This window comes from Bradyrhizobium sp. BR2003 (assembly GCF_009720285.1).
GTDB lineage: Bacteria > Pseudomonadota > Alphaproteobacteria > Rhizobiales > Xanthobacteraceae > Bradyrhizobium > Bradyrhizobium elkanii.
Genome location: NZ_SMYJ01000051.1, coordinates 1 through 54,600, shown reverse-complemented (window position 1 = coordinate 54,600; position 54,600 = coordinate 1). Strand labels below are relative to the sequence as shown.

Here is a 54,600-nt window from a genome sequence, read left to right as displayed (position 1 = left end):
GTCGGAGAAGACAGCCGAATTCAATGTCGCAAAGTAATTGTCCGAGGTCGGCACCACGGTGCCGAGATATTTCTGCACCAGTTCGGGATGCTCGCGTATCGCCTCCGAGATCGGCATGAAGATCACGCCGGCCGCCTTCAGCTCCTTCTGGAAGGTAGTCGCCACCGAAACCGAATCGAACACGGCGTCGACCGCGATCTTGCGGTTCGGCGTCTGCTCGCCACCGGGCGGCGGCTCGACGCCCTCGAGGATCGCGACCTCGCGCAGGGGGATGCCGAGCTTCTCGTAGGTCTTGAGGATTTCCGGATCGATCTCGTCGATCGAGGACAGCGTCTTCTTCGGCTTCGGCGCCGCGTAGTAGTAGATGTCCTGGTAGTCGATCTTCGGATAGTCGACGCGCGCCCAGGTCGGCTCGGTCATGGTCAGCCAGCGGCGATACGCCTCCAGGCGCCATTCCAGCATCCAGGCCGGTTCATTCTTCTTTGCGGAGATGAAGCGGACGGTGTCTTCCGACAGCCCCTTCGGGGCCTTGTCGGACTCGATCAGCGTCTCAAACCCATATCGATACTGGTCGACGTCGATGCGCCGGACGCGCTCGACCGTCTCTGGCATAGCTACCATTGTCTACTCCGCTCCCACACGGAACACTCCAGCCGACGATGATTGCCCAGCGCGCCCCTCCAGGCTCATCGCGCAAGTCATGGCCAACGCGGGATCAGCGGGTGAGAGAGTCAGGTCCTCGACCCAGAGGGCCGTCGCTAGAGTCTTCATCCTGCTTTGTCCCGGAGTCCCCTCATCTGCCCCTTATGCCGGCACGCAGGTGTCGGGCACTGGGCAAACGACAGCGCATTGCGGCGCGTCAAAATGACCCTCACATTGAGTGCACTTGGCCGGATTGATCACATATATATCGTTCTTCAGGCTGATCGCCGCGTTGGGACATTCGAACTCACACGCGCCACAGACGGTGCACTGGGACGCGATTATCTTGTAGGCCATTACTGCGATTCCATAAGCAAAGTGCGGACCGCTTCTTGCTTTCAAGTCTTATGCCAAGAGCCTGCGCTTGATTTTTCTCGGCTATTTTCCAAGGCATGTCGCCGTCTCAACGGTTGTCGCAAATGCTACAATCGGCCTCTCGGCAGCTTGATCTCGACGCATAGTTGGAGCTCAGGGGCGATCCGGCGGCGGTCAGCCGATGAGGCCGTGTTTGCCAGCCCAGTTCGCCTCCTCCACAGCACAGCCAGAACACGTCGTGCCCGATCGCGCAGACTAGGGGTCGCTTCGATGATCGCGGTCCTTCTGGGCGAGCCGCGGCAGGCAATGTCCAATCCCCGCGGATGACCGGAAAACCTGCTTTCCCTGTAGAGGACGGAACTACTTGGCTCGCATCACCGGGACGACCGAAGGCCAAGCGCGATCGTCTGGTGATCCCTCGGCTTCGTTCCGCGCTCCAAAGAAAGGCCAGCAGGGCTGAGCAGATCGAGAGGGCCGAAAAAAAGCCACCCCGAAGGGTGGCCCAAGTCAGGGAGGAAACGCCCGTGTGGGCCTCTGGGAATCAGGCCGCGGCCTGTTCGATCGGAGAGAAGGGGAGCCCGAGACTCTCGGCAACCGCCTTGTAAGTGAGCCGGCCCCGATGGACATTGAGGCCTGCGCGCAGGTGCGGATTCTCGAGCACGGCGGAAAAGCCCTTGTTGGCCAGAGCCAAACCAAACGGCAGCGTGGCGTTGTTCAGTGCCTGGCTCGAGGTCAACGGCACAGCGCCGGGCATATTCGCGACGCAGTAATGAATGATGCCATCCACTTCGTAAGTTGGATCAGCGTGAGTGGTTGGGTGCGATGTCTCAAAGCAGCCGCCTTGATCGATAGCGACATCCACGATGACCGCCCTCTTACGCATTGAGCTCAGCATGATCCGGCGGACCAGCTTCGGCGCGCTTGCTCCTGGAACGAGCACCGCACCAATCACCACATCGGCCGCAAATACCTCCGCCTCCAGGGATTCGATAGTGGAAAATCTGGTACGAACGCGCCCTTCGAATAGCTCGTCCAACTCGCGGAGCCGGGGTATCGAACGGTCGATGATGGTGACCTCCGCGCCCAAACCGACCGCCATGCGTGCGGCGTGCGTGCCGACGACGCCGCCTCCGATCACCACGATCCGAGCCGGCTGAACACCGGGCACTCCACCGATCAACAGCCCTCGTCCGCCTGCACTGCGCTTCAGCGCACTACCCGCAGCTTCGATCGCAAGCCTGCCCGCGACCTCGCTCATCGGCGCCAGCAGTGGAAGACCACCATGGGCATCAGTTACGGTCTCATAAGCGATCGCGGTGCACCCAGATTTCAGGAGCCCCTTGGCCTGCTCCGGGTCTGGCGCCAGATGCAGGTAAGTGAAGAGGATCTGGCTCTCTCGCAGCTGGCTCCATTCAGACGGCTGGGGCTCCTTAACCTTGACGATCATCTCGCTCGACGCGAATATTTCGCCTGCGGAATCCAGAATCGTTGCGCCGGCGGCGCGATAGTCGTCATCGGTTGCACCAATTCCGGCGCCGGCGTTGGTCTCGATCATCACGCGGTGGCCCGCTGCCACGTATTCGCGGACGGCTCCAGGGGTAAGGCCCACGCGATATTCATGCGCCTTGATTTCCTTGGGGACTCCGACCTTCATTTGAAAACTCCCTGCCCGACAGGGATTTTTTAATCGCAAGACCGCAACGATATTGCGAGGCAGGCGCCTAAATGGCGCAGGAATTCGGCGATCTTTGATCAGCTACGCAGGATTTCAAACAAGCGGATGCGAAGCGGGTTGAGGCGACCATGCTCGCTGAGCCAATCATCGTTCCCTCATGCTCCCCGCAAATGGGCGTAGCGTGTTCAACAGATCCGAGGCAATTGTTCGCCTGACAACCAATCGACAATTCGTCCGCCGCCAAAACTGGTCGCCATTTGTACAAATCTGTGATCGTCAGCTACGGCCTCGCCAATGTCGGCTGCATCGCACCCGAGCGGATGCGCCTTCATGGCTGCAAGCACGGCATCAGCGACATCAGATGCGACGATCGCAACGAGCTTGCCCTCATTGGCGACATGGATCGGATCAAGCCCAAGGAGTTCGCAGGTGGCCGCAACCGCGGGCTTTACCGGAATGGCCGCTTCCTGCAGACGGAACCCGAGGCCAGATTGATGAGCAATCTCGTTGAGAGTGGCGGCAAGACCGCCGCGCGTGGGGTCACGCATCACGCGGATGCCGCACCCGCCAGCCGCCATCATGACGGCCACCAAGTCATGTAGCGATGCGGAATCCGAGACGATCTCAACTTGAAGAGCGGTGTTCTGGCGGGTTGACATGATCGCCACCCCATGATCGCCAAGGCTGCCCGACACCAGCACACGGTCCCCGATCATTGCTTTGTCGGCGGACAGATCGAGCCCATCGGCCAGAACCCCGATCCCGGTCGTAGAGATGAACAACCCATCCGCCTTGCCGCGCTCGACGACCTTGGTATCCCCAGTGATGATGTTAACGCCGGCAGCGCGCGCCGCCGAGCCCATCGACTGCGAAATCGTCCTTAGATCCGAAAACCGGAAACCCTCCTCGATGATGAAGCTAGCCGACAGATAGAGCGGACGCGCGCCGGCCATCACGACATCATTGATCGTGCCGTGCACAGCCAATGACCCGATATTGCCGCCGGGAAAGAACAGCGGCGAAATCACATAGCCGTCGGTCGTCATCACCATTCTGCCCGCCGCGACCTCAAACGCCGACTGATCATTGCAGCGGGCGAGCCATTCATTACCGAAGGCTTGGTGAAAAAGGCCGGAGATCAGCTGTGCCATGGCGCGCCCCCCGGATCCGTGGGAAAGATCAACGCGTCCGTTCTCGACGTCGAGCTTGCCATGATAATCCTTGACGCTCATGACAACCGTCTCACCTGATCATCGCGAACTCGGCCGTAGGTCCAATACGCGGCACAAGCGCCTTCCGAGGAAACCATGCAGGACCCGATGGGTGTTTCCGGCGTGCAGACGGTCCCAAACAGCTTGCAGTCAACCGGCCGCTTGGCGCCGCGCAAGATCGCGCAGCACTCGCATGCCGGATTGTCGGCGACACGCAGCTCGTGCATCGCAAAACGCGCCTCGGCATCAAATGCCGCGTAAGCCCGCTTCAGCTTCAGTCCGCTGTTGGATACGAGCCCAAGCCCCCGCCATTCGAACTGCTCACGCAGTTCGAAGACCTGCGAGACCTCGTCCTTGGCGCGTCGATTGCCTTGGCGCGTCACTGCACGGCTGTATTGGTTCTCCACCTCGTAGCGGCCTTCGTTCACCTGCCGCACCAGCATCAGGATCGCCTGCATCACGTCGAGCGGTTCGAATCCCGCGATGACGATCGGCTTACCGAATTGTTCCACCAGGGGCTCGTAAGGCTGCGTACCGATGATCGTACTGACATGTGCAGGACCAACGAAGCCATCGATTGCGACCCCACCGATGTTGCGCATCTTCGGGTTCTCCAGAATGCTGTGCATCGCAGAGGGCGTAAGCACGTGGTTGCAGAACACGCTGAGGCCCCTCAGCCGCTTCTTTTCGGCAATCCGGACCATCACCGCCGTCGGGGGCGTCGTGGTCTCAAATCCGATGGCAAAGAAGACCACCTCCCGGTTTGGTGCCTGTTCGGCGAGCCGGATAGCGTCGAGCGTCGAATAGACCATCCGAATGTCTGCGCCGAGCGCTTTGGCGCGCATGAGGGACTGCCCCTGCGAGCCGGGCGCACGCATCAGGTCGCCATACACGCACAGAGCGACCTCCGGCCGCTCGACGAGCCGGATCGCCATGTCGATCCGGCTGGCGGGCAGAACACAGACCGGACAACCGGGCCCATGGATCATGCGAACATTCGCAGGCAGCAAATCCTCCAGGCCGTAGCGGGAGATCGCATGAGTGTGTCCGCCGCAGAATTCCATGAACCGGTAAACCCGTCGCGCACCAGCTTCGACGCCAATCGCCCGCGCGAGCCCCTGAGCAATGCTCTTGTCACGAAATTCATCGGCATATTTCATGATCGGGTTCCTGCCCTGCCCTGCCCAGTTCCTGCAGGACCTCCAACGTGCGCTTGGCTTCTATCGGGTCGATCTTGGATAGCGCGTAGCCTACATGGACAAGAACGCAGTCGCCGACATCGAGCTCCTCGATGAGAGCGATCGATATTTCCAAGCTGACCCCATCGATGGACACGATCGCCATATCGTCCGGAAGAATTTTCGAAATCTTCGCTGGGACCGAAAGACACATATCAGGTTGCTCCTTCCAGGGCTGACGACTGTTCGGCACTCCGCAGAGCGGCAATCCAGGCCTGCCCAAGGCTCAAGCCGCCATCGTTGGGCGGCAGCTGCCGTGGCACCAGCGGAGTGAGGCCTGCGCTGCGGCAGCCGCGCTCAATTTCATCCGCCAGCACCGCGTTCAGAAAACAGCCGCCGCTTAGAACAATGGTACTGACGCCGGTTCTCCGCGCAGCGCGCCTGGCCCAGTCAATGCAGGCCGCGGCAAAGGTGCCATGAAACAGCCCGGCCCCGTCCGCGGCGTCGACGTTGTCAGCAATCAACCACGAAAATAGCGGACGAAGCGACAGCACGCCGCGGTCGATGGTCCAGCCCGCTTCGAGAATCGTAGTCCGCCGCACCAGCGCCTCGAGCTTCATCGCGGCCTCGCCCTCATAGCTCTGCAAACTAGCAACCCCCAGCAGCGCCGCCGCGGCATCGAATAACCGGCCCGCGCTGGTCGTGGTGGCCCCGCCCGGTTGATCGAGCAATGCCGACAAACGCCCAGCCTGCCGCTGCGCAGCAAAGCGAGGCCCGATTTCATGACCCCGGCCGAGCGCCTGTAATATTGCGCTTGCCATACGCCACGGCTCGCGGGCTGCGCGATCGCCGCCAGGCATTCGCTGGGGCGCGAGATGCCCGATGCGTTGAAACTTCGTTCCGTCGCACAACAATAGCTCGCCACCCCAGTTACCGCCGTCGGAACCGAAGCCATGGCCGTCGAGCACCAAGGCAAGCGCAGGTCCGGCATGGCCATGCTCAGCGATGACGGCGGCGGCGTGGGCGTGGTGATGCTGGACGGCGACAAGCGCCCGACCGCTCGCTTGCGCAAACCGGGTCGAGGCCATATTGGGATGCAGATCATGGGCAATGACGACAGGCTCCACATCAAGGGTCGATGTGAGGTGGTGGATCGTCTGCTCGAACACACAGATCCCTTCGGCCGTATCAAGATCGCCAATATGCTGAGAGACGAAGGCTTCGTTGCCCCGCGTGATGGTAACGGTTGACTTCAGCGCGCCGCCGACGGCGAGCACGACCGGCACAGGCCGCGCAAGCCGGATCGGTTCGGGAACATAGCCACGTGCCCGGCGAACGAACTGAGGCCGGCCGGCGACCACCGACAGCACGGTGTCATCGGCACGGGTCAGGATATCTCGATCATGGGTCACGACAAGGTCGGCGATCCCCTTGAGCCGCCGCAGCGCCTGCGCGTTGTCGATGACGAGCGGTTCGCCGCAAGAATTGGCGCTGGTTGCGACGATGACGGGGCTCGGCCCCGCAAGCCATGCTCCTGTCGAGTGAAGCGCATGAAAGATGAGGTGATGCAGTGGCGCTACCGGCAGCATGACACCTACGCGCGATAAGCCAGGAGCTATGGCGGGCGCCAAATCACTGCGCGAAGCTAAAAGGACGACCGGACGTGCCACGGATTCGAGGAGCGCAAGCTCTGCCGCGTTCGCTTCCGCGATTTCGTTGACACGCTCTATGGAACCGACCATGACCGCGAACGGCTTTTGAGGGCGCTGCTTTCTGCTGCGCAAACGTTGCACAGCGTCCTGGTTGCGCGCATCGCAAAGCAGCTGATACCCGCCGAGCCCCTTTATCGCCACGATTTGGCCGCCGGCAATTGCCGCAACAATGGTGTTGACTCCATGGCTAAGCCGAGGACCGCATATCGGACACGCGATCGCCTCCGCATGAAACCTGCGGCTCGCTGGATCGGCATATTCGGCCGCGCAGGCGGCACACAGCCTGAAAGCCTTCATGACCGTGTTGCGGCGATCGTACGGAAGCTGTTCGGCGATCGTGTAGCGCGGGCCGCAATGGGAGCAGCTGACGAAGGGATAAAGGTAATGGCGATTTTCCGGATCGAATAGCTCACCTAGGCATTGCGGGCAGGTCGCGGCATCGGCAACGATCCGCGTTGACAACCTGCCGCCTTCGCTCGTGCGAATCGAAAACTCTTGTGCCGCGAGCGCCCCGGTCCGCTGGACGCAGATGTGGTCGATACGTGCCAGTGGAGGCGGCTCGAGCGGCAAAGCGGCGACAAACTCGGGCGCCCGGTTACCCTCGACTTCGATTGTGACGCCCTCGGGGCCATTGACGACGAACCCAGCCAATCCGTATCGCGCTGCGAGGCCATAGACGTAGGGGCGAAAGCCGACCCCTTGCACCGCCCCGCTCACGCGCACGCGCAGCCGTGTTCGGTCGCAGATGGCGGCGGCGCTCATTGCATGGTATCCTTCAAGGCGCGCTTTTGATGCGCTGCCTGCTTATCGATCCAAGCGTAGAAGGCGCCAAAACCCTCGCCGGTCCGCGCCGAGACCGTGAGTACTTCGATCTTGGGATTGACGCGTTTTGCGTATTCGACGGTCCTGCCCAAATCGAACTCAAGCAGCGATGCCAGATCAATCTTGTTGATCAGCATGAGCGAGGAAGCGGCAAACATATCCGGATATTTGAGCGGCTTGTCTTCGCCTTCGGCAGTCGACAACACCACGATCTTGCAGGCCTCGCCTAGATCGAAGGCCGCGGGACAGACCAGATTACCGACGTTCTCGATGAAGAGAATACCGCGCGTGAGCGGCGGCAAGCGGCGATACGCCTCACCAATCATGGCAGCATCGAGATGGCAACACTTGCCGGTATTGACTTGAATAGCTGGCACGCCGGCCGAGCGAATGCGTTCGGCATCGTTCGAGGTCTGCTGGTCGCCCTCGATGACCCCGACCGTGCAGCTGCGCTTGAGCTCGGACACGGCACGGACCAGCAGCGAGGTCTTGCCTGCACCAGGACTGGACATAAGATTAAATACGAGCAGCTCGTCGGCCATGAAGAGGGCGCGGTTTTCCGCCGCGATCCTGTTATTCTTGCCAAGGATGTCGCGCCCGACCTGAATGACATGCTCGCAGCTCACACGTGCGACCTTCAAGGCAGACGGGTCGGCGCGGCAGCTCACAAGCGCCTGCCCACCATGCGCCTGATGACGGCCAGGATGATGAGGGTGCTCATGGCCGGCATGGTGTGAATGCTGCAGGCCCTGGTCGCCATGCAGATGCGCCGCATGGCGATCGCAATCGTCCTGCACATTAGGACGGTCGCGAGCGCTGCCTTGCGCATCATGCGCTTCGGCGCGTTCGGTTGAAGACGCCTGTCCGTTGCAGCCGCATACGCTACACATCAATCGATCTCCAACTCTTTCACTCGCATCTCCTCGCCTGCTGTTACCTGCAACTGATAGCTGCCGCAGTGTGGACAGCACTCATCGCGTCGTGCAATCTCGACGCTCTTCGAACAGGTTATGCACCAGGCCACGCCGGGACATTCGATGATTCTAAGGGCCGCGCTCTCGGCAATGGTCCGCGTTGCAACGACAGCAAAGCAGAACCTGATCGCTTCGGGCGCAACATGGCTCAACGCCCCGATCTCCAGGCAGATGCTCCGCACCTGGGAAAACGATCGGCGATGCGCCTCCTCCTCGACGATTTCGACGATGCTTTGACAAAGCGCCATTTCATGCATCGTCAACATTGCGAAACTTGAGTGTGAACCCGACGCAAGGATCAAGCGATTCAATCACCGCACGAACCGCTTTCTGATGTCGTCTCGCCGTGAGCACCGCGCCCTGCAGATTCCGGACAAGCGGTCCGCGCCAATGGAAATTCCATTCCGTCGGCGCAAGACATTCGAAGCGGGATATCTGGCCCTGAGGATCAAGCTCGACCGCGTGATAGAGCCGGCCCCTGGCGCATTCGACCGCGGCCGCCCCTCGTCCAGGACCAAGCTTGTAGCGTTCGATGATCCCAGGCTCGGCCGATTCGATATGAGCACCGGCCTTGAGCCAATCGCATAGCTGCCCGATTTCTGCAATTCTGGCCTTCAGCCGCGCGACCGCACCCGACCGACCCAGCCAGAGCCGATCACGCGTCATTTGGCGCGCCCATGGACCCGTCTCGGGTGCATGCCCACCAAGATCTGGACAATGGCAAAATGTCGGGTCATCGCCGAGCAGCCGTTCAGTGATGTTGCGGTCGTCGGCAACGGACAGGAACGAGTGCACCATCGAGATGGACTTCAAGTCGACTTCTTCAAGCGCTGCAATGCAAAGCGCGAACGGGCTACCGGGCCTCGGCGCGCCATCTTCATCCGGCATGCCGAGTGCCGCGAGCGCAGCCACAATCTGCGCTATGGCCTCGCGCCGAGCAGAGCCGCGTACTGGCCGTGCGCTGCCGACAAGCATTGACAGTCCCCGTATGAGGGACCGGATCGCCGCCGCACTGACGTTCGGCGCAGGAAGCCCGACCAAGAGGCCCCGCAGCAATTCTGAGATGCGCTCGGCAACGACCAGGATCATACGACGCTGTGTCGTCCCGAGGATGATCTTTTCGTCACGTGCCGCCTCGATCGCGGACAGCAATGCGGTTTGTTGCGCAGCGGCACACACTGTGAAGAGCTGCGGCAGCGCCTTGAGCAACGCCGATGCCGGTTTGCCGGCGAACAGCCGTGCCAGTGGCGGCCGAACTCGCGGCCGGATCTCGACCGCGGCGATGACGTCGGCAGCGAGCGATATGGTGACATCGATTTTGTTGCGAGCGACGAGACTCATGCGCATCACTCCGCCATCATCTCGCGCAAGAAATGCCGGCAATCGATCAGACGGAGACGTGGCGCATCGATATGATCTAGCGCTCGGCGGTTGGGCGGCCGCATCGTGGCAAGGACCGCTGCTTCGGCGCGGGCGCCACCCATGTCGTTGCGTGCGGAGATCGCCGAAAGCAGGGAGCAACAGGCAATTGAGCCCAATGATGCGATTTCGCTGACACCAAGGTCAATGTTGCGGGATCGAACTTGCAAGCGCAGGTTCGATTTCCGCCGAGCGTGCCGTTGGCAGGCGCTGTTACGCAGGAAGTTGACCACCTTCATGGCCCAAGGCGCGCCCCTCATGCTAACGGCCCCGACCTCTGCAGGTACGAGACCCGATCGCTTGGACGCTGAACAGGAATCGTTCAAGGTCGGTCGCGTACGCACGGTTCGACCGGCGATATCCCAATCGGCTGCTACGAGCATCTCCTCGGACGCCGACACATCGGCATGCTTGCTCCTTCCAAGGTCCTGTTTTCGCTCAAGCATCATTTTCAACCGACGCGAAGCCGAACTTCGACGCGCGAAAGCCGAAGACGCTTTCAATTTTATGGGACGCAACGCACTCGCGCAGCAGTCTGCGTCGTGATCGCTCTCTGATCGGTTGTGCACGATCCAGCCAACGCCACATGGGACGCGCGCGCGGTCCGTGAGACCCGGTCGAATGCCAGATATTCTCCAAGCTCTTCACGTGACGTAAGCCTTCATGATTTCCTGCAGGCGTTCGGCGGAGTCCTCAAAATCCTCGTCGGCAGCCAACGCAACGATCGGCACGCCGCCGATCTCAAGCGTATCCAGGATGATGTTGTCGATAGAATTGAAGAACTGCACCGACCACACATTCCGTGTCGCAGTCGCCTGCACTCGGCATGCGCCGTAGCCGCGAAAGATGAGCTGGACCGGACCATTGCCCACGCTTTGCTGGAGAAACGCCAGGTCGATGTCGTTCATCGGCAAAAGCGTGAGATTGATGACATGCGTGCGCATGCCAGGCCGCCAGGCGCGGGCCCGCTCGCGTGTTTCGGCGAGTACCGGCAGCACGTTCATCGCCCCGTCCGGCGCGGTGCCGATCGCCAGATCCGTCGGCGCCAGGTCCGTTGCGGCACGCTGCGCGATCTGCGGGATCGCCCCGACTTCAACATATTCGTGTGCCTGATCCGTCCCGATGCGCACGCGCCAGATTCCCGCAAGCACGGACTCCTGGATTTCCGCCTGAGAGCCATCTGGCAGCGCAACGACGCCGGCGACCTCGCCTTCCCCAAGCACTTCGGCAATCAGGTTGCGCTCGAGATCACTGAGATTCGAAAGCCTGAACAGTTGCGTGCATGCGCCGCTCTTCTGGCCACGAGCGGCGGCAGCGGCGTTCGATAGCAGCGTGATGGCATTCGGACAGTTTTTCGCAAGCTCGTCGACATCGCGCCAAGCGCGCCTGGCCAGCGCCGCCACAGCCGTGGGCCCGCTATGGACGATATCGCGACTGTCCATATCCACGAAAAACCCGCGAACCGCCGCGGCGGCGTCTTCGTATCCGATGCGCGCCGCCGTTTTCATGATGCGACGTTCCATGGGGCTTGCCGAGAGGCAATGCTATCGGCGGTGCAGTCACCACCGGCGTGTGGTCCGACGATCGGCGCCGAGATGCGGTCGATCTTGATCAAACGGATCTGGCTCTTGCCGACCCGACGGAGTGTGCCGCGCTGATGGCACTCGATCTGCGTCGGCGGGCCACGCAGGCCGAGCCGCCCGCCCAGCTCGCCACCGGCGCCGCGCGCGGTTGCGCTCCCTTGCATGGGCCGCCGGTGCGCCTTGATGTGTTCAGAAAGCGCGTTTGCGACGTGGTTGGCCCAGAGCGAATTTACGGGACCCGCTGCCGACGGCAGCTCCACGCCCCACCTCCGGGGATCCTGCGCGGCCAGATGTGCACCGGCGTTCGCTCGCTCTACCTCGGACAGAGCGGGCCGCGCCAGATCATGCTGCGCCGGCTGGAATTTCATCAGACGCCTTTCCGATAGTCTTCTGGTTCTGCTCGGCGAGATATTAGCAAGGCACATGCCAATCCATCGTCTCGCTGCAATCGCGTTCGCGCCCGGATCAGCGGCTGAAGCGCTTGACATCTGCTGCGTATAGGTTGCCTACGATGCGGATTCGATTTGCGAGCAAGGCGCGGTAGCGTGATGTCTGTGCGCGGCGCTGCTAGCGCAGGTGGTCGGGCAATTGGGGCTCATGACCGATCAAGTCCGCAAAGAAGCGATCGCAGTCCTCGCCGTTGAGGCCGGCCTCAAGCCCGTCGAGTGCTTCCGAGATCCGCTTTGCTTCGTCTTCCTCCAAAAGCCGCACCGCTGTGTCGATATGGACGAGGACCTTGACGCCGACCGACGCGCCGGAGAGCAGCATGACTGAGACACGCCGCTGTTCATCGCGATACGCGCATAGCGCCGTGATGCCGTCGGTCTCAACAATCGCCATTGGTAAGCCAAGACACATGAATAGCCGCGGGCCGCTAGATCGGCCGCGCCCTTTCATAATTGACATGGTCGATATTGTTCCCCAATAGCCGTTCTGATACAGGCAGCGGCGAGGCCCGCAGTTTCGCCGGCGAGCCCCACAAGGCCAGCAGTTTGCAAGCCAGTTCCATCGCAGGCTCGATCTGAAAGCGCACCGGACCACTCAGCGGACCGCCCCAACGCTCCAGGTCCAGCGGCTGACAGCCGATCAGAGCGAGCTCTCGCGGGCAGCGGTCAAGCAGGTCGGCTGCACTCAAGACCTCTTGAAAGCCGGTCTGATGCAGGCTCAGCTTCTTGGCAGCGGTAAATTTCGGCACCTCGTCATTCCGCACAAGCTTCAACTGCCCGGGCGAAAGTCCATAGTCGATGGCATCGAACACGATCAGGCAATCGGCCTGCTCAAGGAAGCTGACAAGGTAGAGCCCCTGCGTGCCACCATCGAGGATGGAAACGTTGTCATCGACGGTGTAGCGACGATGAAACTCCTCTACCACTCGCACGCCGAATCCTTCGTCGGCCCATAGGATATTACCGATGCCGAGCACCAGGATCCTTTTCTTGCTCTCTGGAGTCAGCATCCGCTTCCCAGTCAATCGCGAAACTGACGCTGACCGGAAATCATCGAGGAGATGCTCCGCCCCGACATGATGTCTTCCCGGATCACCGCGTAGATGTGGACCAGCGCAAAGGTCACGACGACCCACAGCCCGAGATGATGCCAGGTATGGACGTCCTGACTGTTGGGCCAGATTGCAAATACCCAGCCGAACAGCTTGTACTGCCAGCTGTCACGGCCCGCACCCTGTCCATAAAGTGCAAAGCCTGTGACGATCATGAACGCGATCGTCTGCGTGAACATAAAGAACATCGCAAGTTGAGCCAGCCGATTGTGCCCGACGCGCCTCTCGGGCTCGACTGCGAGGAACGCGTACCAGCGCATCTCATCGTACACTTCGCGCCAAAAGCAGCTGCGCCAGAGCGGCACGCGAAAGATCTGCATGGCATGCGGGTTTCCCATCAGGGCCCAGTAGATGCGCAGCAAAAAGCCGACGCCGATCACATATCCCGCAGAGACATGCGCAAAGCGGATATAGCCGAATAGGAAATTGCCGCTAGCCTCTCCCGGCATCGCCGGTGTCCCGGTTCCAATGAGATAGCCGGTTACGCCCAGCACCAGAATGGCCGCCGCATTGACCCAATGCCACAGTCGCACCGGCGCTTCATAGACGTAAGCGGCGCCGCCACCGCCGCCGCTTACAGTTGGTGCCGCATCAACGGCGGTAGGGCTTTGCGGAGCCTTGTCGGCCATGTCCCTACCGAACATTGACTGAAGCCATTTCTTGGCCGTCAGGGCTGATCACATGGGTTGAGCAGGCCAAGCACGGATCAAAGGAATGGATCGTACGCAAGATCTCCAGGGGCCGCTGCGGGTCCGCGATCGGGGTACCGATCAGGGAAGCTTCAAAGGCGCCAATATTGCCCTTGGAATCGCGAGGAGACCCGTTCCACGTGGTCGGCACGACACATTGGTAATTGTCGATCTTGGTGTCCTTGATCTTGATCCAGTGCCCGAGCGCGCCGCGCGGCGCCTCGGCGAAACCGTAGCCCTTGGCCTCGTTAGGCCAGCTTTCCGGCTTCCACTTGCTGACGTTGGCGGTTGCGCTATTGCCTGCCTTGATGTGGGCGACCAGTTTGTCCTGGAAATAGCGCATCTGATGTGCCGCCCACTGGCACTCGAGTGCCCGCGTCGCAGTACGGCCAAATGTCGAAAACAGCGCGCTCAGGGGAAGATTGAGCTTCTTGAGCAGTCTGTTGGTCGGCTCCTTGAATTCGGCTTTGTCTTGCGCATAACCGATGATGTATCGCGCCAACGGCCCGACCTCGACGGCGTGGCCGCGCCAGCGCGGCGCTTTGATCCAGGAATACCTGCCGCCTTCGTCGAGCTCCTTGATATCTGTTCTACTGCCTTTGACCTTTGCCCCCAGCTCAAAGTTCGGCTCGGTGATGCCCTCCCAGGGATGCAGTCCGCTGAACTCGCTAGGATATTTGTACCATGAATGCGCGACGAATTCCTGGATCTGCTCGGGATCACCATGGTCGATCGGCAAAATCTCCTCAAGATTGCCGCCAAGAATGACGCCGCGCGGCAGCTTGAGACTTTTCGCGGAACAGTCGTTAGCGTTTTCGGGGATGTCGCCATAGGACATCACGCTTTTGCTGGAAAGTCCGCCGCCATGCAGCCAGTCTTTATAGAACGAGCCGATCGCTGCAATGTCGGGCAGATAGACTTGCTCGACAAACTCGATTGAACGGTCGATGACCGAGGAAACCAGGTTAAGCCGCTCAATGTTGATCGCACCGGCCGCACCAGTTCCATCGATATTTATCGCGCAAGCCACGCCGCCGACCAGCCAGTTCGGATGCGGGTTCTTGCCTCCATAGACCGCTTGGATCTTGACGATCTCCTTCTGGAAGTCGAGCGCCTCCAGATAATGCGCCACGGCCATCAGGTTCACTTCAGGTGGCAGCTTGTACGCCGGATGACCCCAATAGCCGTTTTTAAACGGTCCGGGCTGCCCTGATCCGAAGAATCTTGTGAGCCTGATCTGCAGATCCTTGAAATAGCCGGGGGACGACAGCGGCCAGGGCGAGATAGACTGCGCCAGCGCCGAGGTGGACTTGGGATCGGCCTCGAGCGCAGAGATGACGTCGACCCAATCCAGCGCGTGCAGGTGATAAAAATGCACGAGATGATCATGCACAAGCAGGCACAGCTGCATGACGTTGCGGATCGAGTTCGCATTTTCCGGAATGGTGATCCCTAGCGCGTTTTCAACGGCACGCACCGAGGTGAGCGCATGGGTGCCGGTGCAGACACCGCAAATCCGCTCGGTGAACGCCCAGGCGTCGCGCGGATCGCGCCCGCGCAGAATGACTTCGATTCCACGCCACATCGTCCCGCTCGAGACTGCATTGCGGACCACGTTGTCCGCATCGAGGTTGGCTTCGACGCGCAGGTGGCCCTCGATCCGGGTCAGCGGATCGATCACAATTCGCTTGCCGGAACGATCGAGGTTGAACCCATTCGGTGTCTGGACCGCCACCTTCGCCCCCTTTAAGTCGGCTTATCTTTGGGAACTGCGCGATCCGGCTTGTGGGTCAATCGCTTCACGGCCGTGATCGCCGCATGTGCGGCGACGGCCAGCCCAACCGCGCCGGCAGCGGCCATGCCGATCTGATCGGCGTTCTTCTCGATGCCCAACTGCTGGATGGTCGTGAGCCGATCGTAAAACGAACCTTTGTCCCAAAAGCCGTCTTCGGAGCAGCCGAAGCAGCCGTGGCCTGATTGAATGGGGAATGAAACACCCCCGTTCCAGCGAAGAGCCGAACAGGCATTGTAGGTGGTCGGCCCTTTGCACCCCATCTTGTACAGGCAGTAGCCCTTGCGGGCACACTCATCGTCCCACGCCTCGACAAATTGGCCGGCGTCGAAATGCGAACGTCGATAGCACTTGTCGTGGATGCGCTCGGAATAAAACATCTTTGGGCGTCCTTGGCGATCGAGCTCAGGAAGCCTTCCGAACGTGGTGATGAAGGTCACCAGGCCGGTCATGACCTCTGCGATGGGGGGACACCCGGGAACCTTGACGATCGGCTTGTCGGTAATCACCTTATCGATCGGTACAGCGCCGGTCGGATTGGGCTTGGCGACTTGCACGCAGCCCCAGGATGCGCAGGTCCCCCAGGCAATGACCGCCATGGATGCTTCCGCCATCCACCTGAGCCTCTCGACGAACGGCTTGCCGCCGTTAATGCAGAACATGCCTCCCTCATTCAGCGGCGGGTTGCCTTCGACGGCAAGCACATATCTGCCTTTGTACGTAAGACGGGCTTCCTCGAGGATGGCTTCAGCCTGGTGACCTGCTGCAGCCATGATCATATCGTCGTAGTCGAGCGAAATCATCGACAACAGCACGTCTTTGATTAACGGATGGGCCGAGCGAATAAAGCTTTCCGAGCAGCAGGTACACTCGAGCCCGTGCAGCCAGATGACGGGCATACGCGGTTTGGTCTCTAGGGCATTGGCAATCCTGCTTGCGGCGAGCGGGCCGAGTCCGAAGCTCGAGGCCGTCAAACTGCAAAACTTGTGGAAACTGCGTCGCGTGATACCTTGGCGTCTGATCACGCTGTAGAACGTTTCCGTTGCCCCACTCATGAACCCCTTCCAAGTTTCTCGTCGACCCTGACGAATTGCCTACGTCCAGCAGCAAAAAGCGGGCCACCGCTCGGCAAACATCTGACAGTTACCAAGCCGCCACTCCGTGATTTGCAATGGGACTAGGCGCAACTGAGCGCGCTCGTCGTGCCAATGGTGTCCGGTTTTGACCGTCGACGTGAGAACTCCAACAATGCAGCCACAATGGCTCGTTCCTCGCGGCCAATGCGTCATACTCGCTCTTTAAGCACGGCACGACACCGACCGGCACGACAATTGCCGCAGTTCACGCGGCACCGCACGGATCACCGATTTCAATACAGACCATATCCATTGGGCCGGTTTCATAGCAGAATGTGAGGCGGGGGTACCGTCTAGCCCCGCTTCTTTACCACTTTGGGCCGTCGCGGTGGGACTTGTTCGCCATTCTCAGATGCAATGGAGGCCGCGATCGCAACCACGCAACGACACCAAAGTGGCAGTCACCACCAACAACCCGAACCAGCGACCAAGAAAGGCGCGATAGCAAGCCCTCCGCGCCGCAGCACACCGCCTTCACCTTTCAGGGCGGATCGATCCGATCTGCCCTGGGTCAATGACCCTCGGTACCAAGCGCGCCAGGATTGCGGGCGGAGGGCTGGACGCATTTAACGCTTTCACCCGAAGGCTTTCATCGCGCGAGCCAAGCGCAGGCGAGACCATCGCTTGGCGCATCACGAAACCACACCTTTCTCCGATGAGCTTCGCAGCGATGGCAGAGGAGATCTCGCTGTTTCCATGCACTGGGTCCTCGTCCGACGCGGATAGCAGGCGACGGTGCGGTATTTTTAGTTTGATGTCGATCCGCAGCAGCAAGCATGACTTGCCAATCATCCAAACTGTTCATCGAACGCTTCCGGCGGCAAGCGAACTAGCGAACTATGCCGGCATAGACGATATTCTGGACTTGCTCGCGGTAGTACTTGCGGATCTCTCCGGGCGCAGCCGTTCCAACCACCACGACCAGGCGCTCCTTTGGATCACAGAAAAATTGTGTTCCGTAAGCGCCGGTCCAGGTGAACTCACCTGGATTGCCTGGAACGGCCGAGAGACCCTCGCTTATGCGTACAGCCACGCCGAGCCCGAACCCAAAGCCGGCACGGTGCGGCTCCACATTAGCAACCTTGTTTTTGATCTCTGGCCCAAGGTGGTTGGAGATCATGTGATGCACCGTCTTGGGACCGAGAATGCGCTGCCCATCGAGCTCCCCGCCGTTTAGCAGCATTTGCCCAAAGCGCAGGTAATCACCAACCGTCGCGAATGCACAGGCTCCTCCGCAGTCAAACTGCGTCGGACTTTCGAGTAGCTTGATGCCTTGTGGCTTTCCCGTCAGTGGGTCGTCTTTAAATGGACGCGCGAGGCGCTCGCGTTGCGATCCCGACAAATGGAAAGTAGCATCCAGCATTCCGATCGGTTTCCACAGGTTGCTGGAAAGATACTCACCTAATGGCTGCTCGCTAACCTTTTCCACGACAGCACCAAGCACGTCGGTCGAGAAGCCGTATTCGAATTCCGTTCCCGGTTGGTGCGCCAACGGCAGCTTGGTAATGCCTTCGATGAAAGCCTTCTTATCGCCCTTGACCGATGGCGCTGCGAAATCCGGATAGAGACGCGCCACTTGGTCTGAGCTGTCCGGCGGCGTGCCATAGGTGAGACCTGATGTGTGGCGATAAAGGTCGTGGACGTAGATCGGGGAACTCTGCGCTTCGAATTTTAGCGAACCGTCAGGCTGCGGTACTCCCACTTTCATGTTTGCAAATTCGGGATAGTAATCCGTAAGTCTGGCCCGCAGAGGCAGGCGACCTTGTTCCATGAGGGTAAGCCCAGCAACCGCCACCATCGGTTTGGTCATAGACGCGAGCGCGAATATCGCATCGAGCCTCATCGAGGTTCCTTTTTCAGGATCGAGTTGCCCGTACGCCTTGTAGTGAATCAGCTTGCCGTCTCTGGCGATTGCAACCACTGCGCCCGGCACGCGCTTGGCTGCGATCTCGCCAGCAAAGAACTCGTCCAGTTTGGCAAGGCGCTGCTTGGAAACTCCGACGTCATCGGCGCTCGCTTCGGGCAAAGGCGCGGAGTGCGCTGAATTGAAGCTGATGACAGCGACCGCCGCGGCTGCAACGAGCTTATTCATTGTGTTCCTCGTCAAGAATGGACGGATCTGATTTGCAATACTGCTGCGCGGTTATGACCGGCCAGCTTGGCCAGTACGCCGAAGATGCTTCGATCCGGCCTAGTGCGCCTGCCCCTCACGTGCCTCTCCTGGCACATCGTTTGTCGATGAGGGTCAAAGTGAACATGACCGCAAAGGCGAACGTTACCATACCGCCGGCAACCCAACCTGCCTCGCGCCAGCGCGATGCTTGGACGTAGTCAATGACATAGGCTGACAACACCTTGGTGCGCCCAGGAATGTTGCCTCCGATCATCATCACGACACCGAATGTGCCGATCGTATGAGCAAAGCCAACCAGGCCAGCCTTGAGAAACTCCAGCCGCGCCAGCGGCAGGCCGACGGTAATGAAGGCGAACAACGCAGAAGCGCGCTGACTTGCCACAACTTCCTGCGGGTGGTTGTCCATCGCAACAAAGGCGCTACGGATCGGCTGCACCACCAAAGGGAGCGCCGAGAGAACTGATCCGACCACGATTCCCGCGAAGGTAAAGGCGAGCGTGTGCTCGCCCCAGAAAGAGGCGAGAAGCCCCCCTGGTCCGTTCGGGCCGAGCAGGACGAGTACGCAGAAACCGAGCGCCGTGGGTGGCAGCACAAGCGGCAGCGCGACCATTGTCGCCACCGCCTCGCTCAAAACCGTTTTTGACCGTGCCAACCACCACGCGAGCGGCGCGCCAATCACCAGCAGAATCATTGTCGTCACGCTGGCGAGCTCGACCGTGAGCGCAACGGATTGCCAGATTTCTGGCGAAAGGGCATCCATGTGCGTCAGCCCACCGGCGAGAGCACGTCGCCATACCGGCGCAGCGATCGCGTCGTTTCTGCGAGCAAAAGCAGAGTCGCAAGGCTCATCGGAAACTCCTGTGACGGGGCAGCTTCGACCGGCCTGACGGCGGCCGCTCCTCAGCTCGCCATCCAGCAATCCCCGTGCCGCTTGCGATATGTGGTGGGCTCTGTGTCCGGCGTGAGAAAAACGCGCATGGCTGCCAGCCCTATTGCGGGGTGAACCTAACGTGCTGTCAGGTTTCCGGCATCTTTGTTCTCAAGCAGACAGCGAGCGCTGAACGAGACGGCTGAGTAGCCGCCCGAGATGCGCGCATCCGCAATGCCTCGACGCAATTCCTGACGTGAATGCTGCTTTGAAGTGTTGGTTGTTGTCAGCTTCCCCTTAAAGGCCAGCGTGTATAGGCGCAGAGCCCCCCGTCACGGCCCACCGCGAGAATGGACGCGACCGACTCTCGGAGTTCATTCCGTACTCAACTTTCGCCTTGTCGAGGAGAAAGACAGGCCGCGGACCGCCATCCGGCAATCATGCGCTCACTGTCCTGTGATAACGGAGCAAACCATGGGCATGCGTTAGTTGCCGAGTTCTGAGGCAACGATCTGCTCCAAAAGCAAGGAGTTGCAACGAACCTACAGCGCGTCCGGCCGGTGCAGTATATCGACGGTGATCGTGCCGCGGGCGCGAGAAACACATGCACAGATCTTTTCGTTCGCGTCCTTTTGCTGCTCGCTGAAGAAAACGTCACGGTGGTCAAGCTCACCGTCGATTTTGACGAGATCGATGGCGCAGACGCCGCACTCGCAGCGCCGGCAATCCGAAATCACCTCGTAACCGGCCTCATTGAGGACGTCCAGCAATGAGCGATCGCGCGGAATCTCGATCTCAATGGCCTGATCTGCAAGGCGCACCCGAAAACCCTCGGTCGGCAGCGAGCCGCTCGAGCCGAAGGTCTCGTAGCGTAGGTCGGATAGTGCGCGTCCTACACCAGTCCAGGCCCGGCGCGCGGCATCGAGCATCCGGATCGGACCGCACAAGAGGGTCAAGGCGTCGGGCGGCAGCGAAGCAAACAAGTCATCCAAATTGAGCCTGCGTCCTTCGTTACCTGCATGGACAATAAGCCGCTCGTTCAGCAAGGGAGCGAGAACATCCAAATAGACGGCTTGCTCACGAGACGTCACAGCATAATGCAGAGTGAAGTCGGCATCGCGGCGCGCCAACGCCTGAGCTGCCCCGATCAGTGGCGTAATGCCGATGCCGCCCGCGATCAGGCAGTAGTGCCGGCGCGCCCAGTCAATCGGCAGCAAAGAGGCTGGCAATGTGATGGTCAGCCGGGCGCCCGGCGCGAGTGACCACATGTACTGCGAGCCGCCGCGGGAGTCCTCCGCGCGCCGCACGGCAATACGATAGCCGGTTCGGTCGGCTTCGCCGACCAAGGAATAGGACCGCGTCTCCGGGCGGCCATCGATAGTGACGGCAATATTGATATGGCTGCCGACCGGATAAGCCGCACCATCAAAGTTTTCGGGTTTGATCAGGAACTCGCGGATCGAAGGTGTCAGATCGCGCGTCGCGACGAGCGTTGCGGGTATCCAGCTTTCAATGAACCGCATGGAGATTTCCTTTAATCGCCTGCCATCCTGATGAGGGCCAGTCCTGGCAGCAGGTCAGAATGCGTCCTGTTCCTGAGCACCAGGCGCAGATTGCGCGCCGCTACTCGGGCGTGCTCGCGCATGATTGCCTCGGCCCGTGCGCCTTCGCGATTTTCGATTGCATTAATCACGACGCGATGCTGATCTTGCGCAATCAAGAGTGTGTGGCGCGCATCCGGCAGTGTCGATTGGGTCATCACAAAGCCGCTGGGCGAGGCGAATGGGAGCGCCGACGCGCGATCGACCTGCCGGATCAAGGGAGGACTGCGCGACAATTCGGTCAATAGCGCGTGAAAACGCGCATTGAGCGCGACGTAGGAGGAAAAGGCCTCGACGGAGATTGGATCCTGCCGCACCAGGCCGTCGATCTCGTCAAGACATCCTTTTAGAGGCTCAAGATCGCGCGACGAAACACCGCGCTCGGCGGCAAAGCGCGCGGCCAACCCCTCCACCGTACCACGCAGTTCGATTGAATCCAGGACATCTCGCTCGGAGAATGCCTTCACCATGAAGCCGCCAGAAGGGATCGCTTCCAGAAGTCCTTCCTCCTCCAGCCGAACCAACGCCATTCGCACCGGGGTGCGCGATGCGCCGGTCGTCTCCACAGCCTGCAACTCGGAGATCCGCTCGCCTGGCCGCAAGTCACCCGAAAGGATCAGGTCGCGCAAGCTGAGCTGGGCGCGTACTGTCTGCGAGACGGAACGATCGCTGTCGCGCTCGACCATGCCCCTACTCCGCGGCCTGCCGACCTTGCGACGGATTCTCGGCCTCGATCATTCGATCTATCAAGCGGCGAGCCCACATCGCGCCGGCATCGATGTTGAGATTATAGAAGACCCGGCCTGGATTTTCGTCGATTGCGCGCTGCTGCGCCTCGAGAATGACCTCGTCCTCGCGGAAGATGCCAGAAACGCCTTGCCGCAGTTCGGTGGTCAGGCGCTGTTCGTTCAGGCGATAATTGCGCACGAAGGCCCAGAAATAATGGCAGCTCGTTTTCGTTTCGGGCGTAATGGTGTTGAGGACAATACCATTGACGCCGGCCGATCGGTTGCCTTCCGGCGCGCCAGTTCCAGCGGGCGCCACTCCGACGTCGATATTGATGGTGCACGGCGCCTCGAAACGAATGATTTGCCAGCGGTCCACCGGACCAGTTTTTTGCAATTGCTTGGCCCAGAACGGCGGGGCGCTAATCCCCTTCATCCAGCGCGTTACGGTAGCGGTCTTCTCACCATGGGTGACGTCAAACGGCGCTTCCGCGATGGCGTCATTGCCGATGCTGGCACCGTGCACGAAAGTTTCATGCGTCAGGTCCATGAGGTTGTCGACAACCAGACGATAATCGCATTTCAGGTGAATGGTGTCACCATCACCGGCCCAAGCGGGATCATCGTTCCAGTGCATATCCGGCACCAAGCGCGGGTCGGCCAGCGCAGGATCACCCATCCACAGCCAGACGAAGCGATCGCGCTCGACCACAGGATAGGCACGCACACAGGCGGAGGGGTTGATCGTCTCTTGCGAGGGCATGAAGGTGCAGCGACCCTGCGCGTTGAATTTCAGCCCATGATAGCCGCAGACGACGCTGTCGCCCTCAAGACGCCCTTTTGAGAGCGGCACCAACCGATGCCAACAGGCATCCTCCAGTGCCGCCACCTCCCCGTTGGCGCGCCGATACATCACAATGTGCTTGCCGCAGATCGTGCGCGGCAACAGCGCCTGCTTCACCTCTGCGTCCCAAGCGGCCGCGTACCAGACGTTCGTCGGAAAGCAATGGCTCATGGTGCCGATTCCTCGCTTAAGGACACTGACTGTATACATCAATTCGAAACGAGCCGAAAAAGTGACGAACCCAGGGGCTTAAAATGGAATTTCTGTATACATAATTGATCAAACTACTCGATCGTGCTCCGCTTCGGTGGAGTTTTTTTGCGACGCACCAAACCACCTATCGGATGAATCCAAGCTCGCCATCTGCACACCCGCTGCATCTCGTCCCTGCACTGTCGCAGCCTCGGCTATCGGCGAGGTTCCTGGCCTGCGTAGGGACGCCGGATTGGGCGCTTCTTGGCCGGCAGCACAGTTCCCTTGCCGGGATCAGACGTCGACGTCTTGGTCCCGAGATCGGCCCATGCTCTCAAATCATCCAGTGCGTAGATGACGCGACCGCCGATCTTTCGATACGCTGGCCCCGTGCCATACGTGCGGTGCTTTTCGAGCGTGCGGCCGGATAGGCTAAGATAACGCGCAGCCTCCGGCGTACGCAGGAACCGCGTGGATAGATCTGACATCAAATCGGGCATTTGAGAGCTCCAGGTGAGAGGCCGGCCGCGAACGGCAGCACTTCGCGCCATCATCATGGAGAAGCGCGCTCTCTGGAGGGATACCGAATATCGAGGAAGCGACTTTCGGCACCCCAAGTTGAAAGCGCTATTCGTGGCGGCAAAGCTCACTCCTATCTAGCGCCCGTCCATATCTAGCGACCGTCCAGCCTACGACCTTGGTCTATCGCCACTCGCGGCTTCAAACACGCACCCTTCACGGATGGACATGGCAAGCTGATCGGGCGCCTTCACAATGGGGATGATGCGCAGAAATTCTGCCGAACCATCGGTTTTACAGGACAATACCGGGGCACATCCAACGCCAACGATTGTCGTAACTCAATTCGAACTCGCCACTATATCCGCAGCAAGAATAAGTTGGTCTTGTCCTGCCTAGCAAAGAGTTCAGAGCAGAATGCTCGAGTCGAGAACCGCATCGTAACGCTATCGGCTCGGCGAGCGCCGATGCTGATACGACCTCACATCGACCAGCCGCTGGATGTCGTACGCTTCCATCGCCTGGATGCCTACGATCCAAACAATCAATTTTACCAATGTAACGTACTGTTGCATCAAGTCCCGCAATTGAAGAGTACTGATCACTCTAGGATTTCTATGCCAAGACGTGCCTCGGGACACTTGCCAGCAAAATGCGGCATGACGCTGAGCAACGCCTTCGCGATCGACCTCCCAAATGCCGTTCGAAGATTCAAAGACCTCGTCAGAAGACAGGTGCTTATCCGACGGCGACTGGATCGACTGCAGGTTGGCTCTGGTGCGGATCTTGCTTGACGAAAAAAGATAACGTAACTGAACGCCTGCCTTTGGAATGACGCGCCGGCTTCCGGAATCGTCTTCAATCGGACACGGCTAAAATGACAGCCTCGTATGATGCCGTCGCCTCTCAACGACGCAACGGCTCGCATTCGAGTGTATTCGGGAAGGAAGCGTCATGACCACCATGGCAACTGCGGCGCCCGCGCGCGCGTCGCAGACTTGGTATAAAATTCTCTACGTTCAGGTGTTGATCGCGATCGTGATTGGCGCCATCGTCGGCTGGCTATGGCCGTCGGTCGCGACTAACGACTGGGTCAAGGCGCTCGGTGACGGCTTCATCAAGCTGATCAAGATGGTGATCGCACCGATCATCTTCTGCACCGTCGCATCCGGGATCGCACATATCCAGGATGCAAAGAAAGTCGGGCGCGTCGGCGTTAAAGCGCTGGTCTATTTCGAGATCGTATCGAGCTTTGCCTTGGTGTTGGGCCTTGTCATGGGCAATCTGGTCCAAATCGGCCATGGTCTTGCGGTCAAACCGGACGCTGCGGCGGTCGCCAACTATGTCAAGCAGGCGGAAGCCTCGAAGACCGTCGATTTTTTTCTCAATATCATTCCCGATACTGTGGTCGGCGCCCTCGCCCGCGGCGATGTTCTGCAAGTGCTCCTGTTCGCGATCCTGTTTGGCTTTTCGCTAATGGCGCTAGGGGAGCGTGGAGAACGACTGCGCGGCATGATTGACGACGTCGCGCATGCAGTGTTCGGCGTGATCGCCATCATCATGAAAGCCGCCCCGATCGGCGCGTTCGGCGCGATGGCCTTCACAATCGGCAAGTTCGGGCCGGCGGCCCTCGGTAATCTGATCGGACTGATCGTACTATTCTATGCGACGGCCGCAATATTTGTGGTTGTCGTGCTCGGCCTGATCGCGCGAATCGTCGGCTTCTCGATCTTCAAGTTCATTATCTATATCAAGGACGAGCTTCTGATCGTGCTTGGCACCTCGTCCTCGGAAAGCGCGCTGCCGCAATTGATGGAGAAGCTCGAGCGGCTGGGCTGCTCAAAGCCCGTGGTCGGCCTCGTGGTGCCAACCGGCTACTCGTTCAACCTCGACGGCACCAACATTTATATGACGCTTGCGACATTGTTCATTGCCCAAGCACTCGGGGTCGATCTGACCTTTGGCCAGCAGCTCACGATCTTGCTTGTGGCAATGCTGACCTCGAAGGGAGCAAGCGGTGTCACCGGCGCAGGCTTCATTACACTCGCCGCGACATTGTCGGTGGTCAACCCGGCATTGGTGCCGGGCATGGCGATCGTATTTTCGATCGACAAGTTCATGAGCGAGGTGCGAGCCCTTACCAACATCACTGGCAATGGCATCGCCGCTGTGTTCGTGTCCTGGTGGGAAGGCGAGCTCGACGACGCGACGCTACATACCCGGCTCGAGCAGCCCACCGCCGGTGCCGATACACGAAGCTCAAGGATATAGGCTCCAGGTCCTGTCCGTGATTTCAAGGCACGCTCGAACTGAGCGTAGCCAACTCCGAATTTTTCGCAGTTCAAATCGGCACAGCCGAATGAACTGCGAGCCGGAGTTCTTCTCGCGGAATCTGCGGGTCGTACCACGACTCGGTGTCGCGCCTCAACGCGATCCAGATGACGGCGCAAGGTCGGCCGGGGCAGACAACACGATTGCGACCGAACCTGGCCGGCCCGACGGGCAAAGGCACTGGATCTATCCATGAAATGGCTTGGTGCGTGGCCAGCGAACTGGCATCGTCCACCGATGCTGCGGCAGTGATGGCTCGTGAACCAGATCGGCACCTTCACCCGGTCGAGATGGATCGCATAGAGCAAACGTCACGGTGCTCCACTGGCTATCGGCGCTTTAGAGATTTAACGACGGGCGTTTATTGTTTCAGCGTCAGCGTCTTGACGGCCCCGCGGTAGCAGCAGCCCCGTCGTTAGACCTCCCTCGGCGGCATCAGTTGTGCCCGGCCGCGGCCCCCACAGCCGCGCGTGCCTCCCAGCGGGCTATCACAATGAAGGAAAACAGACATCTGAGCCTCGATTGTACGCACGTCGGCGCGCCGTTCGGAAAGGTTTAGAACAACTATACCTACGTTTGTAATGCGCCTTTCTTCGGCACGTGCTGAGCTGTAAGCAATTTACCCGGAACCGCTCTTGAGCGTGGAGCGGAAAGGATTGCCCCATTTTTGCCTAAAATGTTATAACTCTCCCGCCGGAGAAAGGCCGGACGGTCCAAGAATGTATAACCAGATCAATAACTTCAAACGTTCTGCCACGCAGTTTACTTTCGGCAGCATAACGCTGGCGGTGGTGACGCTAGCTTCCTTGTACCTTCAAACACATTTCGCTGCGACGGCGTTCGGCTATCTGCTGGTTATATTGCTGTTTTCATTGATCGGCAGCTTTCTCGCGTCATCCGCGCTTTCGGTCTTAGCTATCGCTGCTTTGGCGTACTACTTTGCGCCGCCGGCGTTCAGTCCGCGGATCGACGACCCTCAAGTTCTTCTGGTGGTTGTCGCATTCTTTACCGTCTCGATTGTCGGAACGCACCTGATTGGAAAGATCCGCCAGGAAAGAGAGGCTGCGCATGAGACTGCGGCCGAGCTCCAGCGGAGCACGGCCGATTTGAAGGACCGTGAAAAGCGGTGGCGCGCAATCTTTGAGCACAATCCGGCCATGTACGTCATGGTCGACGAAGCCGGTACCATCCTCAACGTCAATACGTTCGGCGCGACACACCTCGGCTATGCGCGCTCCGAACTCATCGGTCAATCCGTTCTGAGGCTCTTTCTGGAGGAGGATCGCGAGTTCGCGCGCACATGCATTCGCAGATGCCTTGAAGATATCGGTCAATCGCAGACCTGGGACGCCCAAAAAGTCAGAAAAGACGGCGCGGTCCTGTGGGTGCGAGAAAATGCCAAAGCCATGCTTTGGGCCGATGACAAGTCGGTTGTCCTGATATCCTGCGAAGATATCACCGAAAAACGGCAGACGGAGCTTGCCTTACAGCGCAGCGAAGCCCATTTGGCTCAAGCGCAGGAGTTGAGCCACACAGGCAGCTTCGGCTGGAACTTCGCCACCGGCGAGGTTTTTTGGTCAAAAGAGCTTTTTCGAATTTTCCAGTTGGATCCGAAGACGATACCGAGCCCGCAACTCGTCGTCGAGCGCACGCACCCGGAAGATCGAGCTTCCGTCCAACAGACGATCGATCGAGCGATGCAAAACCCACAGGAGTTCGAGCATGAGTACCGATTGCTGCTACCGGACGGCTCGGTGAAGCACATCCGCGCGCGGGCGCGGGCCACGACGACTGCCTCTGGCGAACTCGAGTTTGTCGGGGCAGCGACGGACATCACAGTTACAAAGCAAGTAGAGCAGCAGCTACGCCGCAGCGAGGCCTATCTGGCCGAAGCCCAGCATCTCAGTCATACTGGCAGTTGGTCATGGGACGTGCACGGACTCGATTTTGTGTATCGCTCCGCCGAAGTGAATCGTCTCTTCGGCTTCGACCCGCAAGAGACCGTGTCCATAGAGACTATTCGTTCGCGGATCCATCCGGACGACCTGCCGCGGCTTCAGGAAGTGCAGCGACTTGCGAGAGACGGCAAGCAAGACCGCTTCGAATATGATTTTCGAATCTTGCTCCCGGATGGCTCGATGAGGCACATACATTCTGTGGCCCATGTCGTGGTTGGCTCCGACGGCAATATCGCCGAGCTCATCGGGACACATATGGATGTCACTGAGCAATACGCAGCCAGAGAACGCCTGGAAAGCACACTTGCTGCGCTGCGTGAAAGCGAGCAACGCTTTCGCGACTACGCTGAAACAGCTTCCGACTGGCTCTGGGAGACCGGGCCAGACCATAAAGTCACTCACTTATCGGAACATACCAGCGCTGCGGGAATCCTGGCCACAGGCCTCCTGGGCCTGCCGCGTTGGGACATTGCTTGCGACTTGGAAGACGAACCTGAGAAATGGCGGCAACATCGTGCAAGGCTGGAGGCACATCTGCCATTTCGTGATTTGGTCTATCGCACCGTCAACCGGATGGGATGTCCGATCTACGTCCGGACGAGCGGTAAGCCATTTTTTGACGTAAGCGGCAATTTTCTTGGCTACCGTGGCGTCAGCACCGACATCACCGCTATTATCCGCGCAGATCAGGCCGAACAAGAGCTGCGGAAGGCACAGGCTGAGCTCGCGCATGTGACGCGCGTGACGACGTTGGGAGAGCTGACCACCTCCATCGCCCACGAAATCAACCAGCCACTCGCCGCGATTATCAGCAACGCCGACGCGTGCCTCGGTTGGATGGGCCGCAAAACTCCTGATCTTTCCGCCGCACGCTCATCCGTTGAATGGATAATCGAAGACGCAATCCGGGCAAGCGAGGTCATCCGTCGCGTTCGGGCTCTTGCAAAAAAGGGCGAGATCGAAATGCTGCCGCTCGACATCAATGACGTCGTTAAGGACGTCATTGCGCTGGTGAATCGTGAGCTGGTTAGCCACCAAGTGACACTGAAAACAGAGCTAACGGCAGCGCTGCCCGCCGTCCTCGGAGACCGGATTCAGCTGCAGCAGGTGATTATCAATCTGGTGATGAACGGGATCGAAGCTATGGACGCAGTTACGGACCGGACGCGCGAACTGTTGATCCAGTCATCTAGGGACGATACGGAACACGTGCGGCTTGTGGTGACTGATAGTGGCGTCGGCATCGCGGAGAATGACGTCGATCGGGTGTTAGACCCCTTCTTCACGACAAAATCGAGCGGCCTTGGCATGGGCCTTTCGATCTGCCGCTCGATTGTGGAAGCTCACGGAGGGCGTCTTTCTATCGTCCACAGGCAGGGGCCCGGAGCGAGCTTTCGGTTTGACCTGCCGTTGCACAAGGAGGTGGTGTCGTGAACGAACGCTCAAACTCCCAGCGCGAAGGCAGCAGAGCAGAGGCATCGGCAAATGCGATTGTCTTCATTGTCGAAGATGACGTCTCGATGCGTCGGTCGCTTACAAACCTTTTTCAATCCGTCGGCCTGGACGTCGTTGCATTTGGATCGGCCCGAGAAATGCTGCAGAGCAAACTTCCGGACGTCGTTAGCTGCCTGGTTCTTGATGTCCGGCTGCCTGGCTTGAGCGGCCTTGAGTTCCAGACTGAGCTAGCCAAGTCGAACATTCATATTCCCATCATCTTCATTACAGGCCATGGCGACATTCCCATGAGCGTCAGGGCCATGAAGGGTGGAGCGGTCGATTTTCTCACCAAACCGTTTCGCGACCAGGAACTGCTGGACGCTGTGATCGCAGCGACCGAACGCGATCGCAAAAGACGGGAGGCCGAGCAAACCGTCGCGAACCTTAAGTCCCTATTTGAGACGCTAAGCCCGCGCGAGCAGGCGGTCATGAAGCTGGTCGCTACCGGCTTGATGAACAAGCAAATAGCCGCCGAGCTGGGGCTCGCCGAGATTACGGTCAAGATCTACCGAGGACACGTGATGAAAAAGATGCGGGCCCGATCGCTGGCGGATTTGATCAGGATGACTGAGACGCTGGGACTCCGTGCTAACCGTCCCGAACAAACCTAAGTATGATTTTACAATTTAACCGCGCAAGCCCACTTTTCGCCCAGGGATGGCTAATGCCTCGGCAGTCGCTAGTCCCGCGTCAGGAGGGCCTGTCTTGTCCACGCCTTTGATTTCTGTCGTTGATGACGACGCATCGGTCCGTGCGGCGACAGAGAACCTTTTGAAATCGCGTGGCTACGTCGTTCAAACGTTTGTGTCCGCCGAGGAGTTCTTGAGGTCGCCGCGGTTGAACGAAACCTCTTGTGTAATCACGGATGTGCAGATGCCGGTTATGAGCGGCTTGGACTTGCTCGCGGAAATGCGGACCCGTGGCTACGGTGTGCCATTCATTTTCATTACTGCCTTCCCCAACGACCGCGTGCGCGCCTCAGCCCTGAGCGCGGGAGCGGCTGGCTTCTTGGCCAAGCCCTTCGCCGGACATACGCTGATCGAGTACCTCGATGCCGCATTGGAGGAGAACGGCAGCGGCGGAGACACTTGAAGCGATCAGCCGGCCGCCAACCTTATGTCTGATCTGAGCGCTTCGTAGTCCGGAAGCGAAGGCCCGTGCGGCTGCATTTGGTTTTTGTTGAGATAAGTGACTCGCCGACGGTCCTTGACCCTACCCAGCATCCCAACAAGTGAGGCCTGAACAGCCACGGTTAATGGCAGCGAGAGAACAAACCTCAACTTTACCTTTCCAAAGCGGACGAGAGTGAAGGCAGGGCTGCCCAACGTTCCGAGCGAGCACGAAATACTACGCCGGGATTGGGAAGACGATGACTTTACGTAGAGCGCTGTTTTTGGCGCTTCATGAGCGCGCGACACGACTCCGCGAAGCTATCTGCATCCCTTTAGCTCGTCAGTTTCGGCAAATGCGCAAAAGTTGAAAGTGGGACGTGTCATCGATCCGATTATACGTGGCGATTGGTGCTCCCGTCGGGCAATCCGCATTACTTTCGGGCTGATTAGGTCCCTGTGGAACTGATAGGCCGCCCCGGCTTACCAAAAGCCGAGCGGCCCGCGAATGGTTCTAACCGAACCTGCTTGGCATTGGCGCTATCAGGGTTGCGAAGAGCCTTACGAGTGCGACCCAGGCGTCAGTCACGAATGAGATCGGCCGAAAGTTCACCTTTTTGGGCCGTCGGATCGCTCTGCTTCCGAGGACAGTTGGCGCCGGACCGGAGCCATACCCAGATCGTAGTCTCCATAATCTCCGGCAGAACGCGGCGGCGAGCCAGGACTATTATCTGTCACGTTCTTGTATCCGCAGAACTGCCGGGGGAACACGTCGACTTTGCCGCGGGTCTATTCAACAGTGACCGATTTTGCAAGATTACGCGGCTGATCCACGTCCGTCCCCATAACCACGGCCGTATGATAGGCTAGCAGTTGCACCGCGATGGCATAAACCATGGGCGTAAAGCTTGCAGCCATGTTTGGCAACACAATGGTCATGAGTGTATCCACCGTCGAGTCCGAAGCTCCCTTCGCATCGGTGATCAAAATAATGTTGCCGCCTCGAGCGGCGACTTCTTGCATGTTCGAGACCGTTTTCTCGAAGACGTCGTCGTAAGGCGCTATCACCACCACGGGCATGGTCTCATCGATTAATGCGATTGGTCCGTGCTTGAGCTCGCCGGCGGCATAACCTTCCGAGTGAATATAGGAGATTTCCTTCAGCTTGAGCGCGCCTTCCAACGCCAGGGGCGCCGATGTGCCTCGGCCGAGATAGAGCACGTCGCTCGACTTTGCGATATCACGCGCGAGCTTCTCGATCTGTGGTTCGACCAACAGCGCCGCAGCAATCAGCCGCGGCACTTCGATAAGCTCGCGTACGAGCTTCGATTCATCGATCTCGGACAGTATTCCGCGCTCCCTGCCTGCTGCGACGGCAAGCGCCGCCATCACCGCCAGCTGGCAGACGAATGCCTTGGTGGATGCGACGCCGATTTCTGGACCGGCCAGTGTCGGCAGTACGGATTCGCTCTCGCGCGCGATCGTCGACGTCGGGACGTTGACCACGGATATCGTGTGCAGGCCCTGGCTCTTGGCATAGCGCAACGCAGCCAGCGTGTCGGCGGTTTCTCCCGACTGCGAGATGACGATCGCGAGATCGCCGTGGCGCAGAGGCGCCTCCCTGTAGCGGAACTCGGACGCGACATCGATTTCGACAGGCAGGCGCGCCAGCCGCTCGAACCAGTATTTGGCGATATAACCGGCATAACTTGCCGTGCCGCACGCAGTAATTGAGATGCGCTGAATAAAATTAAAGTCGAACGGTAGTGTGAGCGGCAGGGCTACGCGCTCCGCCGCCATATCGAGATAATGCGCCAATGTCTGCCCGACCACTGTCGGCTGCTCGTGGATTTCCTTGGCCATGAAATGGCGATAGTTCGCCTTGTCCACCAGGAGAGACGACACGCCAGACTTTGATGTTTCGCGATGGACGACAGTCCCGTCTGCGCCATAGATCATGCAGATCGTGCGGGTAAGCACGGCCCAGTCGCCGTCTTCAAGGTAGGTGATGGCATCAGTCAAGGGCGCGAGTGCGATCGCGTCCGATCCAAGATAAACTTCGCCGGTACCATGCCCGATCGCAAGAGGTGACCCCTTGCGCGCGCCGATCAAAAGATCCTCATGGCCTTTGAACAGGAATGCCAGAGCGAACGCTCCGCGCAGTCGTGGCAGCGAGGCTTGTACCGCATCCTGCGGCGAGTAGCCATTCTTGAGGTACGATTCGACGAGATGCGCCACCACCTCGGTGTCGGTCTCTGAGCTGAAGTGAGCTCCATTTCGCTCCAGTTCGTCCCGCAGTTGGCGGAAATTCTCAATGATCCCGTTATGAACGACCGCTACATTTTCCGTTGCGTGCGGATGAGCATTGCTCTCGGTAGGTTTTCCATGCGTCGCCCAGCGAGTGTGACCAATACCGCTATGACCCGACGGCGGATCATCGCGCAGCCGCTCCTCAAGGTTTCTCAGCTTACCTTCAGCGCGCCGGCGCTCGATACGGAGACCTTCGAGCGTCGCGACGCCCGCGGAGTCATACCCACGATATTCCAATCGTCTGAGCGAAGCGACCAATTGCTCAGCGACCGGACCACGTCCCAAGATGCCTACTATTCCACACATATCGATCAATGCAGCCCAAGTTCAAGAAACCAAGCGTCCCCTAAAGGAGCATTTTCACGAAATTCGCGCCCGATTGGGAATGGGCTGAATTTGATGCAGTTGCCCGTCACCATCGCATTCACAGGCGTGGGTTCGGTCTCTTTCAACCATCATCGCCTCGCCCAGTCACGCTCTGCCTTTGGTTGTCCGCTATTGAGTACAAGCTGCGATGCGGCTGCGAATGGCGTGACTTCTTCGAGGTGGGCTCTATATGAAGGCACGCTTGCTCGGCTTGGTGCGGCATCTAACCCCGGTACAAACAGATCCGTTGCTCGATGGCGACGATAGCGACCGGCGTCGCAATAAGCCCGCTGCGAGGATATATCGCGCAGGGCATCAGGCTTCATAGATTGAGGACGTTTGAACCAGATCGACAGACCACTTGTCTCACAGTAAAGCGTCATGTCTTATTTGGCTCATCGTCGCTGATGAGCCATTCATGGCTCTTCAGCTCAAACTCCCGAGAAACGAGCGGCGACGCGGCCGATCCGGTTAGCAACTGGTGTGGGGGCACTGAGTCCTCGCACCTTACCGAGGGTCTCGACGAGAGGCTTGCACCGGCCGCGCTCCATTGGACAGAAGGATGCAGCCTCACGGCACTCTCCACATGGCCGGGTGGCGGCGTGTTTACGCAGCCGCTCTAGGCCGGTTTAAGACGCTCATCATACTCGGATGTAAGCTATACGATTGGCATTGAACACTCTATTGTACGAACGTAAGCTTTCGATATCGAAAAGTTCGAAGAACTATACCGACGTTTGCTCCTCTTCATCATTTTGTCTTGCCTCTACCGTCCACTTCCTACGCGAACTGCACTATTGGCAGAAGCGCAGCGGTCGATGCCCCTAGCGACCCGATTGCGTGCTCTATTCGGACTCTGAAGGTGCGGCCGCTTTGTAGACTACGGTATTGGTGAGCAGCTTTACTATGTGCTGGCTTGCATGCCGTCATTCCCCATAAATGCGTCGACAACCGCACCTCAGCATATCGCTCTATTCCGTCGTGGCCGAACCACGCAAATGGATACAGCATGTACCTGGAGATGGATAAGGAACACAGACCGTCGGCATCTATCTCATAGAAAACATAGCTGGAGCAGCGCGTCTAATTGGGCGGCGCGTACGGCGTTTTCGTCCAGCTCGTTTGCTTAGGATCATCGCGGGTGTCAGGCGGGTCGCGTGCGTTCGCTGACGTTCTTTGCTCGAATCTGAATGGTACAGTCGAGAATAAATCAATGTATATAGTGCGCATTTCTAGGTGAAGTGTATGACTAGAGTAACGATCGCTTTTCTCTTGTTGCGGGTGGTGCGCGCTTGCGCATCTAGATCGAGAAAGCGCTCCGCAAATCGCGTTTCGAAAGGACGCCCTCGTTCCGGCGGAACTAAGAGAAACCATGGCGGCTCAGGACTCAAAGCGGCGCGTTGCGCTGGTCACCGGCGTGACCGGGCAGGATGGCGCGTATCTCGCCGAATATCTGCTCGGACTCGGTTATTTCGTCCACGGCATCAAGCGCCGGTCGTCTTCGCTCAACACCGCGCGCGTCGACCATCTCTACCAGGATCCGCACGTTGGTAACGTGCCATTCCTGATGCACTACGGCGACATGACGGATTCGACCAATCTGATTCGGCTGGTGCAGCAGATCCGGCCGACCGAGATCTATAATCTCGCCGCGCAGAGCCACGTCCAGGTCAGTTTCGAGAGCCCGGAATACACTGCCAACGCCGACGCCATCGGCGTGCTTCGGCTCTTGGAGGCGATCCGCATCCTCGGCATGGAAAAGGAGACGCGGTTCTACCAGGCTTCGACCTCGGAGCTTTACGGGCTCGTGCAGGAGGTGCCGCAGAAGGAAACCACGCCGTTCTATCCGCGCTCGCCCTATGGCGTCGCCAAGCTCTACGGCTACTGGATCACGGTGAACTACCGTGAGGCCTATGGCATGTTCGCCAGCAACGGCATCCTGTTCAACCATGAGAGCCCGATCCGCGGCGAGACCTTCGTGACGCGCAAGATCACCCGCGCCGTTGCGCGCATCGAGGTCGGCCTCGAGAACAAGCTCTATCTCGGCAATCTCGACGCCAAGCGCGACTGGGGCCACGCCCGCGACTATGTCGAGGGCATGCACAGGATCCTGCAGGTCGACGAGCCCGGCGACTTCGTGCTCGCGACCGGCGAGACGCGGTCGGTCCGCGAGTTCGTCGAGCTGGCGTTTGCCGAGGTCGGCCGCAGCATCGAATGGCGCGGCAAGGGCGTCGAGGAGGTCGGTGTCGACAAGGCGTCCGGCAACACCCTGGTGCAGATCGATCCGACCTATTTCCGCCCGACCGAGGTCGATCTTCTGATCGGCGACGCCAGCAAGGCGCGCGCCAAGCTCGGCTGGGCGCCGAAGACGCCGTTCGCGCAGCTGGTGAAGGAAATGGTCGCCAGCGATCTCGTCGAGGCCAGGCAGGACGCGGCCAATGGCAAGCACGGCGTTTGAGCTGAAGGGCAAGACGGTCTTCGTTGCCGGCCATCGCGGCATGGTCGGCTCGGCGCTGATGCGCCGGCTGGCGCGCGAGGAGGCCGATCTCCTGACGGTGTCGCGCAGCGAGGTCGATCTGCGCGACCAAACCGCGGTGAATGCCTGGTTTGCCGCGAAGCGGCCGCAGGCCGTGTTCCTCGCTGCCGCCAAGGTCGGCGGCATCGTCGCCAACAACACGCTGCGGGCCGAATTTCTCTACGACAATCTGGCGATCTCGAGCAACGTGATCCAGGCGGCGCACGCCAATGGCTGCGAGAAGCTGATGTTCTTCGGCTCGTCCTGCATCTATCCGCGCCTGGCGCCGCAGCCGCTGCGCGAGGATTCGATGCTGACCGGCCCGCTGGAGCCGACCAACGAGCCCTATGCCATCGCCAAGATCGCCGGCATCAAGATGGCCGAGGCCTATCGCAGCCAGTACGGCGCCGATTTCATCAGCGTGATGCCGACCAATCTTTACGGCCCCGGCGACAATTATCACCCCGAATACAGCCACGTCGTCGCCGCGCTGATCCGCCGCTTCCACGAGGCCAAGGTTTCCGGCGCCGGCAATGTCGTGGTGTGGGGCACCGGCACGCCGCGCCGTGAATTCCTCTATGTCGACGATCTCGCCGACGCCTGCATCCATCTGATGAAGACCTATTCCTCGCCCGAACTGGTCAATATCGGCACCGGCGAGGACATCACCATCGCCGAGTTCGCACTCATGGTCGCGGCCGCCGTCGGTTTTCGCGGCGAGATCAGCTTCGACACGTCGCGCCCGGACGGCACGCCGCGCAAGCTGCTCGACATCAGTCGTCTGGCCAGGCTCGGCTGGCGTGCCCAGACCTCGCTGGAAGATGGCATTCAGCTAGCGTATCGGGCATATCTCGCCGACAGCAAATGGACGGCACTGCTTGTCCCCGACAAGTGGCGTAAGCACGCCCATCCGAGGATCCGTGCGCGGGTATCCCCTAGCTGGCCTCGTCGCTCGCGTAACGATTAACTTTGCCGCGCGTTGCCCAACGCGCTTCGTCAGCAGCGCTCGGTTGGACGTTCGATCATCCAAATGACACGCACACCCTAGCTACGGTTCAGCGAGCCAACTCGCATGAACAGATGCTTGTGATCGAGACGTACCGTTTTACTGCTATCAGGTTGAGGCCTGATCGACTCTCAGCCTTGAACGCCGGCGCCGCGGCCGATCATTGGCTCGAAGCGTGCCGGTGCCCTTTTCCTCTCGATCGGCGGCCTAGCGAGGGTCGGCCATAACCATCCGCGCCGACAGCGTGACGATGCACATGAGCGCGCCTAACATGCCGAACGCAAAAGGCAAGCCGGTCATGTCTGCGACAAGCCCGATGCTGGCGGGACCCATCAGTATACCCGCATAGCCAGCAGTCGTGATGACCGCGATCGCAACGCCTACCGGCATCACCTTCTGTTTGCCGGCGCGGCGACACAGTACAGGTACAACATTTGAAATACCCAATCCAATAAGAAGGAACCCCGCCATGGCAATCACCGCAACCGGCGCGGCGACCACAGCCAGGAAGCCTATCATGATTGGTAGAGTTCCGAGCATCAATGTGGCACGGTCGCCGATTCGCTCCACCACGGCATCTCCGCCGAGACGTCCCGCAGTCATCGCGATGGCGAAGAGCATACAGCCAAGACCTCCATGCGCCTCAGCGAGAAGATCTTGCCCAACGAGAAGCAAAGCGCTCCAATCAAGCATTGCACCTTCGACAAGAAACGTAATAGCCGCCAGCGCAGCTATTAGCACCACACTGCGATGGGGCAAGACAAACACAGGCCCCCGCTGCCTTACACTCGTTGCGGTCAACCGCGGCCAAGCCGACACAATCGCGATCATCATAAACGTCGAACAGACTAACGTCGAAGAAAGCGGACCAAGCTGAAGCGAAAGGAACACAGTCACGGCAGCAGAGCCGGTGAATTCGCCGATGCTGTAATGGGCATGGAAGCCGGACATCAATGGGCGGCCGGTGGCGCGCTCCAGTTCAATCGCATAGATGTTCATGGCTACATCGATCGCACCCAGTGAAACGCCGAAAGCAAACAGCGTGGCACCGAGCGCAAGAGGTGTTCCGGCGATAGCAAGCCACGGCAGGATAAGCGCGAGGCCGAGTCCACCCACGAAGATAATGGGCTTGCTGCCGTATCGCGCATTCGACACGCTGGTCAAAAGCATAGCGAGAACGGATCCCATTCCGAGACAGAGCAGCAGAAGACCAAGCATGCGGTCATCTACCGCGAGCCGCTCCTTGGCGAGCGGCACCAAAGGCGCCCACGCCGCGAGGCCAAATCCGGCAACAAAAAACGCAAGCCGCGTCCCAAGCAGGCCGGCCGCCCAATTGGCAGATGGTATCACAGGCTCTCCTGAGAGAATGGGCTGGTGAGCGCCCCTCGCCTGCAAGCGATCCCCAGCTCGACGATGGTGGCCTCACGTTGACATTTTTCATCCCTGCAAATGCGATGCCATCGCAAGAACTCGAGCCACCCCCAGAGGGCAAGCGCCAACGCGGAATGATCGTCAAGCTCCGGACACAGGTTTGGCCTATCTTTCTCGGATAGGCTAGCCGTACGAAGGACGCTAGTCTTAGCTTGTTTCTGACGGTCAGAGGCGCAACAGCTCGAGTTGGCTTTGTCGCAAAGCGCACAAAGCCGACGGCACCCGGACCTTGCGTGTACTTCGAGAAGAACACCACAGCTCGCGCGAACACGGCCGTCAGCTCTCCGGCAGCATTTGCTGTCAGTCTGGAAGCTCTCGTAAAAGCAAAGGCGCTGCGCCTGAGCTCAATACAACGAACATTCACGGAGGACCGGAGCTGACCGCGGGAAGCTTCTACACTACACCGGGGCAACGGATCGCGGCAGATTGAAGACATTTGAAACCGGGCTTACCGTCTTTGGAAGCAGGCTGGCGAACCGGCATGAGCGATGGACATCTTCTGGTACGAAGCGGAAGCCGAGTTGTTGGCCGAGAGGTCCCCAAGAGATGACAGACAACCTGTCGGTTCAACGGCTCAGCTCTCGAACCACCTGTTGAGGGCCTAGCGCAATGGCACCACCGACGGCATGGCGTTGGCTTAGGAACCATCACCTCATTAGGGCGTCGCTTACTCTTTCCGGAGGTCGCGTTGACTTGCGGCCCGCACGCTAGCCGAAGATAACCCAGGGCCCTGACGTACAATGGAACGACGCTTGCCGTCGTGATGGCGGCATCCGCCGATCTCACTGATCTTGCCTTCGGGTTCAGCTTGACTGGGGGAATCATTGCTGCGCCGATCCGAGATCAGGACCTCGACATCGTCCGGCACGGGGATAGCGTGGAGCGCGGATGTGGCTCACCTCCGACCGGAGCGACTGCCTTGCAGCACGGCGGTGGCGACCGGTCGGCCCGCTGCGGCCTCCGCGGGACCGAAAGCCTGGCCGACGCCTGTTCGCCCACCCCACATGTCACGAGTGACCTATCGCTCGCAGGCGAAGACATTTTCTTGCTGTGCACGGGCTGACCACGGCACGGGATATCAATCGTGCGACCCGGGCGACGCACGCCGCCGGGCTTTACCGGCCTGGTTCAGGGTTATTGCTCCTACGCGAAGATGTCGGCCGACAAAATGCCCTCGACGAGTTCGCGCAAGCGATGGCCGCAGAGGAGGGTGTCGTCGGCTCCTTAGGCGCGCTGGTTCTCACCAGCCGCGTATCGTCGCAGCCACCGAGAACGTGTCGAAGCGACTCGGCAATACGCCGGCCATCTGCCGCAAGAGTTATGTCCATCCGGAGATCCTGAGCGCCTACATGTCCGGCGATCTCGTCAAAATGACCGAGGCCAAGATTGCGCAGTAGTTCAAGCGCCAATACGGCAACCTCACTTCGGATGAGATCATGGTCCTCGCCTTCCTCCACAAGCGGCTTCGGACCTCAAGTCCGCGGATCAGCCATAACGCTTGGCCCTGGCGTACCACGCGGCGTAGGGGGTGTTCTTGACGGCGTATCGGTTGTCGGGGGCGCCGTCGTCCCACCACGCCGGCCCACGCTCGCCCAAGCTGCGCTTCGCTTCGTCGATCCTGCGATGGGCTTCCAGTTCGGCGTCGCGATCTCTCGCGCTTTTAAAACCTTGACGGCCCACCGTGCATCCACCAGCGCCTTGACGAGACGCGCCTTCTCTCGCGGCTCGATGTTCGGATCGCTCAGGTGCCAGAGCTTTCCTTTCAGGACGCCCATCCGGGGTGACGGGATGCTTGATGCCCGCCATCTCAAATGAAGGGCTTGCCCCCTGTGACCGCGACGGTCGTCCCCGACGTGTAGCTTGAGAGCGGGTCAGCCAGCATCACATAGGCCGTGGCAAGCTCCGCCGGTTGACCGGCGCGCTTCATCGGCACTTGCTTGCCAAAGTTCTTCACCGCCTCGTCCGGCATCGTCGACGGGAGCGGCGTCCAGATCGGGCCCGGCGCCACGGCGTTTACGCGTATGCCTCTTTCGGCCAGCATCTGAGCCAGGCCGCCGGTGAAATTCTGAATGGCGCCCTTCGTCGTGGCGTAGGCGAGCAGAATGGGGTTCGGCATGTCGGAGTTGACCGAAGCAGTATTGATGATGGCGGCGCCCGGCTTCATGTGCGGCACAGCCGCCTTCGCAAGGAAGAACATCGCGTGGATGTTGACCTCGAAGGTCATGCGCCATTCCTCGTCGCTGATGTCGCCGATGTCGGCGAAAGTCGCCTGGTGCGCGGCGTTGTTGACGAGGATGTCGACGCCGCCGAGGTCCCGTACAGCACGACCGACCACGGCGCGGCAATGGTCGGCCGAGCGCAAGTCGCCATCGACCAGGATAGCTTTGCGGCCCTCCTTTTCGATGAGCGCTGCGACTTCCTTGGCGTCGTCGATCTCGTCGAGGTAAGCGATCAGGATGTCGGCGCCCTCGCGGGCGAACGCGATTGCGATCGCGCGCCCGATGCCGCTATCGGCGCCAGTGATGATCGCACGCTTGCCTTGGAGCCGTCCCGATCCCTTATAGCTGGCTTCTCCATGATCTGGACGATCGGACTTTCAAGCATTCCGCCCTGCTTCGGCATCGGGGCCGCCTTCGCGTCTGCACCGGTCGGACGGTCGCCGGTAGTGTTGGCAGCGCCCGCGGGCTGCACGAAGACGTCTCCCCCCGGAACGCCGCAATCCTGCACGATGTGCTCGACAGCGAGCTCCGCCGCTCGCCGGGTGGGGGATTCTGCGATGACGGTGCTTTCCATTCGGACTCCTTGCGGCAGGCGGCTGCCATCAACCGATCGCAGACGTGACAGTTCCTATATCCCGCCGCCTCCGCCGGCCCAGCAGCCAAGGAACGGCGCAGGGATCCGCTCGTTGCATTCGAAAACTCCGCCCGAATGTCGAGACTGACGACGGAAACGTTGTTGGCTGCGTGGCCCGCTTAGCCATCGCCGGCCAGTTAGGAACACTTCCTATTTGTCGTCGTTTGCCGTGCGGCAATTCAATAATGGGAGACATCCATGGGTTTCTTCACCAAGGACATCAAGACGCTGAACGACCTCTTCGTGCACACCCTGCAGGACATCTATTACGCCGAACAGCAGATTGCGAAGAATCTGCCGGATATGATCGAGAAAGCGAGCGACCAATCCTTGAAGAAGGGTTTCGAGACCCACCTCGCGGAGACCAAGAAGCAGATCACTCGGCTCGAAAAGGTCTTCAAGATGCACGGCGCCGAAACCAAGGGCGTGGACTGCCCCGCGATTGACGGCATCCTCGAGGAAGCCAATGACGTAGCCGGCGACGTAGACGACACGACGGTTCTCGACGCCGCCCTCATCGCGGCCGCGCAGGCCGTCGAGCACTACGAGATCACGCGCTACGGCTCGCTGATCGCGTGGGCGAAGAAGCTCGGGCGCGACGACTGCGCCTCCATTCTCCAGGAAAACCTCGACGAGGAGAAGGCAACGGACAAGAAGCTCAGCGACATGGCCGTCAACAGCGTGAACCAGCGGGCCGCATGATACTCGCTAATGCGAACGCCGGCTGCCGACAGAGGCGGCCGGCAGCCTTAGAGATCCAACGCCGGCGTGCCGGAACGCCGGTACACCGTGATGGGTGAACTCGCATCGTACGTCGGCGGCATCGCAGCCGTCCTGGCGTCGCTGTCCTACCTTCCGCAGGTTCGGAAAGCCTGGCCGCGCGGATCGACGCAAGCTCTCTCTCTGGGCATGCTCGCGGCGCTTACTCTCGGCCTCTCGTTGTGGGTGGTCTACGGCCTACTACGCTACGACTGGGTCGTCGTCGGCGCGAATGCCATCGGGGCCACCCTAGCCGCCATCGTGCTGGGTTGCAAAATCCGTGACCTCTAACCTAGATGCCTAGGCCGATCGACGGCATCTCCACCTTCGGAGACCGCTTTGCTCAACTCCGTCGCCGCGGAGAGACCGTAAGAGTCTCGGCACAGGCTACGCGCTGCGCAGCCGGTCCGACTGCCGCAATTCCGGGTCGCTCTCTCCGAAGAGCAGGCTTGCAAGAAGCGCTTTCAGATCGCGCGCCACGGCGAAAGAGCCGGCCGAAGCGGTACGGATAGTCCGTCAAGAATATGATGCGGTCGGTGCCGAGCACGTCGATGGCCCAACGCAGGTATCTCTTGCTTCCATGCCGCTCGGCGTCGCCGTGACGTTGCTTTGGAAGTATTCGGCTCTGGTCATCTCGAGGCTAAAGTGCCTTCGCCAAATAGGTCGCTGTGCGGCTTCCGGAGGCGGCAACCTGCTTCGGCGGCCCTGACGCCACGATACGGCCACCCTCATCGCCTGCTCCGGGCCCCACATCGAGGATCCAGTCGCTGTTCGCGGCGACCGACATGTCGTGTTCGACCAGGATCACGGTGTTGCCGGCGTCGACGAGGCCTTGAAGCTGCCTGCTCAACCTCCGAACGTCGGATGGGTGCAGGCCGGTCGTTGGTTCGTCGAGAACGTAGAGCGTCCCGCCGCGCTGCGCCCGCTGCAACTCAGTCGCAAGCTTGACGCGCTGCGCCTCACCTCCAGAGAGCTGGGTCGCCGACTGACCGAGCCTGATGTAGCCCAATCCCACCTCTCGGAGCACGCCCAGCGACCGGGAAAGCATTTCGTTTTCTCCGAAGAACGCGAATGCCACGTCGACCGTCATCGCCAGCACCTCAGCGATCGACTTGTCGCGAATTTTGATCTCGAGCGTCTTCGCGTTATAGCGAGAGCCCTTGCAGGTCGGGCACGGCGTGTAGACGCTCGGAAGGAAAAGAAGTTCGACGCAAACATATCCCTCACCCTCGCACGTCTCGCAGCGGCCTTTGGCGACGTTGAACGAGAACCGGCCGGCATCGTATCGCCTGGCGCGTGCTTGCTTCGTCGCGGCGAATAGCTTGCGCACGTGATCGAGCAACCCGGTGTAGGTCGCCAGATTGGACCGCGGCGTTCGTCCGATCGGCTTCTGGTCGACAACGACGAGTCGCTTGACCCGATCGAGACCCTCGGCGATCTCGCCGCCCAGCGTGCGCACCCGCTCCTCGAGTTCGCCTTCGTCCGGATCCGCCTCCCGGCGTTGACCAAGCCGCTCGGCAACGGCCTCGACGAGAAACTGGCTGACCAGAGTGGACTTGCCCGAGCCCGAGACGCCGGTCACGCAGGTGAGGACGCCGAGAGGGAGATCGGCATCCAGGCCGCCGAGGTTGTTGCGCGTGACTCCCCGCAGCTTCAGCCAGCCAATCGGCTCGCGAACCTTTCGTGTCGGCTCAGCGGTTTCGCCAAAAAGGAAGCGCCGCGTCTGCGATGATTTCACTTCGGCCAGTCCCGCAAGTCGTCCGCTGTAGAGTATCTTACCGCCCTGCTCTCCCGCAGCGGGCCCGACATCAACGATCCAGTCGGCCTGGCGCACCACGTCGAGCTCGTGTTCGACGACGAAGAGCGAGTTGCCCGCGGCTTTCAGACGCTCCAGCGCCCGCAGCAACGCTTCAGTGTCCGCCGGGTGCAGGCCGGCCGATGGCTCGTCCAACACGTAGACGACGCCGAAAAGGTTCGATCTGACCTGCGTCGCGAGACGAAGCCGCTGCAGTTCCCCCGGAGACAAGGTCGGCGTGCTTCGCTCGAGCGTCAGATACCCAAGGCCGAGATCCAGCAAAACCTCGAGACGCCCCGCGAGGTCTTCGACGATCCTTTGCACGACGAGCGCCTTTTCGGGATGGGACTCGTTCGGCTCCGCTCGATCAATATACGGCTTGACGAGCGCGTCCAGCTTCTTCAACGGCAGGCGCGACATCTCAGCGATGTCCAGTCGGGCGAACTTGACGGAGAGAGCTTCCGGCTTGAGCCTCTTGCCCTTGCAGACCGGGCAGTCGTCGCTCGACAGGAATTGCGCCACGCGCCGCTTCATCATCGCACTCTGCGTAGTGGCATACGTTTGAAGAATGTATTTGCGAGCCCCGGTGAAGGTGCCCATGTAGCTCGGTTCTTCCTTTTTCTTCAGGGCCCTGCGTGTTTCAGCGGGTGTGTATCCGGCGTAAACCGGAACGGTCGGCTGCTCCTCGGTGAAGAGAATCCAGTCGCGATCCTTCTTAGGGAGTTCGCGCCACGGCCTGTCGACGTCGTAACCGAGCGTGACCAAGATGTCTCTGAGGTTCTGCCCCTGCCAGGCCGACGGCCAGGCCGCGACCGCCCGCTCCCGAATGGTCAATGCGTCGTCGGGCACCAGCGTCCGTTCGTCGACCCGATGGACACGCCCGATGCCGTGGCAATTGGGACAGGCGCCCTCCGGCGTGTTGGGCGAGAAGGATTCCGCGTAAAGCAATGGTTGGCCGCGCGGATAGTCGCCGGCGCGTGAGTACAGCATCCTCAGCAAGTTGGACAACGTGGTGACGCTACCCACCGAGGACCTGGTCGTCGGCAATCCACGCTGCTGCTGCAGCGCGACGGCCGGCGGCAATCCTTCGACGACGTCGACGTCGGGCACCTGCATTTGGTGAAACAGCCGACGCGCGTATGGCGACACGGATTCGAGATACCGCCGCTGCGCCTCCGCGTATAAGGTTCCGAACGCCAGCGAGGACTTTCCGGATCCGGAGACCCCGGTGAAGACCACGAGCTCGTTGCGGGGAATGTCGAGCGAGACATCCTTGAGATTGTGCTCGCGCGCCCCTCTGACGCGAACGAAGCCGTCACGCGCCTCGGGGGCGGTTCTTCTGGTCTTTTTGCTTTGGCATCCATCCGGAAAGAAGCTCTGTTGGGGCGCAGGGTTCCGTGCAGCGCTATCCTGCAATTACGGTCACCTCGGTTGTCGGAAGGCGCGCCATGACGTCCCCCGAGATTTTCAGATGCGCTTCGACAAGCCCACGCGGAGTGGACCCAAGCCACAGTGAGATAGCGCTTACGACAATCGGGCGCCGCTTTCTATAAGCCTCCCATAGGAACGTTTCCTCTCTCCTCGCCGTTGTGTCCCGGACGAGGACCATTCTGGGATCGATGGCCGGGGAAACGCGAAACGTCACGACCGACTTCGCCAGACGCGATTGGCGCCCGGCCTCTCGCGGCGGCGGGCGCGTTCGGTTGCACGTTCAGCATCAATCCCGACGCACATTCCGTTCCGGAGCTCGACCGCATGCACTGGGGCGTAGAAATGGCCGCAAAGCCAGCGTCCTCGCGGACCGCGTCCTGAACGCGATGCCTCTCACCGAAATCATGCGACACCTGAAGCGTAAGCGCCGCTTTGCGGCGCGCGCCGCGTAACGCCGGTAGCCATGGCGCTCGAAGGAATAGTCTTCGCCGTCTCGATCGACAGCAAGCATCGGTTCAGCAAAATACTCCGACTGTCGGTGACGCTCGTCGCCGGTCATGGCATCGAGGGCGATGCGCACTATGGTCAATTCGTCAAGCATCGGTACTTGACCCGCCGCTATCCTCGATCACCCAATCTCCGTCAAGTCCACCTTATTTCAAGCGAAATGCTCAACGCTCTGCGCGTCGCAGGCTACGATGTTGGGCCTGGCGAACTCGGCGAGAACATCACGACGACCGGCCTCGATCTCGAGACCTTGCCGCTCGACACCAGGCTCCGAATTGGCACCTCGGCATGTATCCTTCTTACCGGCTTGCGGAGCCCATGCGTCCTAATCGATCGATTTCGACCCGGGTTGAAGAGCCGCCTGGTGAGCGACGAGCCCGGGCAGCCTTTCACGGCCGGCGTCATGGCAATCGTGACCAAAAGCGGCGACGTCTCGCCCGGCGACGCTATCCGGGTCATCCTTCCGGCGACGCCTCACCGGCTGCTTCCGCCGCTATGATGCGTTGCCGCATTGCGTCAGGCGGCTTCAAGATCGTGGATGAGAGGCCGGATCCCATCCGGTGTCACATCCAGCGTCGCAAGGGTGATCGGCAGCTTGAAACGGCGCCGGCCGGCGCTTCCGGATTCACGTACAGAACCCCGCCGACCGTTTGTATTTTCGGTACATGGGAATGGCCCGATACGACAACGTCGATGCCCTGGGCGACGGGATCGATGGACATGGCCTTTAGGTCATGGAGCACGTAGACCGTCTTCCCGGCTAGGCTCACTGTCTCGATTTCAGCGTAGTCGCGGCCCCAGTCAGCGGTGTCCACGTTGCCGCGGATTGCGGAAATAGGCGCGATCCGGCGCAACGCCGCGATGATGCCGGGATCGCCGATGTCGCCGGCGTGGATGATGTAGTCGGCGTCGGCCAGCACCTGCAGCGCCTTTGTTCTCAGAAGCCCGTGCGTGTCCGAGATGATGCCTATCCTAAAGGGCATTTTGCACCATGAGCGAGTTGCAGGAATATTCTAACCTGTGCAGCGCATCTCGTCTCTCCGCATGCGATCTACGGCGGCCTCGGCTGGCTCTCGAACACCCTTCGCTCACGTGATCGTGCACTTTTCGTTCGGCGAAAGTTTGATGCAGCGGGAGCTCAGTTAAGCCCCTCTACAGCGCAAGGCAGGCGGCGATTCCGAAGCCGACGACGGCCACATCGCAATGGCTCGCCCTAGAGCTGCCCCCTCCGGCAATATCGCGAAATCCACTCATAGCTAGAATGCTGACCATTCTAAACTCTGAGCAACAGCGCAAATGTCCGCGGGTGCCTTGGTTCCTCCTGCCGCGGGAAATGGCCCCCGCATACCGATGACCAAGGGGCGACCCGATCTATGCGACCGCGCTGTGGCATCGGCGGCGAGGAACAAAGCCCGATCGATGCCGTTCCATCGCTTTGAACTCAAGGAGTGACGTCATGGGACTATTCACAAAAGATATCAAAACCATGGATGATCTGCTGCTGCATGGGCTGCAGGACATCTATTATGCCGAGCAGCAGATCCTCAAGGCGTTGCCGAAAATGATCGACAAGGCCACCAACCGGGATCTGATCACGGGGCTCAGGAACCATCTCGAAGAGACGAACAAGCAGGTCGAGCGCCTCGAAAAGGCCTTTGAGAAACTGGGCCAGTCGCCGAGCGGCACGCAATGCCCCGCCATCGACGGCATCATCAAGGAAGCGGATGAGACGGCTGGCGAAATCGAAGACAAGGCGGTGCTGGATGCGGCGATCGTCGCCAACGCTCAGGCCGTCGAACATTACGAGATCTGCCGATATGGCACGCTGATCGCCTGGGCCGAGGCGCTCGGCCACGACGACATCGTGCGTTTTCTGAACACGAACCTGAACGAAGAAAAGGCAGCGAACACCAAGCTCAACACTGTGGCGTTGCGTAAGGGCGTCAATAAAAAGGCTTCCACCGCCGCCTGATCGCCAATTCCGGGTCTGGCGAATGATTTCGCCAGACCGGCTCCCTCCCGATACTTAATGAGTAGTTGACTGTCGCTATGACCAACCTGACAAAATTGCCGAGCTGGGCCGACAAAGACAATATCTTTACTGTTGTCGAAACGCCGCGCGGCAGTTCTTGCAAACTCGATTTCGATCCCAAGCTCGGCATTTTTGCCTTGGCAAAGCCCCTTATGGCGGGCCTGACCTATCCGTATGATTGGGGTTTCATTCCGTCAACCAAGGCCGAGGACGGCGATCCGCTGGATGTGCTGATCCTGCACGACGCACAGACTTATCCGGGCGTCGTGCTGCGCTGTCGTCCGGTTGGAATTCTCGAAGTCGAGCAGAAGAAAAAGGGCAAGACGGAACGAAACGACCGCATTTTTGCGGTTCCTGATCGGTCTCCGCTCGAAACGAATCTCAAGGATATCCGCGATCTTCCTTCCCATGCGCGTGACGATCTCGAACAGTTCTTTCGAGCGACCAACGCGCTGGAGGACAAGGAGCTGAAGTTTCTCGGATGGCGTAGTCCCAATCGAGCGACCAAGGCCATCAAACGGCTGGCCCGCTGAGCCGAGCTTAATTCCGGATCGAACTAGAACTTCAGGGTCGTTCGTAGACCAAGCACCGTTGCATTATGAAGAACCCTGCCGGGCACAGCACTTGACGGGCTGGTGGCACCTCCGCCTGGATGGATGATATATTGAAAATTGGGCTGCAATGTCCACCCATCCCTGATCTGGTATTGATACACGGCGGTCAGGAGTCCTTCGAAACTTCGCATCGGCCAATTCGGATTAACAAGCGCACGATAATCGGCATCCAGCGATTGTGCGCGTTTCGACACATGCGCGTAGCCGGCCGCAATGCCGAACTTGCAATCTGGCTTTCGATGCCTGCGGGCCTCAAGCAAGTATTGATCGGGCGACCGTCATGCTCGTGCACGTCAAGCTGTCAGCACTCAAGCAGGGACGCGCCTGCGAATATGTCGGGTTTTGCGCTCGGCGGATTGGCGACCATCGTGGCTGGCATGGTCGCGGACTGGGCAAGCCTGCGGCCGGTGGGCTGATGCGGGCCTTTCCGGCGATCTTCAGCGCCAGTGCGACCTTGATCGTCAAAGGCCCGCTCGGCTTCCCGAGCGGGCTTTTTTTGCGGAGCGTTCGCCAAGACGAGGCGCGAATCCGCCCCGCCTTTCCAGTTTAAGAAATCACAGACTGGTCGGCCGGATGCTAGATTGCTTCTCGCTTACTTCTCGGGAACCCAAGTCGTGCTGGCCTTATCGTATTTGAAGCCCGGTGCGGCTTTCAAACCATCCTTCGTTTCGTCCAACGTGAGCCACCACTTGTCGTCCTTCTTTTCGGTCCTGACCGCAGTGAACGGCACGATCACATCCTTCTCGCCGGCCCCCAAGAATCCGCCGACGCCGATGACAAGCCCCGTCACTTTGCCGGACTTATCGACCAACACGTCGTCGATCGTGCCGATCTTGGACTCCTTGGGATCGTAAACGCTCTGCTTGTAGTAGTTGGTCACCGTCCAACTTTCAGGCGGGGCAGCCGTCACCGTGTCCGCGGCGAAAGCGGCTGAACAAGATGCGATGATCGCGGATGCTGCCAGGATAGTCGTTAGCTTCATGTTCTCTTCTCCGATAAGCCCTGAGACGGGCTCCGGAAACGACAACCAGCCCTCATTGTTCCAAAACGCACGATAGGCATTTGCAGGACCGGGCTGAGCAAGACTTCGTTCGCTTATCAACGGTAACGCGAGGTCCGCCGGATAGCTTAAGCGCTGCCGGGGAGCATCCTCATTAGGACGGCTCAGCTTCGGCCTCCGTCACCTTGGATTCAATCTCGAGCATTCTGGGTGCTAACCACCCGACGCTTACCCGCGCTCTGCTCGGTATCATCAATTTCGACCCTTCGATCTGCGGCGGCCTCTACGCTGCCCGCCGAGTTAGAATGCTCGGACCATGAGCTTGGTATTTGCAAGCTCATCGAAAGCATCGGCAACTCTGCGGCAGCGGTCCGAAAAGAGCGGAGACCGAGTTATGACTAGAGAACAGGACGTCAGCGCAGGATGCGCAAGAGAAGCTCGCAAGCAAGCCGAGCTCCTCCCTCCAGGTCCGGTTCGAGATGCGCTGTTGGAGAAGGCTCGCCAATACGAGTTGCTCCTTCAGGTTCACAATGTGGCACCCAGGCCGAGTAGGGCGCGGCACATCAAAGCGATGCCAAGCCAGTCTGCTGCTAGAGAGAGGCTTCGCATGGCCCGAAGTATTGCTTCCAACACCACAACAAGCACCAATTTTCTAGCTTCTTCTATCCCCGCTGCGCTCGATCGACCCGCGGCCCGGCCGCGACGTTCGACGAGGCACGCTCTGGGTTCGAGGCGGCATGGGGCGAGTTGCTGGCGGCCCTGACCGAGGCGGACTTCCGGGCCTGGCGCGATCAGCGCGACTTGATCGCGCGCAAGCAGGCCATGTGGGACCACGGCGAAAAGCTATCTTCTCAACAGCCATCGTCGCTCATGCGCTGTCCCTGCGGCGCGAACATTTGATAGCCACCGTCCGGCCGAAAGCCAGATTCACACCCCAAATCTATGCTGCGCAAGGCGCGATGGAATTCGACGATGAAGATGAAGGAAGACCGCCACCAGGACGATCCCAAGAAGACGCGTCAAAAAGGCGGTTCGGCCGATCTGAGGAACGCTGACTGAGCTTGATTGTTAGGACGCATTATGGCGCCTCCCGTCACCGTTTATTTCATCTGTATCGGCTGCGGCATCGTCTATTCAGCGAGCCAGGAACGCAGCGCAACCCATACGAATACTTCCGGGGCCTTCGATTGCTGGCAATGCGGAAAGCTTATTCATCACTGGGCTGGGCTCTATGACTATAACGAATGGAGAATCACCTCCGTACTGCCCAAGCAACCCAAGATGAGAAATGAAATACGAGGGTGATCGCCCCTACTCCGACCCTGAGAAAGCCGGCCGCTGGATCATGGAGCAATCCATCCTCGCATCGTTCGCCAGGCGGAGCACGCTTTCAGGCAGCGGAACGAGGTTCGCGCGCTTCGATTTCGCCTCTCAATTTGAGGTTTGCCGCTTCCAGATCAGCTACGCGATCCTTAATGCGTTGCTTTAAGCTCGCGTTGAGAGCGCGCATTGAATCTTCGGCGGAGCGTCAGTGCATTAACGGCAGCAGCAGTTCGAGGGGTTCTGCCGGCTGCACAAGGTAGGTATCCGCGCCGGAATCAAGACCGTGCGTCCGGTGGACCGAGGTCGTACAGGATTGCGCCGTCGCCGATTGCGTAATTTTCCTGGACAGGAATCGTTCCTACTGAGTGTGCCAATTTCTTTAGGCCAGTATCGCTGTTGACCAAAGCTCGCTCTAGGATGCGCATGATTTCGCGGGATTACGCTGTGAAGGCGGCAAAGCACTTCCACGAAGTCGGCGATCCGGCCGGCATCTCGGACAATGGCGCAGGTCAAGGCGACCGATGCCGACTGAATATCTTCGGCGGCTGGGCGGCTTTATCCATCTCTCGAAATCTATAATTCGATCGTGAATACTGCTTCGGTCTCCGGTACGGTGACGATTGGGCGATGAGCCCTTATAACGCCGCCAAGGGCCACCCCGCGCCTTCGGCCAGCCCTCTCGCACAAAAGGCCCGCTAAGGGAAAGCGGGCCATTCGCTTACACAGCTTAGCAGCTCAATGCATCTGACAATATGGTTAGAACTCCAGGCCGTCTCAGAGCGAACCTACTGCTCGGTACAGACCTTGGTGGTCTTCACGGCAGACTCGGCTTCGGTCTTGGTCTTGTAGACGCCGTCACCCACAACCGTCGTTGTGGTGGTCGTCGGCTTGGTGTCAACAACGGTGCACTTCTTTGTCGATGCGTCGCGCACAATGTAAAACTCGGCGGCGCTGGCGGCCTGGGTGCCGAGAGCAAAGGCGGCAAGAGCGCCACACACGATCAGCTTCTTCATAATGTCCTCCTCCAGTGGATGCTCGTGGTACGTCCTAACGACGGATTTCGAGGGATGTTCCACTTTTCCCGACGCGATAGCTCATCGTGAGCTTGAATTCGAATTCAGCACGGCTTCATCGTTAATAATTTTCCGAACAGGCCACAGCTATTGCCAACATATCCCGAGTTGGAACTAGCTGCGTCAAGCATTGTTGTTGGCCACCACATTCAGGGAGTTTTCAGATGAACAGGCTTTTATTATTGGCTACCACTGCGGCGGCCGCGATCGCGACGTCGGCTTTTGCGCAAACCTCTCCGAGCACCTCGAACGCGAATCCGCCAGGCGCGCAGCGTCAGCAGGATTCCACATCGGCGACGACGCCCTCCTCGAGCACGACGCCGTCGTCCACGACGTCTTCGGGACCCGCCCAGGGCAACGCCACTTCGACCAATTCTGCTCAAACTCAGTCGTCCCCTTCCGCGGCCCAGAGTGCGACTGGTCAATTATCCCAGACCGGCGCCAACACTGCGCAGACACCGGCTTCGGGCAACTCGCCCAGCCAGGCGCAGACCAGCCAGCCCTCAAACCAGGCCAACCCGCCGTCAAACCAGGCGCAGACCAACTCGCCTTCGACCGGTCAAACCCAGAGCGCAAATCCGCCGGCGTCAAACAACAGCAATCAGGCCCAGTCGCCGACCGGTAGCAGCTCGACTAACACGGCCCAGCACCCGAACAGCCAGCGGGAATCAGCCGACCGCTCGTCGAATACCAACGTGAACGCTGCCGTCAACATCAATGACCAGCAGCGTACCCGCATCAGCACGTCGATCTCGCACCTCAACGTCCAGCCGCTGACGAACGTGAACTTTTCGCTATCGGTCGGCACCGCCGTGCCTCGGGACGTGCGCCTGCAGCCGCTACCAGCCGAGGTCGTCGAAATTGTTCCGCAGTATCGCGGCTACGACTTCGTCCTGGTGAAGGACGAGATCGTGATCGTGGAGCCGTCCAGCTACAAGATCGTTGCGGTCATGCCGTATTCGGGCCGCGCAACGGCGGCGGCGCCGGCGCGGTCCGAGCAGCGCAAGACGACCTTTAGCGATCGCGATCGCGAAGTGATCCGAAAGCACGCCAAGGCGCGCCCCGTGGAGCGCGAGCGGCGCACCACCGGCAGTACGGCTCGCACCGAAATCCGTACCGGCGAGCGCGTGCCGGACGACGTTGAGATCGAAGCATTTCCCGACGAGGTCTACCGAGACGCGCCGACCTTGCGAGAATATCGGTACGTCCATCGGGACAGCCGCACCTACATCGTCGAACCGCACGAACGTCGCATCATCGAAGAGATCGACTGATCTCATCAGAAGAGGAGACAATCATGAAGATCATCGCCCTGGGCGTCGTCGGCGCCGCCCTTTTGGGGTCGGCTGCGACCGCAGCTCCCCTCAGCCCCTCCGCCGTGAGCTCGCCCGAACTCTCCGGCATTCACCTGGTCCGGCTCGTCTGCAACGAGTACGGTCGCTGCTTCCGCAGCCATGGTCCCCGCTACGTCCAGCGCTATTACGGCGATGATGGCTATGTGGTACGCCGGAGCTACGGTTCCTACGGCGGACCCGCCTACTATGATCGCGGCTATGGTTATTACGGCAGCGGCCCGGGCGTCGGCTTCAGCTTTGGCGCCCGCGGCTGGTAGCCGCTACTCAGGGGCCGCTCCTTCGCAGTAACGGGGTGGCGGTCCGACCTCGACAAGATATGACGTTTTGAGGAAGCAGCGCGATTTCTTCGTCGGCGTGAATCGTAACCACACGGTCGGCATCCTGGGGAGCACTCGAGGTCTGCACCACAGAGCCTCCGACTAAATTACTAGGCGCGAGTGTCAGGAAAAACTGGAAACATCGGCCCGAGCGCGAGTTGCCTTCACGGTATTTTTCTTGCGGGAGCCGATACATGGTCAACGACGTCCCGCTCAGAAGCGTGGTGGATACGATTTGGTGCCTCTATTGGGTAAAACATCGCGATGTCGACATTGCGGACAGCCGTCGTTGTTTGCTGGAGCGTCACGTTCAAGGGAGATGGGAAGCGAACTGAGCGAAGCCGATGAACTCACTGGATTGGCTTATCTCGATCGTCTTCCCAAGGACGAATGTTGAGGCTGATGGAGGAGTTCGTCAGACACGCGGTGATCGGCACCGCAAGACCGGAGTGGACGCTGTTGGTCATTGCTGAACTCGCTTCAGCGGCCATCGTCGTACTCCTCGGAGCGATGCTTCCTATCTAACGGATCCATCGATGCGCATCGCTCAACTTGCTCCCCTCGCTGAAAGCGTGCCCCCGAAGCTCTACGGAGGCACCGAGCGCGTGGTGGCGTGGTTGGTTGACGAGCTCGTCGGGCTCGGACACGACGTCACGCTGTTTGCAAGTGGAGATTCCAGGACGAAGGGCAAGTTGCATCCCGTATGGCCGCGCGCCCTACGCCTAGGACGTAAGGGCGTCGATCCCAGTGCAGCCTGTGCCATGCTCCTGGAAGCCGTTGCGCGACGCGCGAAGGACTTTGATGTGATCCACGCTCACATCGATTGGCTGCCGCTTCCGCTGCTTGGCCGGCTCTCCGTGCCCTTCCTGACCACAATGCATGGCAGATTGGACCTCCCCGGCCTTCCTGACGTTGTGCGTCAATTTCCGAACGCAGGGTTCGTCTCGATCTCTGAGCATCAACGGCGGCCACTTCCGGGGGCGAACTGGATCGCGACAATTCAACATGGGCTGCCGTCGCATCTCTTCAAACCGTCGCTGGAGCGGGGATCCTATCTTGCCTTTCTCGGCCGCTTCACCGTGGAGAAAGGTCCCGAAGATGCGATCCGAATCGCACAGGCGGCTGGAAAGCCGCTGCGAATCGCGGCCAAGATTCCTCGCGGTGAGACCCGATACTTCAAGAAAACCATTGAGCCGCTGATCGATGGCCGAGCGGTTCACCTGGTAGGGGAAATCGATGAGGCAAAAAAGCAACCTTTTCTGGCCGAGGCGGCGGCCCTCCTGTTTCCGATTGATTGGCCCGAGCCGTTCGGTCTCGTCATGATCGAGGCCATGGCTTGCGGAACGCCCGTGATCGCCTACCGATCCGG

The 54,600-nt window shown here is 59.9% G+C and carries 48 protein-coding genes and 4 pseudogenes; 18 read left to right on the top strand and 34 right to left on the bottom strand.

Going from position 1 to position 54,600, the window contains the following annotated elements:
- The 24 genes from E2I15_RS38335 to E2I15_RS39470 all read right to left on the bottom strand — a co-directional run.
- Positions 1-621: SufB/SufD family protein (locus tag E2I15_RS38335; RefSeq protein ID WP_502707226.1), on the bottom strand; the 621-nt coding region annotated here is incomplete at its 3' end.
- Between the two features lie 183 nt (positions 622-804).
- Positions 805-999, bottom strand: a complete 195-nt coding sequence (locus E2I15_RS38330; protein WP_075968854.1) for a 4Fe-4S binding protein — start codon at positions 997-999, stop codon at positions 805-807.
- A 559-nt stretch (positions 1,000-1,558) separates the two neighbouring features.
- Positions 1,559-2,671: an alanine dehydrogenase gene (gene ald / locus E2I15_RS38325; protein ID WP_137482078.1), complete on the bottom strand. Its 1,113-nt coding sequence runs from the start codon at positions 2,669-2,671 to the stop codon at positions 1,559-1,561.
- A 206-nt stretch (positions 2,672-2,877) separates the two neighbouring features.
- The gene (gene hypE, locus E2I15_RS38320; RefSeq protein ID WP_137482080.1) at positions 2,878-3,924 is read right to left on the bottom strand and encodes a hydrogenase expression/formation protein HypE; all 1,047 of its coding nucleotides are present in this window, start codon (positions 3,922-3,924) and stop codon (positions 2,878-2,880) included.
- Positions 3,921-5,063: a hydrogenase formation protein HypD gene (gene hypD / locus E2I15_RS38315; protein ID WP_137482082.1), complete on the bottom strand. Its 1,143-nt coding sequence runs from the start codon at positions 5,061-5,063 to the stop codon at positions 3,921-3,923. Before hypD ends, hypE begins: the two co-directional genes overlap by 4 nt.
- A complete protein-coding gene (locus tag E2I15_RS38310) occupies positions 5,047-5,295 on the bottom strand; it encodes a HypC/HybG/HupF family hydrogenase formation chaperone (RefSeq protein ID WP_137482084.1) in 249 nt (82 codons plus the stop codon). The genes hypD and E2I15_RS38310 overlap by 17 nt, the downstream gene beginning before the upstream one ends.
- A 1-nt stretch (position 5,296) precedes the next feature.
- The gene (gene hypF / locus E2I15_RS38305) at positions 5,297-7,555 is read right to left on the bottom strand and encodes a carbamoyltransferase HypF (protein ID WP_137482086.1); all 2,259 of its coding nucleotides are present in this window, start codon (positions 7,553-7,555) and stop codon (positions 5,297-5,299) included.
- Positions 7,552-8,505: a hydrogenase nickel incorporation protein HypB gene (gene hypB, locus E2I15_RS38300; RefSeq protein WP_137482087.1), complete on the bottom strand. Its 954-nt coding sequence runs from the start codon at positions 8,503-8,505 to the stop codon at positions 7,552-7,554. Before hypB ends, hypF begins: the two co-directional genes overlap by 4 nt.
- Positions 8,505-8,846 carry a hydrogenase maturation nickel metallochaperone HypA gene (gene hypA / locus E2I15_RS38295; protein ID WP_137482238.1) on the bottom strand — a complete coding sequence of 114 codons (342 nt, stop codon included), beginning with the start codon at positions 8,844-8,846 and terminating at the stop codon, positions 8,505-8,507. Before hypA ends, hypB begins: the two co-directional genes overlap by 1 nt.
- Positions 8,839-9,930 (bottom strand): nickel-dependent hydrogenase large subunit, encoded by a 1,092-nt coding sequence (locus E2I15_RS38290; RefSeq protein WP_137482089.1) that lies wholly within the window; start codon positions 9,928-9,930, stop codon positions 8,839-8,841. The genes hypA and E2I15_RS38290 overlap by 8 nt, the downstream gene beginning before the upstream one ends.
- Before the next feature lie 5 nt (positions 9,931-9,935).
- On the bottom strand, positions 9,936-10,391 hold the full coding sequence (hybE, locus tag E2I15_RS38980) for a [NiFe]-hydrogenase assembly chaperone HybE (RefSeq protein ID WP_276487072.1): 456 nt from the start codon (positions 10,389-10,391) through the stop codon (positions 9,936-9,938).
- Between the two features lie 261 nt (positions 10,392-10,652).
- Positions 10,653-11,516, bottom strand: coding sequence for a hydrogenase expression/formation protein (locus E2I15_RS38280; RefSeq protein WP_170991696.1), 864 nt, complete (start codon positions 11,514-11,516; stop codon positions 10,653-10,655).
- Positions 11,513-11,959 carry a hypothetical protein gene (locus E2I15_RS38275; protein ID WP_137482093.1) on the bottom strand — a complete coding sequence of 149 codons (447 nt, stop codon included), beginning with the start codon at positions 11,957-11,959 and terminating at the stop codon, positions 11,513-11,515. The genes E2I15_RS38280 and E2I15_RS38275 overlap by 4 nt, the downstream gene beginning before the upstream one ends.
- A 199-nt stretch (positions 11,960-12,158) precedes the next feature.
- Entirely contained in the window at positions 12,159-12,449 is a 291-nt protein-coding gene (locus tag E2I15_RS38270; protein ID WP_137482240.1) for a HypC/HybG/HupF family hydrogenase formation chaperone, read from the bottom strand.
- Between the two features lie 16 nt (positions 12,450-12,465).
- Entirely contained in the window at positions 12,466-13,047 is a 582-nt protein-coding gene (locus E2I15_RS38265; protein WP_137482095.1) for a HyaD/HybD family hydrogenase maturation endopeptidase, read from the bottom strand.
- 11 nt (positions 13,048-13,058) lie between these two features.
- Complete coding sequence (gene cybH / locus E2I15_RS38260) at positions 13,059-13,778, bottom strand: Ni/Fe-hydrogenase, b-type cytochrome subunit (RefSeq protein WP_137482096.1); 720 nt, start codon at positions 13,776-13,778, stop codon at positions 13,059-13,061.
- A 4-nt stretch (positions 13,779-13,782) separates the two neighbouring features.
- The gene (locus E2I15_RS38255; protein WP_137482098.1) at positions 13,783-15,573 is read right to left on the bottom strand and encodes a nickel-dependent hydrogenase large subunit; all 1,791 of its coding nucleotides are present in this window, start codon (positions 15,571-15,573) and stop codon (positions 13,783-13,785) included.
- An 11-nt stretch (positions 15,574-15,584) separates the two neighbouring features.
- Positions 15,585-16,685, bottom strand: coding sequence for a hydrogenase small subunit (locus tag E2I15_RS38250; protein ID WP_137482100.1), 1,101 nt, complete (start codon positions 16,683-16,685; stop codon positions 15,585-15,587).
- A gap of 910 nt (positions 16,686-17,595) precedes the next feature.
- A complete protein-coding gene (locus tag E2I15_RS38245; protein WP_137482103.1) occupies positions 17,596-18,858 on the bottom strand; it encodes a serine hydrolase domain-containing protein in 1,263 nt (420 codons plus the stop codon).
- 115 nt (positions 18,859-18,973) lie between these two features.
- Positions 18,974-19,660 carry a molybdate ABC transporter permease subunit gene (locus E2I15_RS38240; RefSeq protein ID WP_170991692.1) on the bottom strand — a complete coding sequence of 229 codons (687 nt, stop codon included), beginning with the start codon at positions 19,658-19,660 and terminating at the stop codon, positions 18,974-18,976.
- A gap of 650 nt (positions 19,661-20,310) precedes the next feature.
- Positions 20,311-21,291, bottom strand: a complete 981-nt coding sequence (locus E2I15_RS38235; RefSeq protein ID WP_137482105.1) for a PDR/VanB family oxidoreductase — start codon at positions 21,289-21,291, stop codon at positions 20,311-20,313.
- Positions 21,292-21,302: 11 nt separating this feature from the next.
- Positions 21,303-22,055, bottom strand: a complete 753-nt coding sequence (locus tag E2I15_RS38230) for a GntR family transcriptional regulator (protein WP_137482107.1) — start codon at positions 22,053-22,055, stop codon at positions 21,303-21,305.
- A gap of 4 nt (positions 22,056-22,059) precedes the next feature.
- The gene (locus E2I15_RS38225) at positions 22,060-23,109 is read right to left on the bottom strand and encodes an aromatic ring-hydroxylating dioxygenase subunit alpha (protein ID WP_137482109.1); all 1,050 of its coding nucleotides are present in this window, start codon (positions 23,107-23,109) and stop codon (positions 22,060-22,062) included.
- Positions 23,110-23,345: 236 nt separating this feature from the next.
- Positions 23,346-23,630: a helix-turn-helix transcriptional regulator gene (locus E2I15_RS39470; RefSeq protein ID WP_137482111.1), complete on the bottom strand. Its 285-nt coding sequence runs from the start codon at positions 23,628-23,630 to the stop codon at positions 23,346-23,348.
- 973 nt (positions 23,631-24,603) lie between these two features.
- Between E2I15_RS39470 and E2I15_RS38215 the strand changes: the two genes are divergently transcribed.
- The 4 genes from E2I15_RS38215 (at position 24,604) to E2I15_RS38200 (ending at position 30,527) form a co-directional block, all read left to right on the top strand.
- Positions 24,604-25,920 carry a dicarboxylate/amino acid:cation symporter gene (locus E2I15_RS38215; RefSeq protein WP_137482113.1) on the top strand — a complete coding sequence of 439 codons (1,317 nt, stop codon included), beginning with the start codon at positions 24,604-24,606 and terminating at the stop codon, positions 25,918-25,920.
- Between the two features lie 779 nt (positions 25,921-26,699).
- A complete protein-coding gene (locus tag E2I15_RS38210) occupies positions 26,700-29,372 on the top strand; it encodes a PAS domain S-box protein (RefSeq protein ID WP_137482114.1) in 2,673 nt (890 codons plus the stop codon).
- Positions 29,369-30,046, top strand: a complete 678-nt coding sequence (locus E2I15_RS38205; protein ID WP_137482116.1) for a response regulator transcription factor — start codon at positions 29,369-29,371, stop codon at positions 30,044-30,046. The genes E2I15_RS38210 and E2I15_RS38205 overlap by 4 nt, the downstream gene beginning before the upstream one ends.
- A 46-nt stretch (positions 30,047-30,092) precedes the next feature.
- On the top strand, positions 30,093-30,527 hold the full coding sequence (locus tag E2I15_RS38200) for a response regulator transcription factor (RefSeq protein ID WP_137482118.1): 435 nt from the start codon (positions 30,093-30,095) through the stop codon (positions 30,525-30,527).
- 806 nt (positions 30,528-31,333) lie between these two features.
- Here E2I15_RS38200 and glmS read toward each other — a convergent pair.
- On the bottom strand, positions 31,334-33,160 hold the full coding sequence (gene glmS, locus E2I15_RS38195) for a glutamine--fructose-6-phosphate transaminase (isomerizing) (RefSeq protein WP_137482241.1): 1,827 nt from the start codon (positions 33,158-33,160) through the stop codon (positions 31,334-31,336).
- A gap of 1,432 nt (positions 33,161-34,592) precedes the next feature.
- Between glmS and gmd the strand changes: the two genes are divergently transcribed.
- Both gmd and fcl read left to right on the top strand, forming a co-directional pair.
- The gene (gmd, locus tag E2I15_RS38190) at positions 34,593-35,678 is read left to right on the top strand and encodes a GDP-mannose 4,6-dehydratase (protein ID WP_137482120.1); all 1,086 of its coding nucleotides are present in this window, start codon (positions 34,593-34,595) and stop codon (positions 35,676-35,678) included.
- Positions 35,659-36,702, top strand: coding sequence for a GDP-L-fucose synthase (gene fcl / locus E2I15_RS38185; RefSeq protein WP_137482122.1), 1,044 nt, complete (start codon positions 35,659-35,661; stop codon positions 36,700-36,702). Before gmd ends, fcl begins: the two co-directional genes overlap by 20 nt.
- 246 nt (positions 36,703-36,948) lie before the next feature.
- On the opposite strand, the gene E2I15_RS38180 is transcribed toward fcl, so the two are convergent.
- A complete protein-coding gene (locus tag E2I15_RS38180; protein WP_422109873.1) occupies positions 36,949-38,091 on the bottom strand; it encodes an MFS transporter in 1,143 nt (380 codons plus the stop codon).
- Positions 38,092-38,935: 844 nt separating this feature from the next.
- On the opposite strand from E2I15_RS38180, the pseudogene E2I15_RS39930 reads away from it, so the two are divergent.
- Positions 38,936-39,372, top strand: a pseudogene (locus E2I15_RS39930) (formate dehydrogenase accessory sulfurtransferase FdhD); the annotation flags it as partial.
- Between the two features lie 74 nt (positions 39,373-39,446).
- Positions 39,447-39,569 carry a hypothetical protein gene (locus E2I15_RS39760; protein WP_338134484.1) on the top strand — a complete coding sequence of 41 codons (123 nt, stop codon included), beginning with the start codon at positions 39,447-39,449 and terminating at the stop codon, positions 39,567-39,569.
- Between the two features lie 410 nt (positions 39,570-39,979).
- Here the strand turns inward: E2I15_RS39760 and E2I15_RS38160 are convergent.
- Positions 39,980-40,759, bottom strand: a pseudogene (locus E2I15_RS38160) (SDR family oxidoreductase); the annotation flags it as partial.
- Positions 40,760-41,223: 464 nt separating this feature from the next.
- Between E2I15_RS38160 and E2I15_RS38150 the strand changes: the two are divergent.
- Positions 41,224-41,727, top strand: coding sequence for a YciE/YciF ferroxidase family protein (locus E2I15_RS38150; protein ID WP_137482126.1), 504 nt, complete (start codon positions 41,224-41,226; stop codon positions 41,725-41,727).
- 90 nt (positions 41,728-41,817) lie between these two features.
- Positions 41,818-42,075, top strand: a complete 258-nt coding sequence (locus E2I15_RS38145; protein WP_137482128.1) for a SemiSWEET family sugar transporter — start codon at positions 41,818-41,820, stop codon at positions 42,073-42,075.
- Between the two features lie 173 nt (positions 42,076-42,248).
- Here the strand turns inward: E2I15_RS38145 and E2I15_RS39925 are convergent.
- Positions 42,249-42,392: pseudogene (locus E2I15_RS39925) on the bottom strand (hypothetical protein); the annotation flags it as partial.
- A gap of 32 nt (positions 42,393-42,424) precedes the next feature.
- Positions 42,425-44,995, bottom strand: a complete 2,571-nt coding sequence (locus tag E2I15_RS38140) for an excinuclease ABC subunit UvrA (RefSeq protein WP_137482130.1) — start codon at positions 44,993-44,995, stop codon at positions 42,425-42,427.
- A 478-nt stretch (positions 44,996-45,473) separates the two neighbouring features.
- On the opposite strand from E2I15_RS38140, the gene E2I15_RS38135 reads away from it, so the two are divergent.
- The gene (locus E2I15_RS38135) at positions 45,474-46,016 is read left to right on the top strand and encodes an MOSC domain-containing protein (protein ID WP_137482132.1); all 543 of its coding nucleotides are present in this window, start codon (positions 45,474-45,476) and stop codon (positions 46,014-46,016) included.
- 17 nt (positions 46,017-46,033) lie between these two features.
- On the opposite strand, the pseudogene E2I15_RS38130 reads toward E2I15_RS38135, so the two are convergent.
- Positions 46,034-46,500 (bottom strand): annotated as a pseudogene (locus E2I15_RS38130) (metallophosphoesterase family protein).
- A 473-nt stretch (positions 46,501-46,973) separates the two neighbouring features.
- On the opposite strand from E2I15_RS38130, the gene E2I15_RS38125 reads away from it, so the two are divergent.
- Entirely contained in the window at positions 46,974-47,489 is a 516-nt protein-coding gene (locus tag E2I15_RS38125; RefSeq protein ID WP_137482134.1) for a YciE/YciF ferroxidase family protein, read from the top strand.
- Positions 47,490-47,566: 77 nt separating this feature from the next.
- Positions 47,567-48,082 (top strand): inorganic diphosphatase, encoded by a 516-nt coding sequence (locus E2I15_RS38120; protein WP_137482135.1) that lies wholly within the window; start codon positions 47,567-47,569, stop codon positions 48,080-48,082.
- A 23-nt stretch (positions 48,083-48,105) separates the two neighbouring features.
- Here the strand turns inward: E2I15_RS38120 and E2I15_RS38115 are convergent, their stop codons facing one another.
- A complete protein-coding gene (locus tag E2I15_RS38115; protein WP_246729492.1) occupies positions 48,106-48,423 on the bottom strand; it encodes a carbohydrate porin in 318 nt (105 codons plus the stop codon).
- A gap of 20 nt (positions 48,424-48,443) precedes the next feature.
- Here E2I15_RS38115 and E2I15_RS38110 point away from each other — a divergent pair, with 20 nt between their 5' ends.
- On the top strand, positions 48,444-48,713 hold the full coding sequence (locus tag E2I15_RS38110; protein WP_246668264.1) for a hypothetical protein: 270 nt from the start codon (positions 48,444-48,446) through the stop codon (positions 48,711-48,713).
- Positions 48,714-48,755: 42 nt separating this feature from the next.
- On the opposite strand, the gene E2I15_RS38105 is transcribed toward E2I15_RS38110, so the two are convergent.
- Positions 48,756-49,145 carry a PRC-barrel domain-containing protein gene (locus E2I15_RS38105; RefSeq protein ID WP_137482137.1) on the bottom strand — a complete coding sequence of 130 codons (390 nt, stop codon included), beginning with the start codon at positions 49,143-49,145 and terminating at the stop codon, positions 48,756-48,758.
- A gap of 1,306 nt (positions 49,146-50,451) precedes the next feature.
- Here E2I15_RS38105 and E2I15_RS38100 point away from each other — a divergent pair.
- On the top strand, positions 50,452-50,652 hold the full coding sequence (locus E2I15_RS38100; protein ID WP_137482139.1) for a hypothetical protein: 201 nt from the start codon (positions 50,452-50,454) through the stop codon (positions 50,650-50,652).
- Positions 50,653-51,271: 619 nt separating this feature from the next.
- Here the strand turns inward: E2I15_RS38100 and E2I15_RS38095 are convergent.
- A complete protein-coding gene (locus E2I15_RS38095) occupies positions 51,272-51,499 on the bottom strand; it encodes a hypothetical protein (protein ID WP_038959943.1) in 228 nt (75 codons plus the stop codon).
- A 224-nt stretch (positions 51,500-51,723) separates the two neighbouring features.
- Between E2I15_RS38095 and E2I15_RS38090 the strand changes: the two genes are divergently transcribed.
- Positions 51,724-52,833, top strand: coding sequence for a DUF1236 domain-containing protein (locus tag E2I15_RS38090; protein ID WP_137482141.1), 1,110 nt, complete (start codon positions 51,724-51,726; stop codon positions 52,831-52,833).
- 23 nt (positions 52,834-52,856) lie between these two features.
- Positions 52,857-53,171, top strand: coding sequence for a hypothetical protein (locus tag E2I15_RS38085; protein ID WP_137482143.1), 315 nt, complete (start codon positions 52,857-52,859; stop codon positions 53,169-53,171).
- A 410-nt stretch (positions 53,172-53,581) separates the two neighbouring features.
- On the opposite strand, the gene E2I15_RS38080 is transcribed toward E2I15_RS38085, so the two are convergent.
- Complete coding sequence (locus tag E2I15_RS38080; protein ID WP_155262798.1) at positions 53,582-53,722, bottom strand: hypothetical protein; 141 nt, start codon at positions 53,720-53,722, stop codon at positions 53,582-53,584.
- Between the two features lie 45 nt (positions 53,723-53,767).
- Between E2I15_RS38080 and E2I15_RS38075 the strand changes: the two genes are divergently transcribed.
- Positions 53,768-54,600: glycosyltransferase family 4 protein (locus E2I15_RS38075; RefSeq protein WP_155262797.1), on the top strand; the 833-nt coding region annotated here is incomplete at its 3' end.

Bases quoted from the DNA above. Each gene is read 5' to 3' on its own strand.
- E2I15_RS38330 (WP_075968854.1), bottom strand. From the start codon at position 999: ATGGCCTACAAGATAATCGCGTCCCAGTGCACCGTCTGTGGCGCGTGT.
- E2I15_RS38230 (WP_137482107.1), bottom strand. From the start codon at position 22,055: ATGGTCGAGCGCGACAGCGATCGTTCCGTCTCGCAGACAGTACGCGCC.
- E2I15_RS38105 (WP_137482137.1), bottom strand. From the start codon at position 49,145: ATGAAGCTAACGACTATCCTGGCAGCATCCGCGATCATCGCATCTTGT.
- E2I15_RS38250 (WP_137482100.1), bottom strand. From the start codon at position 16,685: ATGAGTGGGGCAACGGAAACGTTCTACAGCGTGATCAGACGCCAAGGT.
- gmd (WP_137482120.1), top strand. From the start codon at position 34,593: ATGGCGGCTCAGGACTCAAAGCGGCGCGTTGCGCTGGTCACCGGCGTG.
- E2I15_RS38100 (WP_137482139.1), top strand. From the start codon at position 50,452: ATGAAATACGAGGGTGATCGCCCCTACTCCGACCCTGAGAAAGCCGGC.
- cybH (WP_137482096.1), bottom strand. From the start codon at position 13,778: ATGGCCGACAAGGCTCCGCAAAGCCCTACCGCCGTTGATGCGGCACCA.
- hypD (WP_137482082.1), bottom strand. From the start codon at position 5,063: ATGAAATATGCCGATGAATTTCGTGACAAGAGCATTGCTCAGGGGCTC.
- E2I15_RS38210 (WP_137482114.1), top strand. From the start codon at position 26,700: ATGTATAACCAGATCAATAACTTCAAACGTTCTGCCACGCAGTTTACT.
- E2I15_RS38290 (WP_137482089.1), bottom strand. From the start codon at position 9,930: ATGAGTCTCGTCGCTCGCAACAAAATCGATGTCACCATATCGCTCGCT.
- hybE (WP_276487072.1), bottom strand. From the start codon at position 10,391: ATGCTCGTAGCAGCCGATTGGGATATCGCCGGTCGAACCGTGCGTACG.
- hypA (WP_137482238.1), bottom strand. From the start codon at position 8,846: ATGCATGAAATGGCGCTTTGTCAAAGCATCGTCGAAATCGTCGAGGAG.
- E2I15_RS38215 (WP_137482113.1), top strand. From the start codon at position 24,604: ATGACCACCATGGCAACTGCGGCGCCCGCGCGCGCGTCGCAGACTTGG.
- E2I15_RS38110 (WP_246668264.1), top strand. From the start codon at position 48,444: ATGCTCGTGCACGTCAAGCTGTCAGCACTCAAGCAGGGACGCGCCTGC.
- E2I15_RS38150 (WP_137482126.1), top strand. From the start codon at position 41,224: ATGGGTTTCTTCACCAAGGACATCAAGACGCTGAACGACCTCTTCGTG.
- E2I15_RS38225 (WP_137482109.1), bottom strand. From the start codon at position 23,109: ATGAGCCATTGCTTTCCGACGAACGTCTGGTACGCGGCCGCTTGGGAC.
- ald (WP_137482078.1), bottom strand. From the start codon at position 2,671: ATGAAGGTCGGAGTCCCCAAGGAAATCAAGGCGCATGAATATCGCGTG.
- E2I15_RS38090 (WP_137482141.1), top strand. From the start codon at position 51,724: ATGAACAGGCTTTTATTATTGGCTACCACTGCGGCGGCCGCGATCGCG.
- E2I15_RS38235 (WP_137482105.1), bottom strand. From the start codon at position 21,291: ATGCGGTTCATTGAAAGCTGGATACCCGCAACGCTCGTCGCGACGCGC.
- E2I15_RS38120 (WP_137482135.1), top strand. From the start codon at position 47,567: ATGACCAACCTGACAAAATTGCCGAGCTGGGCCGACAAAGACAATATC.
- E2I15_RS38280 (WP_170991696.1), bottom strand. From the start codon at position 11,516: ATGAAAACGGCGGCGCGCATCGGATACGAAGACGCCGCCGCGGCGGTT.
- E2I15_RS38200 (WP_137482118.1), top strand. From the start codon at position 30,093: ATGGCTAATGCCTCGGCAGTCGCTAGTCCCGCGTCAGGAGGGCCTGTC.
- hypF (WP_137482086.1), bottom strand. From the start codon at position 7,555: ATGAGCGCCGCCGCCATCTGCGACCGAACACGGCTGCGCGTGCGCGTG.
- E2I15_RS38085 (WP_137482143.1), top strand. From the start codon at position 52,857: ATGAAGATCATCGCCCTGGGCGTCGTCGGCGCCGCCCTTTTGGGGTCG.
- E2I15_RS38265 (WP_137482095.1), bottom strand. From the start codon at position 13,047: ATGCTGACTCCAGAGAGCAAGAAAAGGATCCTGGTGCTCGGCATCGGT.
- hypE (WP_137482080.1), bottom strand. From the start codon at position 3,924: ATGAGCGTCAAGGATTATCATGGCAAGCTCGACGTCGAGAACGGACGC.
- E2I15_RS38080 (WP_155262798.1), bottom strand. From the start codon at position 53,722: ATGGCCGCTGAAGCGAGTTCAGCAATGACCAACAGCGTCCACTCCGGT.
- fcl (WP_137482122.1), top strand. From the start codon at position 35,659: ATGGCAAGCACGGCGTTTGAGCTGAAGGGCAAGACGGTCTTCGTTGCC.
- E2I15_RS38310 (WP_137482084.1), bottom strand. From the start codon at position 5,295: ATGTGTCTTTCGGTCCCAGCGAAGATTTCGAAAATTCTTCCGGACGAT.
- glmS (WP_137482241.1), bottom strand. From the start codon at position 33,160: ATGTGTGGAATAGTAGGCATCTTGGGACGTGGTCCGGTCGCTGAGCAA.
- E2I15_RS38095 (WP_038959943.1), bottom strand. From the start codon at position 51,499: ATGAAGAAGCTGATCGTGTGTGGCGCTCTTGCCGCCTTTGCTCTCGGC.
- hypB (WP_137482087.1), bottom strand. From the start codon at position 8,505: ATGTGTAGCGTATGCGGCTGCAACGGACAGGCGTCTTCAACCGAACGC.
- E2I15_RS38270 (WP_137482240.1), bottom strand. From the start codon at position 12,449: ATGTGTCTTGGCTTACCAATGGCGATTGTTGAGACCGACGGCATCACG.
- E2I15_RS38275 (WP_137482093.1), bottom strand. From the start codon at position 11,959: ATGAAATTCCAGCCGGCGCAGCATGATCTGGCGCGGCCCGCTCTGTCC.
- E2I15_RS38135 (WP_137482132.1), top strand. From the start codon at position 45,474: ATGGCGCTCGAAGGAATAGTCTTCGCCGTCTCGATCGACAGCAAGCAT.
- E2I15_RS38145 (WP_137482128.1), top strand. From the start codon at position 41,818: ATGGGTGAACTCGCATCGTACGTCGGCGGCATCGCAGCCGTCCTGGCG.
- E2I15_RS38125 (WP_137482134.1), top strand. From the start codon at position 46,974: ATGGGACTATTCACAAAAGATATCAAAACCATGGATGATCTGCTGCTG.
- E2I15_RS38245 (WP_137482103.1), bottom strand. From the start codon at position 18,858: ATGAATAAGCTCGTTGCAGCCGCGGCGGTCGCTGTCATCAGCTTCAAT.
- E2I15_RS38240 (WP_170991692.1), bottom strand. From the start codon at position 19,660: ATGGATGCCCTTTCGCCAGAAATCTGGCAATCCGTTGCGCTCACGGTC.
- E2I15_RS39470 (WP_137482111.1), bottom strand. From the start codon at position 23,630: ATGCCCGATTTGATGTCAGATCTATCCACGCGGTTCCTGCGTACGCCG.